Raw genomic sequence first — 57,671 nt, 5'->3', positions numbered from 1 at the left:
CGTTATGGTTAGAGTGCATTGCTGCGATTAATAACGGAGAGTTGTCTACACAAGCAACAACGATTTTATCATTCTTGTCGCAACCCGAGATCGCAGCTCAAAACGCAATGGATTCATGGTTTGCAACTCCAAGCTCAAAAGCAAAAGCCTTAACGACACAAGAGTACCAAAATGATCCGGAGCTTTTCCCTAGCAAAGAGGTCTTAGAACGCAGCTATCTGTATCAGCAACTCGAACCCAATAGCATTCAAATTCGTAACCGCATTGTCGACAGTTTGAGATAATTAATGCCAGTATTAAAGAAGCTCTACTTTGTGCTCATTCCTACCTTATTGTTCGTATTTGCAATAGGCGGAATGGTGACTTACAACTTGGCCTCTAACCACGCGAAACACATGTACTTAGACGAAGTACAATCGGATGTGAACACCGCGCTCGTGGCGGCTGAATACGAGCAGCTTGGCTTATCTTTGCTAGTGAAAGATATTGGCTCATCCCTACAGTTCTTGCGATATATTCAAAACCCGGGTGACTACACAACCCTGTCCCTGCTGGAAAAAAGAGTGCTTCGTGTCTTAAACCAGAGTCACGTTAATCAGTTTGGTCAACGTAATATCTATGTCGTCGATCCTAAATTCAAATTAACCCTCTCTACTTTACGAGCAGACCCTTTCGAAGGGTTAAAGATCCCCGACAACATCTATGAGAAAGTCTTCGACATCTATACTTCGTTGATTAATAAAAACGAGCTATCTCATGAAGGCTTCTCTTATATCTCAGTGAGTGGTGAGCTCAGATACGCTTATGTTGCAGCTATCGATCCTTACTTACTCCCTCAAGACAAACGTGCAAATGACAGTGTCAATCGATACATATTGATTGCAGACGGCCCATTAAAACAGTTGTCTGATTTACTCACCAAATACAACGATGATGACAACATGCAGCTTCTGATTGAACCGTCATCAGATACCGAACATATTGAAAATACACAGTTCGTTATTAAGTCCTTTGAACAAACCAAAGACAGAATCAAAGTCGAGATGAATAGTCGTCACTTCCTCGCTCAAGTCAATATTCGTGAAAAGAAATTCAATCACGAAAAATCCCTCATCGCTCAGGAGACCTTACTCGGTGGCTTAACGATATTATTCATTATTATGCTCATCGTACACATGGTCGTACGTTATCAATTAGTGCGCCCACTCAAAGACTTGTTACACGAAATCTCCATTGGTGGACTCAAACTTAGATACTTTAAACGGTCATCCGGACAAAGTGAGATCGACGGACTTAAGAACGCCTACATTGACTCACTAACGGAATTGAAATTCGAAGCTGAATTCGACCAATTAACCAAATTAGCAAACCGACGATCATTTATACGACACCTAGATGTGCGTATAAAAAGTTCAATGAGCCCACACTGCTACTTGGTTTGTTGGGACATTATCGACTTTCGTAAAATCAATGATTTATACGGTGCAAAGGTGGGCGACAATGTACTCGTTAGTCTAGCCAAAACACTAAGAGAAACCCTGCAGAATCAACAATCCTCTTTCGGTTTTAGTTGCAGCGACTATTCAATCGCAAGGCTTGGAGGAAACCAATTCATTGCCATATTGGAAGTGGGTGAACACCAATCAATAAACGAAGAAATTGAGAACATTAACAACACCCTAACAGGTACGACTTTCCTAGATTATTATGGGTTCAGGCTTTCAATTGCAACTGGTGTACTACCCGTCGATACCCCTAAGTTCGAGGAGATATGGCACCGATGTATTGATGAGATGTTGATTAATGCTAAGGACCACAGTGACGGAGAGAGCCGGATTGTTTACGGCGAAGAACTACTTCATTCACTTGAAAGACATGATGTTATCGAGAAAAGGTTATTGGAGTGCTGCGCGAGTGACAACTTTGAACTTCGCTTTATGCCTATTTTCAATGCTAAGACACTTCAGATCCACGGAGCAGAATGTCTGATTCGCTGCCCTGCTCTATTTGATATAAAGGCAGGGCCGGATGAGTTCATTCCAGTCGCAGAGAAAAGTAATTTAATATCCAAGCTCGACATGTGGGTCATTAGTGCCGCAATCAAGACCTATAAAGAGCTTGCAGATATTCACCAATATAAAGGCACCTTGTCCATTAACATCTCGGCGATGGAGCTCTACAACCGTAACTTTGCGGATAATATTCGAAAGGTACTCGAACGTTATCAAGTTCCTCCAAGCAACATCATTATAGAAATTACCGAAACCAGTTACGTAAAAAGCAGCAAGCTTACCGTGCAGACCATTGAGAGCATCAGAAGCTTAGGTTTAAAAGTTTCCCTCGACGACTTCGGTACGGGTTACACGGCGTTTAACCAACTTCTTCACTACCCTGTCGATGAACTTAAAATAGATAAGAGCTTTATCGATAATATCGTCCACGACAAAGCTGACCGCAAGATGGTCGAGTCCATGGTTAACTTAGGGCACTCTTGTGACACCTTCGTTGTTGGCGAAGGTGTCGAATCTCTCGAACAGTATCATCACCTTCGAAAAGCCAACTGCGACCTAATACAGGGTTATTTTTTCAGCCAACCACTCACTTACATCGAGTTCATTGAATTTGTTCGCGACCACAATCCGCAAACTATTCTGGATCAGCAAGCCCTTTTAGAACCAAGCACTAACGAAAGGGTTGTCGTGCTTAATCATAAATAAAAATGTTCGATTTAATTGCCATGCGCCTTAATAATCATGTTATTTGATTAACAACGGCCACTTCCCCACCCCTTTACAACCTATAATAACGTCTCAAATGAGCCAATATCTACGGCCGCAATACACGTTAAATATCTTGAGATTGACACTAAGTAAACAGATAAAAGCGCTACCCAGACTAATGACTACGTTCATTGGCTCGGATAAGGCTTGTAGTATTAAATATGTATAAGAAGGAAGGATAGATAGAGGTGGAGCTCAACAAGTGCTAGGAAGCCGTAACAAGTATTAGGAAAATGGGAAGCATTAACAAGAACTGGCAGGCAATCAGCAATCAGCAATCAGCAATCAGCAATCAGCTTTACTAAGCTAAACCCCCGAATTCAACTGCGAAGTGCGACACTCGCCAGTACCAAGCAGCTAAGCAACTAAGCAACTAAGCAACTAAGACACTAAGACACTAAGACATTCTTAAGAAATTAACCTTGCATGCTGGTCAACAACTCCATCATGTCTTTGGAACTTATGTTCTTCTTGTGCCTTACTACCGCATCAATCATTAGCTCCAAATTACCCGCAGATATGTAATCACTGAGCACGTCGTTAAACTTGTCCTGAATTTCATCACTCGCGTACAAATGGTCCGGAATAAAAAATAGGAACTGGCTTCCGCTGCTTCGAAATGAAATGGTACTTTCTGGTATCTTAGCGGTTAGAGACTTAGCGGCCGAACTAACGACAAGATCACCATATTCAAGACCATACTTTTGATTAATTTCGGTAAGGTTTCTGATACGGACAAAATAGAGATCAAAGTTATTGTCCTTAGAGTAGCTATTCTTAACAAATTTCATCAATGAAATTCGATTGCGAAACCCTGTAATAAAATCCGTAGAGTAGAGCTTTCTTTTGATAGAAAAATCCATATAAAAAATAATCCCAGTCAACAACAGGATGCCAACAAGAAAAACGCTACTGATTCGATGAACTGTCACTAAGTTATCAACCATTGAGGTATTTTCTTCAATTACAGGGCTTTGTAATCGAAATTTGTCGTTAATAAAATCTACGAGTGTGTGGTAGCAAATATCGACCTTTTTCTGTAACGATTCCTTGGGCAACAACCCTTGGCTGACCAGTTTAATCGAGGGCTCCAAGCTCTTAAATTTATCAAATTCCGCTGTGAAATAGGGCTTAAAGTTTGCTGACTTGATGAAATTGGAAGACTCAGTGCTGTTAATCAATATGTCAAAACGGCTCCACGTAATATCGTACGCTAACCATAACTCATCATAATCAATGGTTTCAGAACGGCTTACCATCAAGAAATTGGCGTATTCTTTCACCAATTGAAAGACGAACCACGTTGCCTCATTTTGTCGTGTAGAAAAACTCTTATTAATATCGTTAATGCGAGTAACACTGTAGATATTAACGGTGAGCACCACTGCCGCTAAAGATAACACGACGACTTTGATAGCAGTCAATGACAACAGCTTTTTCATACGAAGTCCTTACAAATGAATATCGCGTATCTGCCAGATCATCTTGGCATGGAAGTCTGTATTATCTATATCTGGAGTCGAAGAGAGTGGATATATCAACCAGTACGGCCCTTTTTCTCTGACTGACATAAATTGGCCATTTTGTTTAATCGCAATGATCGGCTGGTAATCGTCAAAGTCTTCTTTGGGCACCGCTATCTTATAGTCGTTTAGTGCAACAAAAGTGACCTGCGAGGCCATAGGTAAGTCCTTTGTTTCAAGCACCGTTTGTAAGGCCACACCGCTATAAACCAATTCCCCATCCAGCCAAGGTAATGAGGTGGTGATTTCTTTTTGAGGGAGCAATAGCAGTTGTTCTCGACTGAATTGATGCTTTTGCCCTAGGTGATCGAATATTGTGAGTTCGGATGCTGAAAAAGTAGAAAATGAACACAGTGAAAGTATAAACAGAAGTGCAGCTCTCATTTTAAACTCCATTCTAAAAAGGTCACTAAATTGAGTCTAGTTCATATTGGTCATTTGACTTGCTTAGACATTGCCTATTTTCTCAATAATGCAGTTCGACTCTTTCTGAGATAACGTTTCATTCCTGTAACCAGGTGCGAACAACACCTTCCCTCCTCTAAATAAGACTTTAATTAGCGTTCATACCAGTAATCCCGGTTTTTTAAAGGCAATGAGTAATCCAATCCAGCCACTGAATACGTACTGACCATCAAAATTAACAATAAATATGAGCCAGTAAGTAGCAAGAATGCTTGTTGCTGCATAACCTTTAATCGAACGTAAGCAGCTTTGAGAGCCTGTTTTTCTGATATCTGTCGCTTCTATTCCACCAGCAGGTATCGTGTGTCGCTCTTAAAAAAGCTTACTCATTTCATAATCAAGGGAATCGAGAATGAGTTTGAATATAAAAAAATTTAACCCCATGACGACACTTTCAACCCTAGTAATGACGTTGGTCATGTTTCCTGTTTCTGCTGACGTTAATCAAGAACAGTTCGAGTTAGGTAAGCAGAAAGCCAAGGTGTGCATGACTTGCCATGGCGCTGATGGCATCTCAACGCAAGACCCCTACCCGAACCTTCGCGGTCAAAAGGTGGGATATCTCATCTCCTCGTTAAAAGACTATCAGACAAGGGAAAGAACCAGTGGTTTGGCAATTCTCATGCAGCAACAAGCCGACACCCTTTCTGACCAAGACATCCGCGACATTTCCTATTTCTATTCAATGCTCGGCAACGATTCAAACTCACTCAACGAATCAAATTCAGTCAGCGAATAAAAGCTTTAGGCAAGGAGCCTTGTTATGGAACAAGTGACACCGCAATACAACATTAAGGTCGTTAAGTACTTCATCATCGCGTCTTTAGTGTGGGCAATCGTAGGTATGATCATCGGGGTGATTCTCGCCGCGCAATTGTATTGGCCAGTCTTAAACTTCGATTCTCAATATTTCCAGTTTGGTCGACTGCGCCCGCTACATACATCTGGGGTGATTTACGGCTTCGTCGTCAATATTTTGATGGGGACATCTTTATACATTGCCCAGCGAACCGGCCATTGTGAGTTGTTCAATAAAAGCCTTTCATGGATGGTATTTTGGGGATGGCAATTTATTCTATTGCTTGCGGTCATTTCCTTACCCGCAGGCCACACCAGCTCAAAAGAGTATGCAGAGCTTGAATGGCCAATCGACTTAATGATCGTGCTGGTTTGGGTGCTTTATGCGGTGTTGTTCTTTGGCACCCTTGCTAAACGAAAGGTCAGTCACATCTTCGTGGCTAACTGGTTCTTTGCTGCTTTCATCATCGTCGTTGCAATGATTTTCATCGTGAACAACCTCGCGATGCCAGTGTTGGCGATGAAGTCCTACTCTGTGTTTGCAGGCGCTCAAGATGCGATTGTTCAGTGGTGGTGGGGACATAATGCCGTCGGCTTCTTACTAACCGCAGGTGTGATTGGTATGAATTACTATTTCATACCCAAAGCGGCGGATCGACCTATCTACTCCTACCGGTTGTCTGTGATCCACTTCTGGGGCTTGGTCGGCTTTTACACGTGGGCCGGAACGCACCATTTGGTTTATTCTTCCGTTCCGATCTGGATTCAAAACATCGGCATCGTAATGTCTTTGATCCTGTGGCTCCCTTCTTGGGCCGGTGCGTTTAATAGTGCGATGACCCTCCTACAAAACAAAGAAAAGCTGAAGTCCGACTACATTCTTTTATTCTTTTTCTCAGCAATTCTTTACTACTGCTTGGCGACATTCGAAGGTCCCCTACTCGCTATTCGCTGGTTCAACATGGTGGCACACAACACCGAATGGATCATCGGTCACGTACATTCCGCAGCTCTTGGATGGGTTGGAATGTCAGGGATAGCGGTTTTTTACTATTTCATTCCGCGCTTATGGGGCCAAACCGATCTTTGGTCACGACGACTGATTAAATGGCACTTTTGGCTCGCTCATGCTGGCGTCGCCATTTATGCGATAGCACTTTGGATCGCAGGCATCGGTGAGGGTTATATGTGGCTCGCTCAAAATGAAAATGGCGAACTGATTTACAGTTTTGTAGAAGCGATGGACTTTAAAGCACCTTGGCTATTCATGCGTTTCTTTGGTGGCGCGCTGTTTGTACTTGGACTGTTTTTAATGGCATTCAACTTGTACAAAACGGTTCGTATGCCAGTAGTACACAATGCTAAACACACCGTTAATGAGGGGGCTTAAATGATGAGTAAAGACTTTACACATTCAATCGTCATTTTAATTTTGACCACCGTTGTTGTTGCCTCCTTCTCTTTGTTGGTTTGGGTAGTGCCAAGCATTGTCCGCGGAGACGATATTGCCAAAGGCAGTTTAGCAATGCCACTCACACCGATTGAGTTGGCAGGGCGAGACATCTACATCAGTGAAGGCTGCCATGTGTGTCACACCCAAATGGTTCGCCCTCTAGAGCCAGAAGTGAAACGTAATGGTCGTCCCAACCAAGAAGCAGACGATATCTATGAGTTTCCTAACTTGTGGGGCTCTAAACGTACCGGCCCTGACCTCACTAACTTAGGTAGAAAGTATTCTGACCAGTGGCATGTTATTCACTTAATTGATCCTCGAAAAGTCGTACCGACATCGATCATGCCCTCTTACCCGTGGCTGTTTGAACAAACGCTTACAGGCGATGATATCAGCGCAAAAATGGAAGTGTTACGTACCTTAGGTGTGCCTTATACCGATCAAGAAATTGGTGATGCCAGATTGCAAGTAAGAGGCAAAACTAAAGGTGAAGCGCTGATTCGCTATTTACAAAGCCTGGGTAAAGATACGTCACAGGAGGTATCACAATGAGCACATTCTGGAATCTATGGGCGGTACTCTTAACCTTAATATTCTTTATTCTGATGGTGTCTGTTGTCGTTAAATACTGGCGTAGCAATCACAAGGCCGATCACGACCACACCATTGGCACCTTTGATGGTATTGAAGAGAAAGATGCGCCTCCACCTAAGCTGTTATTTGTAAACTATGCGGTCGCATTTCTTTTGTCTGCTGGTTATTTGGTGCTCTACCCCGGGCTTGGCGAATGGGAAGGATTAGTCGATTGGGAACAAAGCGATGATAAGCTCAGTTCACCATCCACCACTCTCAATGAGCAATTTGCACAAACCAGCGAAACTACGTTAGAGGGATTAGCTGCAGTCCCAGAGATCGTGAACAGCGGTAGGATTCTGTTCCAAACTCACTGTGCCGCTTGTCACCGAGATAACGCTCAGGGACAAAAGCACTTCCCTAACCTGATAGACCAAGAGTGGCTCTACGGTGGCAGTGATGAAGCTGTGATTCATTCGATCGCCAAAGGTCGGAACGGTGCAATGCCGGGTTGGAGCGAAATCATGCGCCCCGATGAAGTGGCTAAGGTTTCTTACTACTTAGCTTCCCTCAATCAACGCCATACCGATGTTCCAGAAGTAAAAGTTAAAGTCGGCAAAGAGCTGTTTGTAAAATACTGCTCGTCTTGTCACGCTGATGGTTCTGTTGCGAACCCAGAGATTGGCGTGCCTGATCTCTCAGACGATATTTGGTTGCACGGCGGCAGTATTGAAGAGATACAACACACTATCAACAAAGGCTTGAACAACCTAATGCCTGCGTTTGATGAGCAGCTCACCGAGAACGAAATACTCGCACTGGGTGCTTACATTAGACATGCGGGCTCAGAGCAGCAACAAAGACTCACGAACCTAGAAGCTCAGTCTGTTGAACGTGGTGAATACCTAGCGTATGCCGGTGACTGTGTAGCTTGTCATAGTGCAGAAGGTGGCGAACCCTTTGCTGGCGGCCTACCGTTTGTGACCCCTTTCGGCACCGTGTATTCAACCAATATTACGCCACACACCACCGAAGGGGTTGGGACTTATGACTTTGATGACTTCCGAGCCGCGTTAGTTGCAGGTAAAGGTAAGAATGGTTACCTGTACCCTGCAATGCCTTACACCTCTTATCAATACCTCACCGACCAAGACATGGTCGATTTGTGGGAATACATGCAGTCAATCACCGCGGTGCCTCGACGTAATGACGACAACAGCATGATGTTCCCATCGAACATTCGTCTAGGGTTGCTCGGGTGGAATATTGTGTTCATGGATACCGATCCGATTGACTACCAAGTGCCTGAAGAGCTTAAATCGGAAGTCGAAAACGTTGAGAAATGGCAACAAGGGAAATATTGGGTCGCAGGACTTGGTCACTGTTCGGAGTGCCATACGCCACGAAACATTGCCCAAGCGCTGATACCAGAACGTATTTTCCAAGGTAACTTGATCGACGGTTGGAACGCGCCTGATATCACAGCTAATGAGCTCTACATCGATGGTTGGGATGAAGCAACACTCACCGACTTTTTACACACAGGCCATTCAGACAAAGGCACCGCTTTTGCGGGTATGGCTGATGTCGTGAAAAACAGCCTAAGCTTGATGACACGTGAAGATATCGAGTCGATGTCCTATTACCTACTCAGTGGTGACATCAACAACACCATTGCCAGTGATGCCGTTCAGTTACAGCCGAAAGGGTTTGATGAAGACTCTTACACGACTGATATTTACACCACGTATCGCCAAACGTGTGGAGCGTGTCATGGTGACGATGGTAAAGGTCGCGACCCTATCGCCCCTACGCTGTTGAATAACGGCATTATCATGCACAGCGATCCATTCAACACCATCGCGGTAACCGTGCGCGGCCTACAACCCACCTATCTCGACAAAGACAGAAACTTCATGCCGATGGCAAGCTTTGAAGATGTGCTGTCGGATCAAAGGTTGGCTGAGTTGATCACCTTCGTGCGATTACACCTTGGAGATAGAGAGGAACCCGTCACGGCGGAGCACGTACGAGAGGTAAGAGAAACACTTGAAGCAGCAGGTTACGCTGGAGGATTACACACCACACCTGAAATGTACGAAAATCGAGATAAGAACATTAACATTCGCTAGGTTCTCGACGTATTCGAGTAGCTCAGCAAGTAACAAGTAAGTTTTAGTATTGATGAATAAACCCAAAGGAGACCAGTGCGTCTCCTTTTCTTTTGCCCAAACCCAAGTTTTTGATACTTTGCCATACAACACAATTGTAACTAACTGATTACACAATTAAGCAGAGCTGCACATAATGCGATCAATCTCGCAGAACAAAGATGACACCAAGTGCATAATATGCAAAATTTTCTAAAGATGTACTAAGGACAGTTATGGATACAACTACACTCATCTACGATACGTTGGAAGGTCTGTCGAGCGCAAAGCCACAGCAACACGCTCAAATCCGCCAAAATCTATATAACCAATTAGATTTATCATTTGAGAAGCAGTTGGCTTTATATTCATCAGTTCTTGGTCCAGCAAGTGCTGGTAGATTGACCGACTTGGATAGTGCAGTGATGTCTGCACGCAAGATTGTTGGCTTAGAAAACAGCTAAACAACCTTCAACCTATCTCAACTTTAACGCTGCCATTGTGCTGCGTTTTTTTATGGACGCTATTTACGATAAGGACGGTTGGTTACGATAAACGTCGTTGGTTACGATAGACGTCGTTAGTTACGATAAGTAAGATAAGTGCAGTTAGGCCTGTTTTTCAAGTTACACGCATTCTCATTTGGTTAATCTTATGTTCCATTTTTAACAGGTGTGCAACCTCAACAATGGCGCTAATGTTAGTAGCACGTTAACCACACATCGGATGGAAGAATCATGAGAGTACTTATTGAATATACACAAACAGGCAAATACCGTGATCATGCGTGGGAAGCACTAACCATTCGTTCAAAAGGCGAAGTTCAAGCTGTGACTCCCTCTTATGCGGCTCAACTTATCGAACAGAACCGCGCCAGCTTATCGACCACTGAAAATCAAGATATCGTCATCCAACCTTAATGAATTTAGGAACTATCCCTCCCGGTTCTTAAACTCTATCGTTTTACTCGGTATCTAGTGATCAACTAGATACCAAGTAAAACAGAGTTCGATGACATAAAAAAAACGCTGCACGGATGCAGCGTTTTCTTGTTTCTAGCGTATCTTAATTCTAACGTAGGTAGCTTTTGACGTAAATAGCTTTTAACGTTGACTTAGATAGCCTCTAACGTAAATAGCTCTTAACGTAGAAAACTTCTAATGTAGACAGCTTTAACGTAAACAGCTTCTAACGTAAATCGTCTAATTATTTTGGCAGGTTTTCTAACGCTTCAACCATCGTCATTAATTTGTCTACAATTCTTTCGCCATCCACTCTCAAACCATTGTGTTCGTACTCGTTGGTGATCCACGCTTTTGAGTTTGGAATATTGGCTAGCGTTTCACGGCTGTAATCCAGCTCTACGTACATGTCGTCAGCGTAAACTGCACATGCCATTGGAACGGTATTCTTGCTTAGCTGCTCTGCATTATACAACTTGCCCCAATCCGATTTTTCAGCCAACAAATTTGCCGCTTCACGTAATGGCTTCAACGTTTCTAGTTGGTCGAACATCCATGGGTACACCATTTCTCCGGTAAACCAGAACTCGCTACCTGATTGGTAGTTAAAGTGTGGGTACTGCTCGCGTACTCGGTGTGCAGACCAGTTAGACGCTGCACCTTGGCAGTAAATCGATTCATGCAAAATCGCGTAGATTGGGTTCGTTAGGTAGCCCTGCTCTTGCTGCATTTGATTTAAGAAGCTGTAGCTTAACTGCTTGCTTCCGTTCACTTCAACAAACGCACTCTCCAATGTGAAATACATCGGCAGATTCGCTTCTCCGCCACCAAGGTTAATACCAATCAGCTGGAACTGTTCAACTGTAAACACCTGACCGTTTGGCAGTCTCACATCGTTGTTGAGCAGGTAATCAGAGATCTCGCGACACATAGCTTGTGCTTGTGGGAACTGAGCAAAGAAGGCTCTGTTTTTATCTTCGACACGCTTGTAAGTCGCACGATAAACATCGTCAGCTTCGCGTTCAATAGAAGGAATACCGCCCGTCACGTAGCAACGTTGCAAGCTCTGTGGGAACAGTGACAAATAGCTCAGTGTACAGAAGCCACCAAAGCTTTGGCCAATCGTAGACCATTGTTTAACACCAAACTGCTCACGAATCGCTTCAGCGTCACGAACGATATTGTCGGCTCTGAAATGCGTTAAGTACTCGACTTGTTGTTCTGGAGAAAGGTGCGCCAACGTTCCATGACTGATAACCGTGCTGTTGCCCGTACCACGTTGGTCCAGAAGCAGAACACGATAGTTTTGTAATGCACGCTTTAGCCAACCAGATTGACCGCTCACCCGTGGAGAAGGAAAACCTGGGCCGCCTTGAAAGTAGATCAGCCACGGCAGCTCTTGCGCATCTTTAGCGAGATCAACCAACTCACGTGCGAAGACTTGGATCTGTTGTCCATCTTTGGCTTGATAATCAAGTGGCAACTCGAAAGAGTGCTGACGATACAGGGTGGTTCCATCAATAAAGTTAGCTTGCACGCTTCATTCCTTTTTATCTGATTCTAAAGTCATTGGTACGAATAAAAATGGCGCCCTTTGGCACCCATATGAGCAAGATACGCATAGTAGCTTGTAAATGAAACCGTTTGTTTAACATGAATGTGAACGTGCTTCGTTTAATTGTTCAATTACCTCTCAACGGGTAACAACGTGTGTCAAAACAGTCAGTTTAGAAGAGGCTGATCCAGCGAGAGAGCAAAAGAATGAGGTAAAGAAAATCCAAAGCGCGAGGCAAATAAAAAGAGCTTAACGAGGTGAGGATACGTTAAGCTCTTTGATTTTATCTGTGTTGATAAACTAACTCGCTTATTTGCCGTTAATCTATCGAACCTGTTAGTTCTAATGAACCTAATAAATCTAGCGACTACGAAGCCGTCAGTTCACCGGCACCTTGAGTCGAGCGTTCACTGCTCTGAACTAGGATTGCGGTAGCGGTCTCTTTCAGTGCCGCCCACTCTCCATCATCCACCTCAATGCCATCGTTCCATGCTTTCTCTTGAGTTTTAAAAAGCGCTTCCGATTCAATGTGTGTTTGGTAGCCATCTGACAAACGTTCGATATCGAAATCCTGGACGGAAAGCTCGATGGTCATATTGTGGATATGTTCGACCGATGCCAGTGGCAAATCTGATAAAAACAGTTCTGGTGCAACGCAACCACGATTAAGCACATACAAAGTGCTCTTAGGGTTAGAGCCGTTATCCCAACGTGCCATGCACGCGATACCTTTCGCAGCCAGTTTTACAAGCTCGCTGTATGCTAGCCAACGGTTGTGGCAGTTATTTAGCTCAATTTTCAGCGTCTTCTTACCAACCATTTTTTCAATCGAATAGTCCATAATCACAGGAAGATGACACGCCAAACTCGCCTTGTGCAGGTCGACTTCAACCGTATTATCACTGCGCACTTGAATATCGACAGGGCGGTCGTCTTCTAGCCCGATGAAATTGCTCGCACTGTTAAAATGACGAACACCATCCAAACCGACCATTTGTAAATCTGCCACCATGTTCGCTATCACATCAGCTTCACCACATGTACGACGCATACCTAAAAAGGCTTTATTGACGGCCGCGACCAGTTCATTGTGAGAAACGATCATAACGATTTACCTCCATGTTGGCCTTTCGCATTTGTGCTGTGAATTGAAACATTTTGCGAACCAGACAGTTCAGCTTCACTTGGTAATATTGGGAACACCCACTCATCCTGATGAATTTCATCAAGCAGTGGTGCGCCTTGGAAAAACGTTACTCGTACCCAACGGTCTGAGCGAGGATCAAACTTAGTCGCACCAAACATTGCTAGCTTACAACGCAGTAAGTGCATTGGTGGCGAATCTTGATGCAGCACATTCATTTGAATGTCGCCCATCGCTTTGTTACCCAGCGTCCACACACGGCGCGCAATTGCACGGTGTTGCGGCTGTTTAACAAGGAACTCAGCCAATGAAAGCTCAGGCGCGAATTGCAATAAAGCATGGTACAAACGGTAAGCTTGACGGCCAATATCCAACGGCAGTTCACGCTCTTCACCCAGCTCTTCACCTCGAACACCGAGTCTTGGTTCTTCTTTGTCTTGAGAGCGATACCAGAACCAGTAGTTGTTCTCTGCTTTCGTAAAGTCAGTCGTGATAGCCCAGCGATACTTCTCTTCTAGTACAACCAACAAATCTTGGATCTTTTTACCACTAGGGAGTGATAGCGTCTCGCTGCAATTCATTTGCTCTTGATGGGCGTCCACTAATTCTGGGTACAATTCCATTAAGCATGAGATAAGGATTTCTTGGGCTTCCATACTCATGTGCTTAGATTGTTCGACTAACTGTGCCCATGTATCACACAGGCTGACAGAAGCTTCTAATGATTGTTCTGTGTGCTTCAAATCATCAACAGCAGCTTTGTTCAGCTCTTGCTGTGTTTCATTGATGGTAACGACTTGTTCTAAATGACAAATCGCTTTTTTAACTAAGGTACGTAGTGGCTCGATCAACGCCGTATCAGTCTGACTGGACAACACGTCCGCCAATGCATGTTCACGGGTTGTCATCCATTGATCGACAATACTAGGGTGGTTAATAAGGTATGGCGCCATACCTAAACCAGTCGCATTACCAACACCAAGGTAACGTTGTAATCCTCGATGCAAGGTAATCGCTTGTTCACCGCCCTGTTGTTCGGCTAGGTAATGAACCCAATCTAGGCTGAACTCACGCAGCATATAAACTGCACACATTTGCGCACTAAATGACTGATTAAAATCTTCATTTTTCTCTAAGATTTTAAAGTCTGCAATGCCAAATTTGCCATTGCCATAAACGGCAGTGGTTCGCAGGATGTAGCCTACTTCAGCGAGTTCTTTTGGCGTTGGTTGAACACCTTTCGCCAAGTGACTCACGATGTGTTCAAACACACGTACACTTTTGTTTGCACGCGCTAAAACAAGTACGTTATTTGGATTACGGCCGGCTTCTTGAAGCGGTACATTCGCACGAAGTCTTTCAAGTAGGGTGACATCAACATCACCAAGAACAAGCGCAAACGTTACGTCCCACTTTTCAGCAATTACACGGTCATTTCGTTCGTCATCTGCAATTTCATCGCAAAAAACAACCAAATGATAAACATGGTTTGGCGTCGCTAGCTTATAGATAACATGACCAAAACCTTGAGCGTCTAATTGCCACTCATGTTTCGTCACTTTCCACTCTTGCTGCGCCATTTTACGAATCAGAGTTCTCACGAAGCTGATGCGTGTTTGGTGCATCGCACCTAGCCTTTCCGGTGCCATGACAACCGTTGCGTCACGTAATGCTGATTCAGTGTAGGTAGAACGATGTGCATCCATTTTGCTCACCACCTTATAGTTATAGGATTTTGCTAGCCATTCAGAACCGATCGTTGCCGTCATTTGAAGCATTCGTTATTACAGTATGCTGGTTAGCTTTCACGTTATGTGGGGCAAGCGAGCTCGCCCCTTATTATTTGTCCTGACTAGATCGATTGACCTAAATACTTTGCCGTCCGGTGTATCTTCACCAGTACAGTTTTGCTGTTTCTTTCGGAATTTTTGCATCAGCCTTCTTTCGAAGGCTGATTTTTCTTATTTAATCAGTTTCTTTTTTACAGAGCTCTTGTCTTACAGAGCCCTTTTCTTTAAAAATCTGCTCTTTAAAAAGCCTGTTCTTTAAAAACCTTGTTCTTTCGCCATCTTGATTGCGATTTGAGGCGCATTCCAAAGCGATGGCAGTAAGATTATGGACACCGGTACCGCTGTGATTACAATGAACGATTGCAGTGCAGAGATTCCGCCTGAACCTAGGGAAATCAGAATCAATGCTGTTACCCCCATCATCACACCCCAGAAAGTACGAATAATTGCGTTAGGCTCTGTCTCACCACTGACTACCACACTGATGGTGTAAGTCATTGAGTCACCTGTCGTTACGATGAAGATCGTCGTCAAGATCAAGAACAGAATAGAGATAAGCATTGGCATTGGTAGTTGCTGAGTTACTGCCAGTAGCGCGCCAGGTAAATTAAAGCCTTCGAACGCTTTACTTACGCTGCCTGGGTCTGCAATTTCAAACGCAAGGCCAGAACCGCCAACAATGGTGAACCAGAAACATGTTACGAACGGTGCAATAAGACTGATGGTTGATACCAATTGGCGAATACTACGACCGCGTGAAATACGTGCGATGAAGATTGCCATCATTGGGCCGTAACCTAAGAACCAACCCCAGAAGAATACTGTCCACCAGCTCAACCAACCTTCGTCACCACGGTATGTTGCCATTGGGATGAAGTTATCTATCATGCTGCCTACACCTTGGATGTAGCCATTGAAAATGAAGTTTGTTGGGCCGAAGACCAGAATGTAGACCATCAATGCCATTGCTAAAATTACGTTGTAACGGCTTAGCATTTGCATCCCGCGGTTAAGACCACTTAATGCAGACAATGTGTAAAGAACGATAGCGAACAAGATGATGATCAGCTGTGTCGTGAAGCCATCTGGAATGCCAAACAGTTCGTTCAGGGCGTAGCTCACTTGCAGGCCTAAGAAGCCAATCGGACCGATGGTGCCCGCTGCTACTGCAACAATACAACATGCATCAATCAATGCGCCGGTATGGCCTTTCAGAGCTCTTTCACCTAATACAGGGTAAAGAAGAATACGAGGTTTAAGCGGTAAGCCTTTGTCGTAGTGAAGGTGCATAACCACGATAGACGTTAAGCTACCAACGATTGCCCATGCAAGAAAACCCCAGTGCATGAATGATTGTGATAACGCATTCACCGCGCCTTGTTGTGCATTTTCTTGTGCGCCGTACAACGGTGGTGGGCTCACGTAGTGTGCGATAGGCTCTGCTGCCGCCCAAAATACGCCGCCACCCGCAAGTAGTGTACAGAAGATGATTGCCATCCAGCGGAAGCCATCCATCTCAGGCTTATCGATGCCACCTAGGATAACCTTGCCTGTTCGCCCTGCCGCTAGGCCAAGACCAATAAGAAAAGTCAGAAGAAGAAGCATTTGCCAATAAGGGCCGAACACTTTTACAGACCAAGCAAAACCCGTGTTTACCAGGCTTGATAACAGCTCGCCATCAAACAAAGCAAGGGCTACGAACAGAGCAATAAAGCCGCCGCTGTACCATAGTGCTGGGTTGGTTAGTCCTAGTTTGTCTGAAGTAGATTCAGACTGTGTATTATTGTTTGCTGTGTTTGTTTGACCCGCATTTACGTTTGAAGATTTCACGCTATTGGTTAAATCAGACATACTCTGACTCCAGAGGTTTCTTTGCAGCTGTCACTTTAATGATGACTACAAGAGGTGTATTTAACACCTGCCCTATTGTTTTTTGTGTTGGGCAGGCTAATCCATGTTTGGGTTACCGCGTTGCGAAATAGACCGTTGTTCCTTTTGAATAGTGAAATTGGTTAAAACAGCACGTCTAAATGAACGTTTATTAGAAGGCTGCTAATTCGATGATTGCTAGTGAAAAAACACTTAACCCTTGCTTTGAGGCTCTAGGCCATCTTTCAAGAAGTTAAACCAGTTTTCTCCCAAGACTTGCCCAGCTTCAGACTCGCTGAAACCATGGCGCATCAATCCGTTATAGATGTTTTCCATACCCGCACTACCACAGAACCAAGGCAGCGCATCTGGCCAACCTGAGTTGTTTGCAGAGCCTTCGCCATAGTCCATTGCTTTAGACCAACGACCATTTCTCATCCATTCAAGAACGGCTTGAGGTTGGTTTAAGCATAGGTCACTACCAATACCTAGGTGTTCTACGCCAACCATGTCAGCAGTCGTTGCAACCATTTGGCAGAAATCTTCCAACGTACATTGGCTGCCGTTTGGTAGGTGGAATGGGTATAAGCTGAATCCGATTAAGCCACCGCGTGCGGTTAGGGCTTTAATCACATCGTTTGATTTATTTCGTAATGCATCATGAGCAAACGTAGGGTTCGCGTGGCTGATACAAATAGGACGAGAAGACAGGTCAATCGCTTCAAGTGTTGAGCGTTCAGCGCTGTGAGACATATCGATGATCATGCCCACTCGGTTCATCTCTTCGATAGCCTGTTTACCAAAGCGCGTGATGCCTGTGTCGTTCTGCTCATAACAACCCGTCGCCAGTAAGCTTTGGTTGTTGTAAGTAAGCTGCATGATCAAAAGACCCTGCTGACGCATCACTTCGATAAGACCAATCTCATCATCGATTGGCGAACAGTTTTGAGCACCTAGAAAAATGCCGACTTTGCCTGTCGCTTTTGCAGTTTCAACATCAGCCATTGAATGAATCGGCATGATAATGTCTGCATTTTGCTCGAATCTTAGGTTCCACTCAGCAAAGCGAGATAAGGTTTCACGAGCTGTCTCGTGGTAAACCGCGGTAGCGTGAACTGCTGTAATGCCGCTCGCCTTTAGTGTTTGGAAATATTCTCTGTTCCAATTGCAGTATTGCAATCCATCTATAACAATCCGTTGCTGGTACATAACCACTCCTATTGAAAGCTCAGTGTTCTAGCTCGGTTTTGAAAACACGCTCAAATAACATGTTTTCAAAAATGGGTTAAATCACTTACTGGGTGCTCAGTCTTTGAAATCTACATTGATTGAGCGTAATTGGGTTTGGATGTTGGCCTGACTCTGTGAATCAGGCCAATTCGATAGCTGGATAGCTAGAGACTTAATATCTTCAGCTATCCAATTCTTATATAGAAAGCTGCTTAGTAAGGACGCTGGTAAGCTGTCTTCACCACTGTGTAGAACTCTTTCGCGTATTGACCTTGCTCACGAGGACCGAAGCTCGACTCTTTACGACCACCAAACGGTACGTGGTAATCGGTGCCTGCTGTTGGTAGGTTCACCATCACACAACCTGTTTGCGCTTGTTGCTTGAACATTGCGCTAGTACGTAGGCTTTGAGTAATGATGCCGCCCGTTAGACCAAAGCGAGTATCGTTTGTTGTCGCAATCGCTTCTTCTAGGTCAGCCACACGAATCACGCTTGCCATTGGTGCAAACACTTCTTCTTGGTTCACTTCCCAATCGTTCTTAGTGTTCAAGAACAGCGTTGGAGACATGTAGAAACCTTCGTGTTTCATGCTTAAGCGTTCGCCACCGAATGCTAGCTCACCGCCGCTTTGACGTGCTTTTTCAACCCAACCTAGGTTTGCTTCAAGTTGGTTGCCGTCAACAACAGGCCCCATGAACACGCCGTCTTCTAGTGCGTGACCCACTTTCAGCTCGCTCATACGTTTGATTAGTGCTTCAACGTATTGGTCGTGAATGCCATCCATAACCACTAGACGAGAAGATGCTGTACATTTTTGACCTGCGCCAGAGAATGAACCTGCAATCGTTGCATCAACGGCTGTTTGGATATCAGCATCATCTGCAACCACAAGTGCGTTCTTGCTGCCCATTTCTAGTTGGCAACGAACGAAGTTTGGCGCAGTAGCAGAGGCAACCTTACGACCCGTATCAACAGAACCAGTAAAGCTCACACCGTTCACTTCTTTAGAGTTGATCAGTGCATCACCTACTTTTGAACCACTACCCAGTACAAGGTTAAACGTGCCTGCTGGCATGCCTTGGCGGTGGATGATCTCAGTGAGCGCAACTGCACTTGCTGGTGTTAGGTTTGCTGGTTTCCAGATAACGCTGTTACCGAAAGCAAGCGCTGGAGCGATTTTCCAAGCAGCAGTCGCTGTCGGGAAGTTCCAAGGAGAGATGATGCCGATAACACCCACCGCTTCACGAGTCACTTCAACAGAAACGCCAGGGCGCACTGATTCTGCGTTGTCGCCAATTTGACGAAGTACTTCTGCCGCAAAGTACTGGAAGAACTGACCTGCACGGTAAATTTCGCCGCGACCTTCAGCAAAAGGCTTACCTTCTTCACGAGAAAGCAACGTACCTAGCTCATCACAACGTGCAATCAGCTCGTCACCAATCGCTTGAAGTACTGCTTGCTTACGTTCAATCGGCGTTTTTTCCCACTCTGGTTGAGCGTGCTTTGCCGCTGAAATCGCCTGTTGAACTTGGTCAGCACTTGCTTGTGCGAAGTTACCGATGTTTTCAGAAATATCTGATGGGTTAATGTTCGCAACGGTGCTTACACCCGCTTGCCATTCGCCGCCAATGTAAAGTGCGTTTTCTGCTTGAACATTCTGTAATTGAGTCATCATTCTGTCCTTGTAACGGTTAGGTTGCGTTTGAGCCTGGCAACCATCTGATTAATGAATAAAACGTTAATTTATATAAGAAATAACGTTTAAATCTTGTATCTAAAACTGAACCAAGACGCTTGTATCAATAAAGATCTTTACAGACAAATAGCTTTAATCCGCAAATTGCCTCAGTTCACAGTATCTTTATTCAGGTTGAGAGGCTGATGCGTAAACCACGAACTCAACCAACATTTCTTCTCTTGCTAACCCTGCAACGACGACCGCAGCACGGTTTGGATAAGGTGCATTGAAGTATTCTCCGTATACGCTGTTAACCGTTTTTAGATATTCACGGTCTGTCACGTAAATCAGAACTTGCAGCACTGAATCCATAGATTCGCCTGCACACTCCAACGTATGAACAAGGTTGTTAAAAGTCTGACGCGTTTGCGCTTCGATACCGCCTTCTACTACTGCGCCAGTTTCATCAATTGGAATCTGCGCTGTGTATAGAGTGCCGTTATTAACGATTGCCCACTCTAGTGGTGCTTTTGAAGCGAAAAGCTCGGTTTTTACTGGGTGTTTTTTAGTTTGTGCGTTCACGATTCCATCCAACTTTGTAACAACTATGTTTCAAGATGGTTAAATACTGCACCTTGACGGCTGATAAATCTAACGGTAAATTTTGTGCATTTGATAAATAAAATCTATCACCTTTAAAAAAGTAAGGTATAGCAAGGCCTAGAGAAGGATTCCTGTCATGAGTATTAAGCTACAACAGTTAAAACATTTTGTTTTAGTGGTCGAAGAAGGCGGATTTAGAGCGGCATCTCACCGAGCAAATCGCTCGCAAGCGGCACTTTCAACATCGATAAAAGAGCTAGAAAAAATTCTCGGCCAACCACTGTTTGAAACGGGCAACAAATCGACGCTGACACCTTTTGGCGAAATATGTTTACCGAAAATCATTCAATTCTTAAATGTTTACAAGGCATTAGATAACGACCTCCGTGCTGCAGCAGCTGGCCAACAAGGGCGAGTTCGAATAGCGAGTGTCCCTTCAGTGGCCGCAAAACTAATCCCTAGTGTTTTAGGGGCTTTTTGCGAAAAGTACCCCAATGTTGAGGTCAGCTTAATTGACGATAATGCGGCAGGTGTGGAAGCGAGATTACTCTCTGGAGAGGTGGATGTTGCCCTCGGAAATAGCTCCCATTTAGAAGAAGAGAGCATCGATTTCACGCCTTTGCTCTCTGACCCTATTGGTGTGGTCTGCCTCAAAGACAACCCCATCGCCTCTCAACGAGAGGGAATAGAATGGCAAACTTTGTTAAAACAACCCTTCATTCGCAACGGTACTTGTACCCTACTTGACCCAACTCCCGCACGAATGCTCAGCGAACAGGCTCTTTATTCGGTAGAGAACATCACTTCGTTGTTTTCGGTGTTAGAACTCGGGATAGGCGTGACCACGCTACCTAAGTTGGCTTTCCCGACCAATGAAACCCGTTTGGTGTGGATCCCATTGATTGACCCGCCCTTACAACGTCAGATCGGTATTTTCAGATTGGCTGACCGTACGATCTCGCCACAAGCACAAGCCTTTCATGACTTGTGTATTCAATACCTAAGCTATGAAGAGTAATAGAAAAACATGAATGAAGGCGCTTCCTATAGGCCTATTGATACGACAAACATTTTTAGATTCCGATTATTTCTGTATTGAAACTGTTACTTCTGGGTCGATGCTCTGCGAATTCGTCCGATAATAATTCGACCCCACCTCAGCGATACCTCTATTTTTGAGTCAATTAACCCGTACTTTCCATCTGTATGTATGTTTTCTCGCCCTCATCATTGACCCTAGATCTTGTTGCATCAGCGGTTGGACGCTGAATTTTTCATCAAATTTTCATCTTGAACCCGGTGCTGGGCGTGTTGATTCGCGTTCCAATACATCAATAATGAAAATATGATAACGATACTAAAAAATATTAGCTTAATGATAAGGAGCACCATACTGCTATTTCACTACACAAACGAAACCGTCCAATATCAACAAAATCTTGGTTATACCCCGCTTCGAATTCCAACCCGTCATCACATTTAGAAAAGACTCTAAGTCATTGAATATGCTTAATTGATAATGTCATATCTTAATATTTTTTCTCTCTAATTTTCTGGGTAAAGCCTCCCTTTTCTCGCTATAAACAAAGCATTTTAAATATTCATGGATTTAATAATAGAACTATTACTTTCATAAATGAAAAACACTCATTTCAAAAATGGAATTATTGATGCCGATATTTGTCGTTTTGATCACATAATTTTAGGCGTAGTTTATATTTTGTCGAAACGATAGCGAGTTAGTTTTTAACGTTTAATTTCGTCAGGAGATATAAAGCCAGAAAGATTATTTCTTTGTTAACAAGTAAAGGTTTATTAACAAGTCAAATTGCTATTAACAAGTAAGTGCTAGTAACAAAACATATTCAAACTGTGTTTTATATTGACTTACACTGTTAAATATAAGGTTTTATTATGAGGCTTAATGGGATAAGTAGCGACATCCTTGTTGCTGCTAAAAGAGTTGTTCTCTGCCAAATAGTATTAGCCGTCGGTGTAGTTTTATATGAAGTGTTTTTTGGTAATAAAGTAGATATGGAGTCTTCAGCTTTGGGTGTCGTAATCGCGATGTTACCACCGCTGTTTGGTTTTATATATGCAAGCCTTAAGGTGCACAAGAATCCTAATTATAGTTTACGTGACTTAATGCAAATGAGTCGTGTCGTGAAAATAACCTATACGTTCTTAATGTTTATCTTGGCATTCCAGTTTTTTAAATTGGATAACCCAGTAATATTATACGCGTATATTTTCACAATGATTGGGTACTTCTTAACACCATTTATTACTGCCTCTACAAGATCGGAGTACGTGTAGTATGGATCAAGTCACTACCGCTCACGAATACATAGAGCATCACTTAACCTTCTTAACTACAGGTGATGGTTTCTGGGCGTTCAACATTGACTCAATGTTGATATCTTGGATCACGGGTTTACTGTTTATTGGAGCTTTTCGTTATGTAGTGACCAAGGGCACTAGCGGTGTTCCAGGTCGTTTTCAATGTTTTATCGAGCTTATCTTTGATTTCGTTAACAACCTAGTCAAAGAGATTTTTCAAGCGGAGGATAAATTAATAGGGCCACTGGCATTAACCACTTTTGTTTGGGTGTTGTTAATGAATGCAGTCGACCTATTGCCTATAGATTTAATACCAGGGTTAACTCGTGTAATGGGTTTAGAACACTTTAGAGACCTACCGACAGCGGATGTAAATATCCCAATGTCGATGGCACTCGGTGTGTTTATTTTATTGTTAACTTATACGTTTAAAAATAAAGGTTTGAAAGGCTTTATCAAAGAGCTAACTACTCAGCCATTTGATAACCCTATTTTATATCCTGTTAACTTTGTCCTTGAATTAATAACATTAATTTCAAAGCCAATATCACTAGGCTTACGATTATTCGGAAATATGTATGCAGGCGAGATGATATTCATCCTTATCGCACTAATGCCTTGGTGGATGCAATGGGCACTAAGTGTTCCATGGGCCTTATTCCACATATTAATCGTATTCTTACAAGCATTTATATTTATGGTACTGACCGTTGTTTACTTAGCAATGGCAACAGAAGAACACCACTAATTAATAACTAAAAAATTAACTAACACATTATTTATCGGAGATACAAATGGATATCGTAAGCGCAGTTTTATATGTAGCAGGTGCATTACTGATCGGTTTAGGTGCAGCAGGTGCAGCATCTGGTATTGGTAACTTAGCGGGTAAATATCTTGAAGGTGTTGCTCGTCAACCAGACCTTACTCCAATGCTTCGTACTCAATTCTTCATCATGATGGGCCTTGTGGATGCTGTACCGATGATCGGTGTTGGTATCGGTCTATACATCATCTTTGCCGTGGCTTAATTAAAAGCTTTGAAAAGATCGATTTGTAAATAATCAAGATTTAGTGAGGAAGGTATGAATTTAAATGCCAGCATGTTTGGTCAAGCAATCTCATTCGTGATTTTTGTTTGGCTATGCATGAAATATGTATGGCCCCCTCTCACCGCGATGTTAGACGAGCGCCAAAAAGAAATCGCTGATGGTTTACGCCACTCAGAAAATGCAGCGAAAGAGCTAGAACTAGCAAAATCAAATGGCGCACAACTCGTCGCAGATGCGAAAAAAAATGTGACCGAACTGATTGAGCAAGGCAAAAAACGCCGCAACGAAATCATCACCTTAGCTCACCAAGAAGGTGAGCAAGAAAAAGCGCGCATCTTAGAACAAGGTAGAGCTGAGCTAGAAGGCGAACGTCAAAAGTTACGCCGTGAACTTCAGGCGGATATTGCAGATGCTGTTATTCAAAGTGCACAGAAATTGATTAGCAAAAACCTAGATTCTGAAACGAACCGAGCGTTAGTTGATCAAATGATAAGCGAACTCTAAACGGAGGCAATATGTCAGATTACACCAATATTGCTCATCCCTACGCTAAAGCATCGTTCGACTTTGCTTTAGGTGAAAACAAGTTACAAGAGTGGCACTCAATGCTGTCCATTCTTGTGACGGTAGCGGAAGAAGAAACGATCGCTAAACAGATTTCATCAGCAGAAGGTGTTCACACACAGCAATCTGAAGAACTGGTCAATCTAATCATTCACGTTTGCCAAGGACTCGTTGATGACCACGTCATTAATCTCATTAAAGTCTTGGCTGAGAATGGCCGTCTTGCAGTGATCAGAGACTTGTTTAACTTGTTCAGCGACCTAAAGGACGAACATGAACGTGTAATCCCTGTCACTGTCACCAGTTCAGAATTGCTGACACAAGATCAAGTTACATCACTCACTGCTGCACTTGAGAAGAAATTAGAGCGTCAGGTTGAAATGGAACAGGTTATTGATGACTCGCTGGTTGGCGGGATCGTCATCAAGGCGGGTGAAACCGTCATCGATGGTTCTTTGAACACATCAATTAGCCGATTAGCCCATCAACTTCACGCGAGATAGGTAACAATTATGCAATTAAATTCAAATGAAATCAGCGATCTAATTAAAGATCGCATCTCGAAATTTAATGTGAGCACCGAAGCTCGCAACGAAGGCACCATAGTCTCGGTTCGTGACGGCATCATTACCATTAACGGCCTTGCGGATGTCATGCAGGGTGAGATGATCGAGCTTCCAGGTGGCAAATACGCCCTCGCACTTAACCTAGACACGCACTCAGTCGGTGCCGTGGTTATGGGTCCCTACACTGACCTATCTGAAGGTATGAAAGTGAAAGGGACAGGTCGTATCTTGGAAGTACCCGTCGGTAACGGACTTCTTGGCCGTGTAGTGAACACATTAGGCGAGCCAATCGATGGCAAAGGCCCTGTGAGTTGTGACCGACTCGACCCTGTAGAAGTAATTGCACCCGGCGTAATCGAGCGTAAGTCCGTCGACCAGCCAATTCAAACGGGTTATAAAGCCGTTGATACCATGGTGCCTATCGGTCGTGGTCAACGTGAACTTATCATCGGTGACCGTCAGACGGGTAAAACAGCGTTAGCAATCGATGCGATCATCAACCAAAAAGATTCTGGCATCAAATGTGTGTACGTGGCTATTGGCCAGAAAGCCTCTACTATCGCAAACGTTGTTCGTAAACTGGAAGACCACGATGCGCTTAAAAATACCATCGTTGTTGTCGCATCAGCATCAGAATCAGCCGCGCTTCAATACCTAGCACCTTATGCGGGTTGCACCATGGGTGAATACTTCCGTGACCGCGGTGAAGATGCACTGATCATCTATGATGACCTATCAAAACAAGCCGTCGCTTACCGTCAAATCTCATTGCTACTTAAACGCCCACCGGGTCGTGAAGCTTTCCCTGGCGACGTATTCTACCTCCACTCTCGTCTACTAGAACGTGCTGCAAGAGTGAATGCGGAATACGTAGAGAAGTTCACCAACGGAGAAGTGAAAGGCCAAACAGGCTCACTGACAGCGCTTCCTATCATTGAAACTCAAGCGGGGGACGTATCTGCGTTTGTACCAACCAACGTAATCTCAATTACTGATGGTCAGGTTTTCCTACAAACCCAACTTTTCAACTCAGGCCTACGTCCTGCTGTTGACCCTGGTATCTCGGTATCTCGTGTGGGTGGCGCGGCTCAGTGCAAGATCATCAAGAAACTGTCTGGTGGTATTCGTACATCGTTAGCTCAATACCGTGAGTTAGCCGCATTTGCTCAGTTCTCTTCTGACTTAGACGACATGACGCGCAAGCAGCTTGATCATGGTGAGCGAGTAACCGAACTGATGAAACAAAAGCAATACTCTCCAATGTCTGTCGCTGAGCAAGCAACGGTAATCTACGCAGCAGAAAAAGGCTATTTGGCTGACGTAGAGTTGAACAAGATTGCGCGTTTTGAAGAAGAATTGATTGCTTACGCGAAAGGTCAAAACCCAGAGTTGTTCGACACCATCAACGCTAATGGTGACTACAACGATGAAATTGATGGTGCTCTTGCAAAGCTTCTCGGTGACTTTGTTGCGTTGAAAGCTTGGTAAACGCTCCGGTTTGTTGGCTGGAAATCAAAACAAATTAGGAGCAGATAATGGCAAATACTAAAGAAATTCGCACCAAGATAGGCAGTGTTAGTAACACTCAGAAAATCACCAGTGCAATGGAGATGGTTGCGGCAAGTAAGATGCGTAAGGTTCAAGACAATATGACGCTAACACGTCCATATGCTGAGAACATGCGCAAAGTTATCTCTCATGTCGCATCAGGGTCGCTGGAATACCAGCATCCCTACCTTCAACAGCGTGAACCAAAACGCGTTGCTTACATCATTATTTCGTCCGACCGGGGCTTATGTGGTGGCTTGAACTCGAACTTGTTCAAGAAAGTGTTAGAAGAAATGGAGCAATGGCGCACCAAGGGAGTCGAGGTAGAAACAACCTTAGTGGGATCTAAGGCTATCTCGTTCTTCCAACGCAGCGGCAATGTTATCGCGCAAACGTCAGGCCTTGGTGACGCGCCTAAATTAGAAGACATTTTAGGTACGGTTAACGCGATGCTAGGGCATTACGACGACGAAAAAATCGACAGCTTGTATCTCGTTTATAACCAGTTCATCAACACCATGGTTCAAGAACCAACGACCTTGCAGTTGCTGCCCCACCCTTCAGATTCTGAGGCCGATGGAGGCGCGAAAAAAGCTCGTCGTTGGGACTACATCTATGAACAAGCACCAAGAGACATCCTCTCTGAGCTGTTACATCGATACATTGAATCGCAAGTGTATCAAGGCATCGTAGAGAGCATTGCCTGTGAGCAAGCAGCCCGAATGGTGGCCATGAAAGCGGCGACCGATAACGCAGGCCAACTCATCGATGATTTGCAGTTGGTATACAACAAAGCGCGACAGGCTGCCATTACCCAAGAACTGAGTGAAATAGTCTCAGGAGCTCAAGCTGTCTAAGGGCAGGAAAGAGTGGGTTAAGAATAGAATTTGAGGATTTAGAGATGAGTGTTGGAAAAATAGTTAAAGTTATCGGCGCGGTGGTAGACGTCGAGTTCAGCGGCGGCAACAGCCCACGCGTTTATGATGCATTGAAAGTGACTAGCGAGGAAGCAAGCTCTCTCGTATTGGAAGTTCAGCAACAACTGGGTGGCAGCATCGTTCGTTGTATTGCAATGGGTACGTCAGATGGCTTGCGCCGCGGCCTAACTGTTGAAAACACCGGTTCTCCAATCACCGTTCCTGTGGGCGAAGAAACCTTAGGCCGTATCATGAACGTTCTTGGCCAGCCTATCGATGAATGTGGTGAAATCGGTCAAAAAGAAAGCTACGAAATTCACCGTGAAGCACCCTCTTATGAAGAACAAGCAAACAGCACTGAACTTCTTGAGACCGGCGTTAAGGTTATTGACCTTATTTGTCCTTTCGCAAAGGGCGGTAAAATCGGTCTGTTCGGTGGTGCTGGCGTAGGTAAAACCGTCAACATGATGGAGCTCATCAACAACATCGCCAAAGCCCACTCAGGTCTCTCTGTATTTACCGGTGTTGGTGAACGTACTCGTGAGGGTAACGACTTCTACTACGAGATGAAAGAAGCCGGTGTACTAGACAAAGTAGCCATGGTTTATGGCCAAATGAACGAGCCACCGGGAAACCGTCTACGTGTTGCACTTACAGGCCTGACTATGGCTGAGCGCTTCCGTGATGAAGGTCGTGACGTACTGTTGTTCATTGATAACATCTACCGTTACACACTTGCGGGAACAGAAGTATCAGCACTGCTGGGCCGTATGCCTTCAGCAGTAGGTTACCAACCAACACTCGCTGAAGAGATGGGTGTGCTTCAAGAGCGTATCACTTCGACTAGACAAGGCTCTATCACGTCTATCCAAGCGGTATACGTACCTGCGGATGACTTGACCGATCCATCACCAGCAACAACCTTTGCTCACTTAGATGCGACCGTTGTACTGTCTCGTAATATCGCTGCATTGGGCCTCTACCCTGCAATCGACCCATTGGATTCAACATCTCGCCAATTGGACCCGCTTGTGGTTGGTCAAGAGCACTATGACATTGCACAAAAAGTCCAAACAACGCTGCAACGCTACAAAGAGCTAAAAGACATCATCGCGATTCTTGGTATGGATGAGCTTTCAACTGAAGATAAACAGACGGTATCTCGCGCTCGTAAGATTGAACGTTTCTTAACTCAGCCTTATCACGTAGCCGAAGTGTTTACCGGTCAGAAAGGTGTATTTGTACCGCTAAGCGAAACACTAAGAGGCTTTAAAGGCCTGTTAGGCGGCGAATATGACGATATCCCAGAGCAGGCATTCTTGTACTGTGGTTCTATCGACGAAGTGCTTAACAAAGCAAAATCACTCTAAGAGGCAGGTGCACCATGGCTATCGGAATTACAGATAATACATTTCAACTTAATATTGTAAGTGCGGAAGGTACGCTGTTTTCAGGTCCAGCGTATGCCCTAGCCGTTTCTGGCGCTGACGGTGAGCTGGGGATCCGCCCCGGTCACTCTCCGCTTCTCAGTAAGATCAAACCGGGCGTAACCGTGTTTGTCACAGACCCTAAATCAGAGGGGCAAGTGCTTTATGTGTCTGGCGGAATGCTGGAAGTTCAGCCGGATGTGGTAACGGTGTTAGCCGATACTGCCTTGCACGGCCAAGATATTGACCGCGCTCGCGCAGAAGAAGCGAAATATGCCGCTCTAGAAAATATCAATAAGGGCAATGTAGACATTAACTTTGCACAAGCTCAGCTTGAACTAGCAAAAGCCGTTGCTCAGCTTCGCGCATCAGAACTGACGTCTTCTCGCACTCGACACTGAGAATAGAACTTAGATGTTTGATGCTTAGTGCTTAGTGCTTAATGTGTAAATAGTCTATCCACTTAAACATGATTTAAGTGGGTAGACTACATCAGGAACTCTTCTCTCCCCTCCAGCTTCCCTCCCTTTCAACCATCCCTAATACATCCTTTTTCACCAGCGCTTACACCATTATTTCTCAGCAAAACGCGCTTGGTGCGGATCAAGTTCATGACCAAGAGGTTGTGTGAGTGAATGATATAACTCTGGCTTACGACCACGAATCCAGCGTCTGCCCGTACACATATCTAACTCTTCTGCTTTTAGCTCTGCAATCACCATATCGTTATCAACACTATCGGTCTCAGTGATGATTTCCCCATAAGGACTTAGGATCATCGCATTGCCTGTTCTGACTTCATCCATATCAACGCCGACACCATTACTGAACACCACAAACATACCATTGTCGTGCGCTCTTGCTGGCAACCAACGCATTAACCACTCGCGGCCATTCTTACCCTGCATTTCAGCACGAATCGCATCTGGGTTTTCATCTCGGTTAAACCATAACTCAGGGTCAATTCGCTTCATCGCATTGGGGCTACGTGACTGACAACCGCCTGTCTGATGTGGCGCTATCAATATGTCGGCGCCTTTCAATGCAGTGATCCTGACATTTTCAACCAAGTTGTTATCCCAACAAATCAAGATACCGACTTTGCAGCCATGCGGCGTATCGAACACCGTGTATTGGTCGCCGCTGCTCATGTGCGGGCTAACAAAGGTATGCAGTTTACGATGTTTCTGAACTTCTCCATTTGGCATGGCAAATACGTAGGTGTTGTATAACTCGCCATCAGTACCCTGCTCTATCAAGCCCGCGCCAACGCTCATGCCAAACCGCGTTGCCAGTGAAACTAACTTTTGAGTGGATTCACCGCTCGGTAAAGGTTCAGCTAATGCTTCAATTTCATCGCGAGACAAAGCAGACACATGCCAATAACCGGTAATGCACATCTCTGGGAAACTGACGATCTCCACGCCACTGTCCGCAGCTTGTTGAACGTATTGCTCTATAACCGATAAGTTATACGCCTTATCACCTGCGTGGTGGTTAAATTGAACCGACGCTACTTTGATGTCTTTCTTCATGATTCGTCCTCAAATTCCGCTTTATTTGATTTGGTATGAACTCAGTATAAAAAATCGATTCAATTCCATATAATGAAAGATATTCTTAGTTCAATGAGCATTTGGAATGGAATTTGATTTACTGAAGGCATTTTGTCAGTTAGCTAAATCGGGCAATTATCGCTTGGCGTCAGAGCAGCTCTACATCACTCAGTCAGCTCTCACTAAAAAGATTCAACGACTTGAATCCAACATTGGGGCGTCTCTGTTTTCTCGTGGTAGGAATGGCGCAGAGCTAACGCACGCAGGCAAAACGTTACTGGCAGAAGCCCAACGCTTGGTTCATTCAATGCAAGCGTTTGAGCAGCTTTCAGGATCGGTGGTGAAAGGAACTCAGGGACATTTGAACATTGGCTTTGGTGTTTCCACTTATCATGAAGCGCCCAAGCTTATTGCGGCTTATAAACAGCAATATCCAGACGTTCATGTCACCTTAAATGACACGCCTTCCAAGCAGCAGACAGATGAGTTATTGAGCCATGACCTCGATATCAGCTTCAATCGGATACCAGAATCATCGGATTTAGAAAGCCTAACACTGTTCAATGATTCGCTTGTGGTCGCGATACACCAAGATCTTCTCAAGCAAGCGCCAAACAAAAATCTCGTCGTCTCTGAGTTATCGAAATGGCCTTATCTAAAGCTCGCCCAACATCGCGGTCCCGGATTAGACAGACAGATTCAACAATATTGTCTTGCCAATAAAATCGACTTATCAAAGACGCAAGAAGCCGATGATATCCTCACCCTGCTTGCCTTGGTTTCTGCCAATATCGGCTTCACCATTGTTCCTAGCAGTGCGCAGTTCATTAGCAATACCGATGTGGAATTCATTGCACTACAAGGTGAACACGCAACTTGGCCCGTCGGGTTGATCTGGAATGGAGAGAGTGAAAACCCACTCAGGGATAGGTTTGTAGAGTTTGTGGCTGATCAAAAAGAAAATTAGGCTAGAACCTAAATTACACCGACAAAAAAGGCTCACTAAATAATGAGCCTTTTGATATCTGTTTAACGTAAAACCTGGGTCTAGCGGTGCTTACGTTTCAAAGTAATAACGTTAGAAGAATTCAATCGAGTTACGGCCGCTTTTGTCGTCACGTGTTGGCTTCGGCGTATCCGCTTTCTTTTTCGGTTTGTTTTCTTTCTTCTTCTCTTTTTTCTCTTTCTTTGGTTCAGCCGTTGCGCTTAGCATTTCTGCTTTGCTTTTCTTAGATTCTTTCTTCTTAGAATCCTTTTTAGACTGACCTTTCTTCGCCTTGTTCTCTTTTTTAAGCGCTTCTTTCTTTTTCGGCTTTTCTAATTCTTCTTGTACTGGCTGATCACACACCACTACATAGTATTCTTGGTTGAATTCAAAGAAGTCGCCATCGTACATTTTACGACGCTTACGGGTTTCTAGCTCACCATTTACCGCTACGTAGCCTTCAGAGATGATGTGCTTAGCTTCACCGCCACCACTCACTAGGTTAGCAATTTTAAACACTTTGTAGAGCTCGATTGGCTGTGATGAAACATCAATACCAATTGCTTCAATTTCAATCTCTTCACCTTCTTCGCCCAGCTCTTGGCCTTCGTAATCAGCGTCTTCATAATGTTCTTGGTCCATGGTGACCTCTACCTAAATATGTACTTCTGAAATATTGGGCGCAGTGTAATCTTAAAACAACAAAATGACCATGTTGAATTGATCAGGTGATTATTTTTTTTAGTGCTGACACCTCCGTTATAACGTCCCACCAACATTGGAAAGACTCACAAGTTGCTTGGTGTATTCATGCTGCGGATTACCAAACAAAGTCTCAGTGTCACCTTTCTCTATTACCTCGCCTGCTTTCATCACAATGGTGTAATGACACAAGGATTTCACGACACTCAGATCATGGCTGATAAACAAATAGGTCAGGCCATACTTTTCTTGAAGTGACTTCAACAAATCCAGTACTTGAGCTTGGACGGTTCTGTCTAATGACGATGTCGGTTCGTCTAGCAAGATAAACTCTGGCTTTAAAATCAAAGCACGAGCAATCGCAATACGCTGCCTTTGGCCTCCAGAAAACTCATTCGGGTAACGGTGGCGAGTTTCAGGGTCTAGGTCTACCTCTTTCATTACGTCACAGATACGTTGGTCGAGTTCATTCTCATCCAATTGTTGATGCACTAACAAACCTTCGCCAATCACCTGAGCGACCGACATTCTCGGGTTTAGCGCAGAAAACGGGTCTTGGAAGACCACTTGCATACGGCTTCGAAACGGTAGCATCTGTTGGCGGTTTAAGCCTTGAATTTGTTCATCTGCGTAAGTAATTGAACCTTCACTTTGCACCAATTTGAGTATCGCCATACCGGTTGTCGATTTACCAGAGCCACTTTCGCCAACTAAACCGATTGAGTGCCCTTTCTTCAAAGTGAACTCCATATCGGTCACAGCTTTGACATGAGAAATGGTTCGCTTGAATAAACCGCCCGTAATCGGGAACCAAACACGAAGTTGATTAACATCGAGCAGAGGTTCACTTTCCGGAGAAACTGGAACGGGCAAACCTTTCGGGTCAGAGTTGATAAGCTTTTGCGTATAAGGGTGAGCTGGTGCATTAAAGAGTGTTTGGCAGTCATTGCTTTCAACCAAGCGACCATCTTTCATTACCGCCACTCTGTCGGCAATTTTACGAACGATACTCAAATCATGGGTGATAAAGAGCATCGCCATACCCAGCTCTTGTTGCAGATCTTTTAACAGGTCGAGAATCTGCGCTTGTACCGATACATCCAACGCAGTCGTCGGCTCGTCAGCGATAAGCAGCTCTGGCTCGTTAATCAGAGCCATTGCGATCATTACACGCTGACGCTCTCCACCAGACAATTCATGTGGATAAGCTGAAATCTTCTGCTCTGGGTAACGAATACCCACCTTGGATAGCCACTCTATCGCCAAGGCTTGCGCTTTATTAGTTCGCATACCTCGGTGAATCGCTAGGGTTTCAACAAGCTGTTTTCCGACTCTATGCAGTGGGTTCAACGACACCATAGGCTCTTGGAAGATCATGCCGATGCGACCACCACGAATCCCTCGCAATTGCCTTTCAGAACAACTCAGAATGTCGGTACCAGAGAAATTGATCTTACCATTCAAGTAGTGTGACGAGCCTTTAGGCAGCAGTTTCAGTATTGAATTAGCCGTAACCGATTTACCGGAACCACTCTCGCCCACCAGCGCGAGTGTCTCACCTTTGTATATCTCCAACGAGACGTCTTGCGTCACTTGTTCTATCGAATCTTTTCGCCCGAAACCAACCGACAATTTGTCTATAGTCAAAACTGGAGAAGCAGGCATTGTATTTGAAGTCATAACCTATCCTTACTTCTGTTGATGTGGGTCGAAAGCATCACGCACCGCTTCACCAACGAAGACCAGTAACGTAAGCATCAGTGAAAGCACAACGAAGGCAGAGATGCCAAGCCAAGGCGCTTGTAAGTTAGCCTTACCTTGCGCCAACAGCTCACCCAATGAAGGTGAACCCGCAGGAAGACCAAAACCTAAGAAATCTAACGACGTTAATGTGGTGACCGAGCCTGAAAGGATAAACGGCATCATGGTTAATGAAGCCACCATCGCGTTGGGTAGCATGTGACGAAGCATAATACGTTTGTCGTCAACACCCATCGCTTGCGCGGCTCTTACATAATCAAAGTTTCGACAGCGTAGGAATTCAGCTCGCACAATCCCAACCAAACTCATCCAACTGAACAACACCATAATCCCGAGCAACCACCAGAAATTCGGCTCGATGAAACTCGACAGAATGATCAGCAAGAATAAGGTCGGCATTCCAGACCAGACTTCAATGAAGCGCTGCCCAAACAAGTCGACCCAACCACCGTAGTAACCTTGCGTTGCCCCGACAACTACGCCGACGACGCTCGATACAATCGTCAGAATAAAACCAAACAGAACAGAGATACGGAATCCATAAATAATGCGGGCCAATACATCGCGCCCTTTATCATCGGTTCCAAGCCAGTTCACTGAATCTGGCTCCGATGGCACCGCGCCCGAAATATCGAAGTTTATCGTATCGTAGCTAAACGGAATGATTGGCCACACGATGTAACCGCTGTCTTCAATGAGTTCGATAACATACGGGTCTTTGTAGTCGGCTTCGGTTTCAAACTCACCACCAAATTCGGTCTCGGCGTATTCATTGATAACAGGTACAAACCACTGATTATCATAAGAAACCAAGAGTGGCTTATCGTTGGCGATGATCTCAGCGAACAGGCTCAATCCAAACAAAATGGTAAATATCCAAAGGGAGATAAAACCACGCTTGTTTGCTTTAAACCGTAACCAACGAGCTTCAGCTAAAGGGTTGTTAAACATTTATTATCAATACCTTTTTATTCATTCGCCATTAACGCGCTTCAAAATCAATTCGAGGATCAACCCAGGTATACGTCAGGTCGGAGATAATGCTCAGCACCAAGCCAAGCAAGGTCATGATATAGAGAGAGCTGAACACCACGGGATAGTCACGTTGAATGGTTGATTCAAAGCCAAGCAAACCAATGCCTTCGAGTGAAAACATCACTTCAATCAACATAGAACCCGTGAAGAAAATACTAATAAATGCGCTCGGGAAACCGGCAATAATGATCAGCATCGCGTTACGGAAAACGTGCTTGTAGAGAATACTGCTCTCGTCCAAACCTTTTGCTCGCGCGGTCACCACATATTGCTTGTTGATTTCATCAAGGAAGGAGTTTTTGGTCAGCATGCTGAGTGTGGCAAAGCCGCCGATGACCATAGCAAAAATAGGCAAAGCTAAGTGCCAAAAATAGTCGCCTATTTGCTGATACCAATTGAGCTGATCAAAGTTACTCGACACGAGTCCACGCAATGGGAACCAACTGAAATAGTTACCGCTTGCAAACAAAATAATCAGAATGATCGCAAACAAGAAGCCTGGAACGGCATAACCGACAATCACCACCGCACTCGACCAAATATCAAAACGAGAGCCGTGATGTATCGCCTTCATGATGCCCAAGGGTATCGAGATCACGTAGATGATTAAGGTACTCCACAATCCCAAGGAAATGGAAACAGGCAGTCGCTCGATGATGAGATCAATCACGTTACCGCCTTTAAACAGGCTTTCACCGAAGTTAAAGGTCGCGTAGTTTTTCAACATGTCGAAGTAGCGAACATGAATCGGCTTATCAAAACCAAACTGCTTTTTGATCTCTTCAACCACTTCAGGATCAAGCCCGCGAGAGCCTTTATAACCACTCGCAGACGCTTGGTCACTTTCGCTTAAATCAACTTCTTGCCCACCACCAGAAAAGCGCTCCATGATGCCAGAGTTATGCCCTTCTAATTGAGCAACGGCTTGCTCTACCGGGCCTCCGGGCGCTATCTGGATGATGAAAAAGTTGATGGTGATGATCGCCCACAGCGTGGGGATCACCAACAATAAACGTCGAAATATATACGCGGCCATGCTAACTAACTCCTAGCGACGTTTTTCAGGAAGCAAAGCCGCCTTCTCTTCTGAAATCCACCATGTATCGATACCTAAATCGTATTTAGGTAATACATCTGGACGCTCAAACTTGTCCCACATTGCAACGCGATATTCACCAACGTGCCATTGAGGGATATTGTAGAAATTCCACTGCAATACACGGTCAAGTGAACGACCTAACGTAAGCAGCTTTTCAGGATGCTGTTGGTTACGCGCAATTTCTTCTGTTAACGCGTCAACCACCGGATCCATTACACCTGCAGTATTGTAAGTAGAATCAATGTAGTTAGAGTTCCAAACAATCATTAAGTTCGGGCTAGGATAAGGGTTTGCGGAAAATGAAGACGACACCATGTCGAAATCACGATCACGCAAGCGCTTGATGTACTGAGTGGTATCGATGGTACGGATCTTCATCTCGATACCCATGCGTTTCAGGTTTTTTTGAACCGGTGTTGCGATACGCTCGGTGGTTGGGCTGTAAATCAGCAACTCAAATGACATCGGCTTGCCGGTCTTTTCGTTGGTCATCACTTTGTCTTTCAATACCCAACCCGCTTCTTTCAGCAGTTTGAAAGCGGTACGCATTTGGCTACGAATACGGCCGCTGCCATCGGTTACTGAAGGTTGAAATTCTTCGGTAAACACTCGCGGTGGAATCTGATCTTTGTACTGAGACAACAACTCAACTTCAGCTTCGCTTGGTAAGCCTTTCGCTTCATAGTCAGTGTTTTGGAAGTAACTACGAGTCCGTTTGTACTGACCATAAAACATGTTCTTGTTCATCCACTCAAAGTCCATCGCGTACGTTAACGCTTCACGAACTTTAGGATCAGAGAACACAGGAGATTGAATGTTGAAGACGAAACCTTGTGTTGTTTCAGGCTTCTCATGGTTGATCTCTTCTTTAATGATGTAGCCTTTGTCGAAGTTTGCGCCCGTGTAAGAGTTGGCCCAGAACTTAGCCGAGTTCTCGGTTCGAAGATCGAACTCCCCTGCTTTGAAGGCTTCCAGCATTACGGTGTCATCGCGATAGTAATCGTATTGCACTTGCTTGAAGTTGTTGCGACCAACATTGACGGGCAAATCCGCAGCCCAGTAATTTTCATCTAAACCATATGTAACGCTTTGACCAGACTTGTAGCTAATGATCTTATAGGGACCACTGCCTACTGGTGGCTCACTTAAAGGTTCAGACAGCTTTCTGTCTTTCCAGAAATGTTTCGGCAATACACGAGTGCTTTGCGCAAAGCTGAACAGTTTTTCGCGGTTTGGATGGTTCATTTCAATACGAACAACCAAATCAGAGACCGCTTTTACTGACTTAATCTCTTTGTAATACACACGATACTGAGGCACACCTTCTTTTGAAAACTTGTCAAAAGTGAAGGCAACATCGTGCGCGGTAATAGGTTCGCCATCTTGGAATTTAGCATTTGGGTTGATGTCGATTTCCATCCAAGTGAAATCACTGGCGTAGCGAACCTTTGAAGCAATCAATGGATAGTACGCATCAATCTCGTCGCTCGGAGAAAACATCAAGGTATCGTAAATCTCTCCGGTATAACTTGCAGCAACGCCGCGAGAACCGAATCGATTAAAGCTATCGTAGGTACCTATACTGCCATAGGTCACTTTGCCTTGCTTTGGCGCATCAGGATTAACGTAATCGAAGTGAGTGAAGTCGGCTGGATATTTTGCTTCACCAAAACCAACCAATTGTGTGGTTTCAATAACGGTGACAGCAGGAGTTGATTGGGTATCAGAAGCGTAAGTAACGGAGGGGTGTAAAGCAATAAGCGGCAGCATAACTGCACAGGACTTTAAATTAGACCTGAAAAACTGAGTGCGCTGCGAGGCTTTGCGTCGAAAAACTGTTCCCATTTGACTCTCCCTTCAAATGTCATGAATTCGATATTCAAGTTAATTAATCGGCTTTGAATGCATGCCGTTAAATCAAGTATAGGTTCAAATCTAACATCATGTAATAACTAATAAAACCATCAGCACCCTAACTCTTACTGTTTATTTACAATTAACTCGTCACCACTCGAATTTATTTGATGACGCAGGCTAAAGTTGCGTCACAATAATCTCACTAACATAAATGACAGAAGCGTCACTGACTTTGATTGGCTTAATTAATCAAACTTAACCCCTAAATAATCAACAAACTATACTTTACTGGAGTATCCTTGCTGCCTAGGTCTAAATGGAATGACACTTTGAATAAACCAAACCACATAACATTCGCAACGTTCAATCTTTTGAACTACCTCGAACCACCGAATGCTTACTATGATTTTGAGAACATCTACAGCTTTGATGAATGGCAGAAGAAACAGCACTGGATGGCTGAAACGATTCGTTCATTAGATTGTGATGTGATTGGCTTTCAAGAGATATTTAGCCCGCAGTCTTTAGAGCAGTTAATGAGTGAACTTGGCTACCCTTACTTTGCTGTTGTCGATAGTGCACACGTTGAGGATGACTACTTATATACCTCACCTGTCGTTGGTATCGCTTCCCGTTACCCGATTGAAAACGTGCAGCCTGTTACGCCAGATTCGAAGATACTGAAAGCGTTCAACCTTGGTGACAACTTCTCATTCAACCGAACACCTGTTCATGCCACTATTACGTTGCCTCATTTAGGTTCAACCGACTGTTATGTTGTGCATTTCAAATCCCAACGTCCGACGGAGCCAAGAGCTGAATCTGTCGATTCGGATAATGCTCAGCAAGGCGCAAAGCCACAAAGTGACACGCTCACTCGCTTCCACCAAGAACAACTTGGCTCTTGGTTATCGAGTGTTCAACGTGGCCTTGAAGCTCAGATGCTGCATCAATATATCACCAATCATCGCTACCAAACCGATCAGCCTGTTGTGTTGATGGGTGACTTTAATAAGCCTCTATTCAACGATGAGTTTAAAGGGCTGTTGAGTTACGCAATCAACCGAGACGAAAACAGCAAGCATTGGCTTTCCCACTTCCGCTTAAAAGACAGCTGGGATATTTATCATCAATTGCATGAACAAGACTTGCTTGAACAGCGTAAACCAACCCATTACTACGGCGCTTCTGGGTCTGTACTGGATTACATTTTGATGTCGAACGAATTCGATTGTCAGAACTCTTCAAGTTTGATGGAATTGTCTGATTACACCGTGGTCGATCATCACCTCATCAATCCTAGTTTTGAACACGATCAATTCAGTACTGACCATGCCATCGTTTCTGTAACCGCTCATATTCGTGAAGCTTAACTGCCTGATTCAGGTTCGCTTTTAAACAGGCGTCTTACCTAATCCGAACATGTACAAACGCAAGCTGTAACAGACAGAAAAAAACCGCAGTCAAAAACTGCGGCTTTCCACTTTAGCCAAACGGGTTGAGCCAACCGACGCCCCATTTAGAACCGATTTACCGTTTAGCAAGGTGTTAAACTTAGAATGTGTACATTGCGCCTAAGTAAAAAGAGTCCAGAACAACGGTTTCTTCTGTCTTGTGTCCGTTGTCGTTATCTTCGATGTCAAAAGCATCGGCTTCGTACGCTAGGCGAAAGCTCAACGAAGACATTGTAGGTGGTGTGTATTCAACACCAACACCCATACGGATGCCGTCTCCCGTATCATCAAAACCACTTTCTGAAGGGCGAGAGCCGTCTGCAAGCTTCATGTCTAGATCAATAGTCGATAAACCGATAGTACCAAACGGACGAACGCCATTATCAAACGTGTAACCAAGATTAGCCGTTACTGAAAAGATTTGAGGTGTCCAAGTGAAACCATCATTACGACCTGGTGATTTAGCAACAACATCACCAAAGTCCGTGTATTGCGCTTCAATCGCAACGATGCGATTAAATTTGTAACCTGCAATCAAACGATATGTGTTGTCTTCTGCTTCAAAGCTAACGGGTACATTTACAGAATCAAACATGCCACCGTCATCCACACCAGACGTACCGATTGCACCACCTAGGTAGAAACCGCTGTCCGCTGCCATTACGTTGTTTGCTGAAAATACTGACATCATTGCGATGCTTAGAAGAAATTTTTTGTTCATTACGGCTTGACCTTACTTAATGCAAATCAAGATTGTTACGCCTTCCTGTGCTGCACAATCTTGTTAGAGTTATCCGACACCCCGTCGAATTGGCAAGCAGGTTAATCTCACAGAAAACAAAAAAATAAATAAAAATATAATCACTTTGTAATCTCATACAACACAATCAGTTATAGCTAAATAACCATTTGAATAATCGACAAATAAAATCCATCTATTTCTTTAAAAAACCTCCCATCAATTTTCAAACCATCCCATTTTTAGATTTTATTCGTGCAGACTTACGCATGCTTACTTTCAACAGTGACGTTATTTTGCATAATCCGCGCGCTTTATCTGCTATCCCAACCCACTCCTCCACAATGAAGAATGAGAAAGATCGAAAAACAATGAATAACGAAATCCACTTTGGCGACTTAACTCTTAATGTAGATACTCGAAACATCACTAACAAACAGGGGAACAAGATCTATTTACGTCACCACTTGTTTTCCGTGCTTTGTCTACTGTCGAAAAGCGCCGGACAACCCATCCCTAGAAAAGACATCGTGAACGCATGTTGGGGAAACGAAACGGTGCCGACACAAGCACTAACCAATGTCATTTATTGCTTAAGGAATGTTTTTGTTCGCTTGAGAGCATCTAACATCAAAATTGTTACGATTCCTCGATATGGCTATACGTTGTTCGTCATACCCAATGCAAATGAAGCTGGATATGTAGCAATAGAAACACCCCTTAAAACCTCCCCTATAGAATCTGTTCAAAATGTTCCGGTGAATAAACTTTAGCTCCCTTTGCCTTAAGTTAACGTTACGTTGCCTTACCTTCTTAATTGCCGATGAAAGTGATTGCGATCACCAAAAAACGCCCCATCGAAACGTTTCGATGATCGTTATCACACTCTAAAACAATCAAACGTGCAAATGATAAATCACACACTATTATCACTATCGAAACGTTTCGATGGCTTTTTCTTGAGTTGTTCTCAACCCATTAAACGTTATTTTTCGATAGGTCGTGATATGAAAAAAAGTACCCTAATAAACTCTGAGCTCTCTTACCTAGTGGCGACTCTTGGCCATACAGATGAAATCACGATTTGTGATGCAGGGTTGCCGATTCCGGATCATGTGACTCGCATAGACCTTGCTTTGACTCACGGTGTTCCGAGCTTTCAGCAGACAGTAAAAACCATGCTGGATGAATCTCAAATTGAAGGTGTTGTAATCGCAGAAGAGTTTGCGAAAGTAAGCCCAGAGCACCACGCTGCGCTGATTGATTTGATCAAGACAGAAGAAGCGCGTTGCGGCAAACCGCTTTCGATTACTTACATCACTCATGAAGAATTCAAAGAGCGTACGCATGAAAGCCGCGCGGTGATTCGCACTGGTGAATGCACGCCATACGCAAATGTTATTTTCCAAGCTGGCGTAACGTTTTAGCTCAAGCGAAACGCAACGACAGCTCAGTGTCATCACTGAACCAAAAATAATGCATATACAGAACAATCAAATACAACTGGCCCCGAGTAAAGGAACCGACATGACTCAAGCCATTTTAGAACTTAGCTCAATTGAGAAAGCCTTCCCTGGTGTTAAAGCACTGGATAAGGCAAGCCTCAACGTTTACCCAGGACGCGTAATGGCGTTAATGGGTGAAAACGGTGCAGGTAAATCAACGCTTATGAAAGTGCTTACGGGTATCTATCACTTGGACAGCGGCACTATCGCTTACCAAGGAAAACCAGCTGCATTTAAAGGACCGCGTGACTCTCAACAAGCAGGCATTAGTATCATTCACCAAGAACTGAACCTAATTCCTGAGTTAACCATTGCCGAGAACATCTTCTTAGGTCGTGAAATCACGGGCACCATGGGTCGCATCTTGTGGAACGAGATGTACCAAGAAGCCGACAAGCTACTTAAACGCCTTAACGTGAAACACAGCTCGAAAACACCTTTAGGCCAGTTGAGCCTTGGTGAGCAACAAATGGTAGAGATCGCAAAAGCCCTATCGTTTGAATCTAAGGTCATCATCATGGATGAACCAACCGATGCGCTCACTGATACCGAAACAGAGTCGCTATTTAAGGTGATTAACGAGCTACGTTCTGAAGGCTGCGGCATTGTTTACATCTCTCACCGCTTGAAAGAGATCTTTGAGATTTGCGATGACATCACCGTGCTTCGTGACGGTAAGTTCATTGGTCAGTGTGAAGTTAAAGACACCGACGAAGATGGCTTAATCGAAATGATGGTTGGCCGTAAGCTAGACGAACAATACCCACGTATCGGCCAGAGCCACGGTGAAACCTGTCTTGAAGTGATTGGCCTGACGGGTTCTGGTGTCCATGACGTGAGCTTTACTCTAAAGCGCGGCGAAATCCTGGGTGTATCTGGCCTTATGGGTGCAGGCCGAACTGAACTGATGAAAGTGATTTACGGTGCCCTTCCAAGTGAGCGCGGCGTCATCAACCTAGAAAACAAAACCATCAACCCTGTAAGCCCGAAAGACGGCTTGGCCAATGGCATTGCTTACATCTCTGAAGACCGTAAAGGCGATGGCCTTGTGCTAGGACTTTCAGTGAAAGAAAACATGTCGTTATGTGCACTGGATCTGCTGACTAATAAAGGTCAAATCCAACATAAAGATGAAGTGATTGCAGTCGATGACTTCATCAAGCTGTTCAACATCAAAACCCCGACTCGCGAACAAATTATTGGCAACCTTTCTGGCGGTAATCAACAGAAAGTGGCAATTGCTAAAGGCTTGATGACCAAACCAAAAGTACTGATTCTTGATGAACCCACTCGTGGTGTCGATGTCGGTGCGAAGAAAGAGATTTACCAACTCATTAATAAATTTAAAGCCGACGGCATGAGCATCATTTTGGTCTCGTCTGAAATGCCAGAAGTGTTAGGAATGAGTGACCGCATCATGGTGATGCATGAAGGCCGTGTAAGCGGTGAATTTGATGCTAAAGAAGCAAACCAAGAATTATTACTGGCGTGTGCGGTCGGTAAAAAGATCAACGAGGACGCAGCATGAGTACTAAAACCATGAGCAAAACAACCGAAGCTCCAAAGAAAAAACCGTTAATCAGCAAAGAGTGGCTGATTGATCAAAAGTCATTGATTGCTTTGATCTTCCTGATTGTTGTCGTTTCATTCTTAAACCCAAACTTTTTCACCGTCGATAACATCCTCAATATCCTACGCCAAACTTCGATTAACGCCATTATCGCAGTAGGTATGACACTGGTTATCTTAACCGCGGGTATCGACTTGAGTGTCGGCTCTGTACTGGCACTTTGTGGTGCTTTCGCAGCCAGCATGATTGGCATGGAAATCCCAGTGATGATCGCAGTGCCAACTGCTCTAGTAGCAGGCGCAGCATTGGGTGCGATCAGTGGCGTGATTATCGCCAAGGGTAAGGTTCAAGCCTTCATCGCAACGCTTGTAACAATGACTCTATTGCGCGGCGTAACCATGGTTTACACCGACGGCCGTCCTATCTCGACTGGCTTTACTGATACTGCAGACGCGTTTGCTTGGTTCGGTACAGGCTACGCAATGGGCATCCCAGTTCCAGTATGGATCATGGCCGTGGTATTCGCTGCAGTATGGTACCTACTTAACCACACACGCTTTGGTCGCTACGTTTACGCACTGGGTGGCAACGAATCAGCAACTCGCCTGTCTGGCATCGACGTAGACAAAGTAAAAATCGGCGTTTACGCAATCTGTGGTCTGTTAGCAGCGGTTGCAGGCATCATCGTGGCATCTCGTTTGTCATCAGCTCAACCTACCGCAGGTATGGGTTATGAATTAGACGCCATCGCAGCCGTAGTTCTTGGTGGCACAAGCTTAGCCGGCGGTCGTGGTCGCATCATGGGCACATTAATTGGTGCTCTGATTATCGGCTTCCTAAACAACGCCCTAAACCTATTAGACGTATCTTCTTACTACCAGATGATTGCAAAAGCAGTGGTTATTCTTCTGGCGGTATTGGTCGACAACAAAAACAAATAAAACCTATTCACATCCTAGGTTAATACAAGTAACACCCTAGTTTAATAAAAGTGACAGTTTGTTTTACCTTAAAATATTAGAATCTATAAATAATGTAACTACGAGCTAGGACTCACATCCTAGCTCACCCTACACAAAGGACTTACACCATGAAAAAATTAGCGACTCTTATTTCTGCTGCTCTTCTTTCTACAACGGTATCTGTGTCTGCACAGGCGCAAGATACAATGGCAATCGTTCTATCTACATTGAATAACCCATTCTTTGTAACCATGAAAGATGGCGCAGAAGCGAAAGCTGAAGAGCTAGGCTACAAGCTTATCGTTCTTGATTCTCAAAACGACCCAAGCAAAGAGCTTTCGAACATTGAAGATCTAACCATTCGTGGTGTTAAGGCAATCCTGATTAACCCTACAGATTCAGATGCAGTATCTAACGCTATTCGTATTGCTAACCGTTCAAACATCCCTGTACTAACGCTAGACCGTGGCGCGAGCCGTGGTGACGTAGTGAGCCACATTGCTTCTGATAACGTAATCGGCGGCGAAATGGCAGGTCACTTCATCATGGAAAAAGTAGGCGAGAAAGCGAAAGTAATCCAACTTGAAGGTATTGCTGGTACTTCTGCTGCTCGTGAACGTGGTGAAGGCTTCATGAACGCAGTAAACGGCAGCGACCTAGAGCTTCTAGCAAGCCAACCTGCTGATTTCGACCGTACTAAAGGCCTGAACGTAATGGAAAACTTGCTTGCTGCAAACCCAGACGTACAAGCAGTATTCGCTCAAAACGATGAAATGGCACTCGGTGCACTTCGCGCAGTTCAAGCTTCAGGTAAAGACGTAATGATCGTTGGCTTTGATGGCACTGAAGACGGCATCGCTGCTGTTAACCGTGGCCTACTTGGCGCAACGGTTGCACAACAACCTGACCTAATCGGTTCTTTAGGTGTTGAAATGGCAGACAAAGTACTAAAAGGCGAGACAGTAGACGAGTACGTACCAGTACCTCTAAAAATCATCGCTAAGTAATCGTTACTAGATAACACGATATAAAGCAGGGGTCCCCTATCCCCTGCTTTGCTTAGCTCATTGGCTCATTGGCTCAAAACAAAAAGCAAAACTCCGACAGTGCATCGCTGTTTCTCATGCCGCTTACAAACGAGAGCGCAGATAACACCATGAGAAAGACCCATGCATTTTCAAATACGATATATCATAAGGCTCGTATCATGACTCAACTGATTGTTTTAGGTAGCGTTAACGCTGACCACGTACTGCAAGTTCCTTCGTTCCCTCGTCCGGGTGAAACCTTGATTGGCGGTAACTATCAGGTCATCCCTGGCGGCAAAGGCGCAAACCAAGCGGTCGCTGCAGCAAGATTAAACGCAGACATTGGCTTTATCGCCTGTGTTGGTGACGACCCATTTGGGATCAATATTCGTCAAGACTTTGCCAAAGATGGCATCAACATCGACGGTGTGATCGTTGTAGAAAACACACCGACGGGCATCGCGATGATCCAAGTATCAGCAACAGGCGAAAACAGCATTTGTCTCTCTGCGGAAGCCAACAACAAGCTGACTTGCGACCAAATCGAACCGCATCTAGAGAAGATTCGCGGTGCTAAGTACCTGCTGACTCAGCTTGAAACGCCAATTGAAGGCATTGAATACGCTGCAAAAGTAGCAAAAGAGAGCGGCACGCAAGTGATTCTTAACCCGGCTCCTGCTCGTCCATTATCGGATTCACTGCTTGCTTGTGTTGATGTGATTACACCCAACGAAACCGAAGCAGAAGTGCTGACGGGCATTACCGTGACGGACAACGCATCTGCTCATCAGGCAGCTTTGGCTCTGCATGCTAAAGGCATCGAAACGGTAATGATCACGCTAGGCGCGAAAGGCGTTTGGGTGAGTCATCGTGGTCAAGGTAATGAAGCTAGCGAAGGTGAATTAATCGCAGGCTTCCGCGTTGAAGCTACGGACACAACCGCTGCTGGTGATACTTTCAATGGCGCATTAGTCACAGGCTTGCTTGAAGACATGCCATTAGAACGCGCGATTAAGTTTGCTCACGCTGCCGCTGCCATTTCAGTGACTCGCTTTGGCGCTCAAACGTCGATTCCAAGCCGTGCTGAAACCGATGCGTTTTTGGCAGAGCAACTGTCTGCTTAGCTCGATACCTATTTGAAGGGTTAACTCCTGAGCTAAACCGTAGTTAACGGATGTAAGCCTTCAAATTCGGTAACAACAAATATCAAGCATAAGCCCCTGTTTTCAGGCAGAATATCGCCCAACGTGGAAAAGTGATTCCCACAAGGATTTTATATGGCAACAATGAAAGACATCGCTCGGGTTGCAAAGGTTTCAACGTCTACCGTGAGCCATGTGATGAACAAATCACGTTTTGTCAGTGAAGAGATTGCTGAGCGTGTTAACAGTGCGGCCAAAGAACTCAACTACGCGCCGTCTGCATTAGCTCGCAGCTTAAAAATGAAGCAAACCAAAACCTTGGGCATGCTGGTTACCACCTCTACCAACCCATTCTTTGGTGAAGTAGTGAAAGGTGTTGAGCGTCGTTGCTACGAAAAAGGCTACAACCTCATCCTGTGCAACACCGAAGGCGATAGCGAACGCATGAAATCCTCTATCGATACTTTGCTGCAAAAGCGTGTTGATGGCTTGATGCTGATGTGTTCAACGCTTGAAGGTCAACATATCGATGTGTTCGAGCGCTACCCAGAGTTACCTGTCGTGGTAATGGACTGGGGTCCAATGCTGTTCGCAAGTGATAAAATCCAAGACAACTCGCATCAAGGTGGCTACATGGCGACCAAACACCTGATCGATAATGGTCACTCGGATATTGGCTGTATTACTGGCCCACTGCATCGCAACCAAGCTTCTTCTCGTTATCAAGGCTATAAACAAGCAATGGAAGAAGCGAATTTAGAGATCAACCCTAAGTGGATTGTTGAATCAAACTTCGAATGCGATGGTGGCTTTGATTCTTACCAAACATTGAAAGCTCGTGGTCAAATGCCTTCGGCCTTGTTCGTCAGCAACGACATGATGGCGATGGGTGTGATTCATGCGGCAGCTCAAGATGGCACATTGATTCCAAATGACCTGTCTATCATTGGCTACGATGACATCCACTTATCTAAGTACATGACACCCGCTTTAAGCACAATCCACCAGCCAAAGCACCGTTTAGGTAAAGCGGCAGTCGATACCCTGTTAAGCCGACTACAAACGCCAGACGCCTACCCGCAAGTCGTTGAACTAGAACCGACTCTTGTAGAGCGAAGCAGCGTAAAAGCGATTTAGGGCTCAACCCGCCCATGATACAGTTGAAAGCTAGCTTATTCGGGCTAGCTTTTTTGTCTTTGGCACATAATTACGACTCTTACTTGCTCCATAAATACCCTTTATATGCAGGACTTACATCCCCAACATATGCACTTGCGCGCTTAGCAACTATTTACGCACTTAGCTACTCATTATCATCTACACTAACAATGAAATGACATCGACATGGAGAGCGCTGTTTTATGATCGCGGGTTGGTTTGACAACATATCCCTACAGAAGAAGCTATTGGTTAGCTTTTTGATTCCTATCGCTTTGATGCTTATCGTTGCTTTTTCTGTTCATGACAACACCCGAAATATTGTGAAAGACAATAATTGGGTCGTTCATACACACAAAGCCATCGCTCGGGCTCAAGAACTTCTCAGCCTAACAGTAGACATGGAAACGGCTCAGCGTGGCTATCTGATCTCCGGTGACCTCGTGTTTTTAGAACCCTACTACTTGGCACTTGATGTATGGCCTCAAAAAATTCAAACCCTTGCGACTCAAGTGAGTGACAACCCACCTCAAGTAGAACGCCTTAATCGAATTGATGCTATCCACAACACATGGCTAGAAAAATCAGGAGAGAAAGAGATCATGCAGCGTAACCTCGTGAACAGAGGTGAAGCTGAAATGCAGAGTGTTGTCTATCTCACTCAGCAGCAAACCGGAAAAAAACTGATTGATGAGGTCCGTCAAGAGATTGCTCAATTTATTGAAATTGAACAACAACTTATCAGTGTCAGAGTCGCCAAGTCCGAAAGCTCAGCCAATCAAACCAGTTATGTACTCATTCTGGGAACACTGTTTTCGGTGTTTATCTCACTCCTTGTCGCTACGTGGTCGTCCAAGCGAATAAAACGAAGATTACACACTCTACTTCAAGCAGCGAACCAAGTTGCCGCTGGCCATTTGAAACAAGGCGCTGCGACTCTCGAACTTGGTTCAAAGAACGACAGCCAAGACGAAGTGGCTCTCCTCACACAAAGCTTTCAAAAAATGACAACAAACCTCGTAAAAAATGACAGCGAAATGCGAGAGAAAAATCAGGAGTTAGTCGAAGAAAGAACCAAAGCAGAAGCGGCGGTAAAGGCTAAGAGCGAGTTTCTGTCGACTATGAGCCACGAGATTCGAACGCCAATGAATGGAGTACTTGGTATCTCCCAGATCATTGCCAGCCAAACCCAAGAGCCGGAAACAAAAGAGAACATCGATCTCATTCTCGATTCTGGCCATCATTTAATGACGATACTCAACGACATATTAGATTTCTCGAAAGTGGAAGAAAATAAACTTGAGTTAGACTTTGCACCGTTTAATTTTGTCCAAGTAATACAACCTGTACGTAGCGCGCTTAAACCTTTGACCGATGAAAAAGGCATTCGCCTGTTAATCGAAAATAATATACCAACAAGCATCCAGCTGATCGGAGACTGTGCAAGATTACGTCAGATCATGTTCAACTTGGGCGGTAATGCGACCAAATTTACTAAAGAAGGTCACGTATCCATTCAAGCGGATCTCAACAGACCAAACAACCAACTTATTCTCACGGTAACAGATACGGGTATTGGCATTCCAAAAGACAAACACGAGCAAATCTTTAATTCGTTTGAACAAGCTGACACTTCAACCACAAGAAAGTTTGGCGGGACGGGGCTTGGCCTCGCGATCGTTAAGAATCTAGTCAGCCTAATGAATGGTGAAATAACACTGACGAGCGCTGTTGGGCTTGGCACAAAATTCCAAGTTTCTCTCCCTATCGCATGGCAAGAAGGAAAAACAGGGGATATCGTCACACCAGTAATCAATACAGAAAACCTGACTTGTGATTCATTGCGTATTTTATTGGTGGAAGACAATCGTATTAATGCGATCGTTGCACAAGGCTTCTGTGAAAAGCTCGGCCATCATGTTGATCTTTCGGAGAATGGTAAATTGGCAATTGAACGCCTCAAAATCAATCAATACGACCTGATCTTGATGGACAATCACATGCCGGAAATGAACGGGATCGAGACCACTCAGTACATCCGCGAGAAACTAAAACTCGACACCTTGATATTCGCCTACACGGCCGATGTTTTCCGTGAAGCTCATGACAACTTCATTCAAGCCGGTGTCGACCATATTCTGACTAAACCTCTGCAACAAGAGAGCTTTTTCGACGCCCTGCAACAATTTTCGAATCGATTACCTAAGCAAATAAAAACCGAAGGCTCGACTGACATCAAAAATATCGTCGAACTTCATCGCAAGCCAATTGAAACACTGAGATTAACAGAAGAAGAGATAAGTCAGTCAGAAGTGATACGCATACTTAAAGACGACACGGAAGGATTCAGCTTACTTATCGATTCAACCATTATTGAGTTCGAACAGTCTGTTGATCGAGTCATCGAATACTATTTATCGAAGGAGCTGGAGCCACTATGTCGCACTTTGCACTCCATTAAAGGTATGTCGCTAAACTTAGGTCTCAACATGCTTTCTAAGCAGGCATTAGAGCTAGAAGTACAGGCAAAAGATCAGCAACTGCCTGATATTGAACTGCTGCAAAGCTGCTCAATCGACTGACGGTCAACATACATCAAGCTCAGCGGATGAAAGCCGTTAATTCGATTGAGCGCCAGACTCAAATGAATGATAAAACTTAAAAAAATTCACTCTCAAACCAAAGCGCAAGGTTTAATCACTTTGCGCTTTTCGATCTTATGTCGCTCTAGTCTTTGTTCTAACGATTTAACGGTCTAACGGTCTAACGGTTTAACAGGGCGGTTATTTGCTGGATCTCATCTTCGACATCAATACCATTGTATTGCGGCGCAATCGAGAGATCTTGAATACTCACAGTTTCTACAGATTGCTTGTCGTTGAGCTGAAGCATTAAGTCTCCCTTTGGTGAATAGGTTCTACTGCTACCACAATAAGTCGCGGTAAACGCATCAACCACATCCTGCCCAACGCGATTACACGTCACGACATGACACCCCTCTTCTAAAGCTCTCGCTTGAGCAATAGCAAAGCTATGATGACCACCAAAATTCGCGGGATGGAGAACAACGTCGACCGACTGATACGCTCTCATGATCTCCGGGAACCAAATATCAAAGCAAATCGCAACACCAAACTTTAAGCCCTTGAGCTCAAATGTAAGGAGCTCACACCCACGTGAAAAATACTGTTTGTCGAATTTGGTTTGACTGACTTTTCTGTATTTATGAAGTAAACCTGAACCATCAACCACCACGACGCTATTGTAATATTGGCCGCTATCTTTCTCGGCAATACCAGCAACAATCAAGGTGTGATGCTTCGCTGCCATCTGAGTTAACGAATCAATAGTAGTACTGTCGTTGAAATCTTCTGCCAGTTCATGAATTTCTTCAGCATCGTTAAAAATATATCCAGTAGTGAACAATTCAGGCAACAGAGTGATATCCCCGACTGTCGATTCCGCTTCCAAAAGATCAGAGACCGACTCAATGTTCTTTTGTTTGTTTTTATATTCAACTTCAAGCTGAACAAGGGTGACGCTGACATTATTCAAAATCGAATCCTTGCTAGGTAATACTTCAAACTGTAATACTTCAAACTAGAGACTAAGAACGACAGAGTAAGGCAATCCCCTATCGCTTTCTTATTCGCACGCCAAAGGTTGAAGCAGGCGCACAGTCCTGTACGCATTTCAAATCTGCCTACGGCGCTAATTTAGGCTCTGGCAAAACGGGAGGCGTGCTGTCCATATAGGTTAAGAAATTTGCCCACACTTCATGCGTGCGCTGCTTGGTTAACGTTGTCTTGCAGGAAAGCGCCATAAGGCCTCGTATTGAACCATCACGCCATTGGGTGTACACAGAGTTACAATGAGCCGACATATACGCCTGCCAGCTCTCCTGAGCCTTCTTAATTGACGCCACCAGCTCAGCATCATAAGCATCGTGCTCAAAGCTGGCTGTAAGGTATTTATCCAGTTCCGCTTGTGCAGTTTCCAACTCAATTGCGGCACAGTGATTGATCTCTAGCGTGTTCATAGCATTCTCGCAATCGACTGTCTTTTCAACAGCGAGCACAGAGCACGAGAAGTAAGCCAAACCGAACAGTGTTATCGCTCTTTTCATAAAAATCCTTGATTCTGTCATCAATAATCTGTGTTTCGGTTAACTGAAACACAGATTATTGAGTCAATTTCCTTCAATATCCTAATCGTTTATAACTCTAGTCTTTATAGGGTTATAAATATCTTTTATTCGTATTAGTACTGCAAAACCAAGTAAAATCTACAAAGAAAAATCGGCTAAACATCAATATGTTACTGGTAAAATCGAAAAAACATTATCTTTATCAATAATTCATGCGTTTATTCACAATATTTATTATTTTCCTTGCTACCTAATCGTTAAATTTATAAATTAAATCGAATGCTCACTTAGATCGGTAGTCTTACTCCAACTATGGATATCAATTACCCGAATATTGCTAAAACATCTTTATGCTTCGTTGTTTCCTTTTGTATATCAATGGCAATGCTAATTCCGGCTACGCCTTTTCATTACCAAACGTTGACTGAAGACTCATCCAAACAACTAGAGCAAAAACTGAGGCACATTCAATCTCAATTCGATTACTTTTTGACTGAGGTTGAGCACGGGCAATCATGCGAGTCCGTGGTTACTCGGCTGAGACAAACGGTTTTTGATACCGACTGGATTAAAGAAGCGGCGTTGTTTAATAAAAATGACCAATTTTATTGTTCAACAACAGAAGGTGACGTCTCATTCCGTCTCTTTAAATCCATCAGAGAGCGCTTGAATTCCGATCCAAACATGACCACGTTGTCTTATACCAATGCTGCGATCACTAAAGTCAATTCCATCATGCTCATTTCTTCTAACGAAGATAATGCGGGAATTAGCTTAATGATCCCTCCTCATTTCCTGTACGACATAGTAAATCGAAATCTATCCAATTTTGGTATCGAATCAAAAGTAAAAGTAATTGATAAAAGCATATCCTTACCAAACGAAGGGACATATTTACAGAAAGTAGTCATTGTTTCTGATAAATACCCACTAACCGTTACCTCATATATTGGGTATCAGTATTACTTTAATTACCTCTTACGTTACTCTTGGTTCGGTTTCCTATTTGCAGGAATCGCGACAATTATCGCCGTGTCTATCAGGCACAATAAACAAAACCACAGAAGCTTAGAGTATTCATTATCTGATGCATTAAGAAACGATCACTTGCATGTCCACTTGCAGCCTATCGTTAACCATAATACTCATGAAATAGTCGGTTGCGAGTCTCTGTTGAGGTGGCATGACCCAATCGAAGGTAACGTATCTCCCGCAATATTCATCCCTCTTGCAGAAAGCTTAGGGTTAATAGAAGACCTCACGTACTTCGTGTTACGTGAAGTATTAGCCATGATCAACAGCAACCAACACCTGTTTCAATCAAGGTATGTCAGCGTCAACATAAGCCGGAATGTGCTATCAAATAGCAACTTCGCAAGCAAGGTGAGTCATATATACAAGAAGAACCCAGGCATTCTCAAGCAGGTGGTATTTGAGGTCACAGAGGATGGTGAATGTTCTGATGCCGATATGGTTAAGATTAAAGACAACCTAACCAAACTATCGAATATGGGCGTAAGAGTTGCGATTGATGATTTTGGTACGGGCTATGCGGGCTTAGACTTTGTGAGACAATTCCCGTTCAGCATTCTCAAAATCGATCGCGTGTTTGTGAAAAACATTTCAGACGAATCAAGCCTTGGTATCCCTTTGTTGGAGTCCATGCTTCAGTTGTCCCGCACCTTAGGTATGCAAGTGATCGTCGAAGGGGTTGAGTACGAGTCCCAAGTGAACATCTTGTCTAAACTGGGCGTCGACTATATCCAAGGCTTCTATTTTTATAAGCCGATGCCAATAAGCCTAACGATAAGTTTGCTCAGACAGCAACATATGGCTGCAGATAATGAAGACAAACTCTCATCCACCTCAACGCCAGAATGGGAACAAGTCTAAGCAGACTCATTGATGGCAGCAGGCCTCACAATATTTTTACTTCGAGTTAGGACACTTGGAGCGTTTCCAACGAACATAAGAACGTAGTTCACGCCCCTAAAATACATGCGTGGTATCTAGATACCACGCATGTATCTGAGAGTGAGCGGTTTCTTTCAATGTTACGCTTCACCGTTTACTCATAATCAAAACATTGCTGTTTGAGCCAATGGCCTAACGTTCTGATTTCAAACTGCTTGGCTCTCGAATTTTTGTAGACAAAGTACATATTGTCGCCAGTCGGTAAGTCGTGCATTGGGATACGAACCAAGTTTTGTTGAAGATCTTGATCATTAAGAAAGTAGTCGTTCAGGAACGCGATACCTTGATGGTATTTCACGGCCTCAGCAGCCAGTACCATGTGGCTGAATTGGCTGATTTTCACATCCTTTGGCAGGCTGAAACCACCGAGTTCACACCACTTAGCCCAGTCTTTCGCTTCACCGCCATCCTTGAAGATTGAACTTACTGAAAGTAACTGCTGATCCCACAGTGCCTCTGGCAAAGGTTTATCTTCGATTCTCTGCCACACCTTTTGGCTACAGAACGGATAGAGCTGCTCTTTGTATAGGAAGTCACTAACGTAGTTTTTCTTTGGCGGGTAGGCAGTAATAAAGCAGTCGGCAACTTGATCCGAGAACTCAGGCTCATCGGCCACCATACTTAACGTTAAGTCGATTTCTGGATGCTGTTGGCGTAAGTTTTCGAGCCTAGGTACCAACCATTTCACGGCCAGAGAACTGTACATTGCAATCCGAATTTTGCCACTGTCACCCTCGCGGATTTGGTAGCTGGCTTGCGCGATATTCTGCAATGAATGAGACACCTCTTCGTAGTAACGCTCTCCTATCGGGGTGAGCGATAAACGCCTTCCCTGACGCACAAACAAGGTTTCACCTAAGTATTCCTCCAGCAAGCGAACCTGATGACTCACTGCACTTTGAGTAACATGAAGCGCTATCGCCGCCTGAGAAAAGCTATTAAAACGAGCGACCGACTCGAAACATTGTATTGCTCTTAAAGGTGGTAATTTCATTATTAGTTCAGCTCATACTAAGTGAATTTTTATCATTATATATGAAACGATTTTATGCATTAAGATTACGCCATCACATTTCTTCATTTTATCTTTAACTCACACTGAACACGCATCAGTCAATGATAGGAGCTTCATCATGCCTTCAATGTCTGTTGGAATGGCAATGAGTTTACTCATTGTCGGTAATCTAATTGCGGTTTTCTCTGATGCCTTAATTAAAACCTTGGGCGAAGACATTGCTGTATTTCAATTTGTCTTCTTCAGACAGCTAACTGCCGTGTTAATCCTTCTGCCTTTTTGTTTTGGCGTGAGTAAAAAGAGCTTCACCGACGGGCTGAAATGGCATGCCCTGCGCGCGCATATATGGTTACTGGGTGCAATCTTTATGGTGTTTGCCATCAATGCTATGCCATTGGCCACCGCCAACGCGATTTTCTACGCCGCACCTTTGATGATGCTGCCGTTAGCCTTGGTATTTTTCAAAGAACAACTCAGCCGCTACTCAGTTGCTGCTGGAATATTTGGCTTTATGGGCGTTCTGGTCATCATTCGCCCGACAGAGATCGATTGGGCGGCCATTGCAGCGCTTATCGTAGCGTTAACCATTGCCAGCAATAACTTATTGATCCGTAAACTCCCGAAGCACCAAACCGTGGCACAAACCTTGTTGTTAACCAATTTAGCAGGCGTTCCGGCATCACTTGGACTCGCCATTTGGGAAGGCCGTGAATGGGATTGGTCACCACTGATCACTGCCGCAGGTTCAAGTGGCTTTATCCTCATCTACGCAGCGATATGTGTCGTCACTTACCGATCGGCAGAAAGCAATAAAATCGCCAGTGCTGAATACAGCGGCTTACTCGGTGCGGTGGGAGTTGGGTTGGTCTGGTTTGGTGAAATGCCTGATATTGCAATGGCGATTGGTACTGCAATGATCATATTGCCACTCATCTGGCTGGCTCGAAATGAAAAGAAGCAAAGATAGCGAAACGTATTGATACCAGGCCCTGAATACCAAGCGAAATGAGTAAGGTATCACTTCAGACAAGAGCTTGAATTAATATGAACAATGTGAAGCCGTAACGGTAAAAGCCACGGCTTCACATCTTTGTCTCTTCGTCTCTTGGTCTCTTGGTCTCTTCGAGCTGAGCTTAAAGAGAAATAGAAAGCGAACAAAGGGATGAGTGAGTCAGCTAATTAGACTAGTTCGTCGCTTTTGAATCGGATGAATTTGCCGCTTTCGTCGCTTCTTCAGCGGTTTTCTTACCAAATACCGTATCCATCATAAAACCAATACGCTTAGATGCATCACCGAACTTGTTCGGGTTAGCCGTATATGGAACTTTAAACTCTACTTCACCGACTCTTTGCCCGTTTTGATAAGCATTGATCTCCGCTTGCTTTAAGAACAACGCTAAGTCCCAGCTCCAATGGCCTTCATACTCCAATGTCAGCTTATCAAGATCGTGCTTAGACTTATCTGGTACGACGGTGTAGGTATAATCGTTATCTTGCAGCCACGCTTCCATGGTATTCAAGAACCCTTCACGTGTTTCAGCGTCTTTAACGATAACAACATCCACTTCAGTCGTAGGTTCTGGAATCGCGCTCCCTGTGTAACGAGGGGCTCCACAACCTGCCAAAATTAAAACCGAAAGCGATAATAGTAGGTATTTTTTCACGTTATATATCCATTAACAATTAACTGCGTAAATGATACCACATCAAAAAAATGACATATTATATATAAGCAAAGGTTAATCAGACATTCCTTGTTACATAAGGCACTAAAAAACAACGAAAGAAAATGCGAAGACGATGGGTCTCCTTGGAGGGACATTTAATTTCATCGCATCGTTGAGTGCATAAAAGGAATATCATGGAAAAGAAACTTCAAACGAAATTGGCGACCAGCCTACTGCTATTGCGAGTCGGCATTTTTATCGTCTTCTTGTTCTGGGGCTTAGATAAGATTCTGGTACCAGAGCACGCTACAAAGGTGCTGTCTGGCTTTTACGGTATCAACATTTCGGACAACGCAATAATGGCTATGGGTGTCGCTCAGCTCGGCTTTTTAGGCGCGTTCGTCGTCGGCATGTGGAAAAAGTACACCTACGGCGCCATTTTAGTCCTGCATGCAGGTTCAACCTTCGCCTCTTTTGGAAAATACATGGACCCGTTCAATAACCTTCTATTCTTCGCCTCTTGGCCAATACTCGCAGCCTGTATCGCGATCTTCTTACTTCGTGACTACGACACTTACAGCGTTTCCAACTAACACAAAGGGCGCCGTTATTGGCGCCCTGTTTGGTTAGACCGATTCTTATCAACCTAAAATACTCTGTTAGCTATATGACCCTATTTACATTTCTATAAGTTACTAGAAACCCTGTCAAACCTATTGAGAGAGCAACAATACATACTCCCCTCAGTATTGCATCATTGAGATAAGCTGAGTAGAAAAGCATTGCAATAAATGCACTACATGACACCAAAAAAGGTGCGATTGAGCGATGGGTAAAACGTGAAGTATCAACCACACTATAACGATCTAGAACCAAATCCAAGAGCAAGAGTATGTGCATAACAAACAAAACATTTAGTACTGGAAGTACCCAGTAAAACCAACCATCTACAGGAAAACTAAATAGTTGAACAAAGGTAAGATGAGCCAATATAGAAAAAAAAATACTTTTCCAACCATTCGAGCTACTTTGTACTCTAATACGGTATGTTCGTCGGGCAACAGAAGCAAGTGGCTTGGCTGAAGAAACCAAAATAGCCAACCAAACTATAAGTAATACCATGATTCAAGAGCCTCTAAATTAAGGTTTACGAGCTATTCTGAATTAGATATCTAGAACTATTTTACCCTAAGATATCGACACTTTACGGATGCACATAACGCCTTGCTCTTGCGAATCCCCTCATAATTAGGCATAAAAACAATGAGGTAGACGCGCATCGCCGTCTTTGATCTAATGAATATCGCTGAACACACATTTCGAACAA

General features: G+C 44.2%; 50 protein-coding genes and 1 pseudogene (1 of these 51 running past the window's edge). 31 read left to right on the top strand and 20 right to left on the bottom strand.

From position 1 onward, the window contains the following. Both AACR09_RS23345 and AACR09_RS23340 read left to right on the top strand, forming a co-directional pair. Window positions 1-284, top strand: partial view of an ABC transporter substrate-binding protein gene (locus tag AACR09_RS23345; protein ID WP_193835781.1) — the end only. It extends 748 nt beyond the left edge of the window; 284 of the gene's 1,032 nt are visible here — the last part of the coding sequence; the start codon falls outside the window, past its left edge; it ends in the stop codon at window positions 282-284. Between the two features lie 3 nt (window positions 285-287). Further along, window positions 288-2,717, top strand: a complete 2,430-nt coding sequence (locus AACR09_RS23340; protein WP_193835780.1) for a putative bifunctional diguanylate cyclase/phosphodiesterase — start codon at window positions 288-290, stop codon at window positions 2,715-2,717. 479 nt (window positions 2,718-3,196) lie between these two features. On the opposite strand, the gene AACR09_RS23335 is transcribed toward AACR09_RS23340, so the two are convergent. Together AACR09_RS23335 and AACR09_RS23330 are read right to left on the bottom strand one after the other, a co-directional pair. Continuing rightward, a complete protein-coding gene (locus AACR09_RS23335; RefSeq protein WP_017082375.1) occupies window positions 3,197-4,222 on the bottom strand; it encodes a diguanylate cyclase domain-containing protein in 1,026 nt (341 codons plus the stop codon). Between the two features lie 9 nt (window positions 4,223-4,231). After that, window positions 4,232-4,699, bottom strand: coding sequence for a hypothetical protein (locus AACR09_RS23330; RefSeq protein WP_416222636.1), 468 nt, complete (start codon window positions 4,697-4,699; stop codon window positions 4,232-4,234). Window positions 4,700-5,120: 421 nt separating this feature from the next. Here AACR09_RS23330 and AACR09_RS23325 point away from each other — a divergent pair, with 421 nt between their 5' ends. The 6 genes from AACR09_RS23325 to AACR09_RS23300 all read left to right on the top strand — a co-directional run bounded on the left by AACR09_RS23325 (window position 5,121) and on the right by AACR09_RS23300 (window position 10,662). Then, window positions 5,121-5,507, top strand: coding sequence for a c-type cytochrome (locus tag AACR09_RS23325; protein ID WP_108149562.1), 387 nt, complete (start codon window positions 5,121-5,123; stop codon window positions 5,505-5,507). A gap of 24 nt (window positions 5,508-5,531) precedes the next feature. Then, on the top strand, window positions 5,532-6,956 hold the full coding sequence (gene ccoN / locus AACR09_RS23320; protein ID WP_193835778.1) for a cytochrome-c oxidase, cbb3-type subunit I: 1,425 nt from the start codon (window positions 5,532-5,534) through the stop codon (window positions 6,954-6,956). Then, the gene (locus AACR09_RS23315) at window positions 6,957-7,571 is read left to right on the top strand and encodes a cbb3-type cytochrome c oxidase subunit II (RefSeq protein WP_017060032.1); all 615 of its coding nucleotides are present in this window, start codon (window positions 6,957-6,959) and stop codon (window positions 7,569-7,571) included. After that, window positions 7,568-9,724 carry a cytochrome c gene (locus tag AACR09_RS23310; RefSeq protein WP_193835777.1) on the top strand — a complete coding sequence of 719 codons (2,157 nt, stop codon included), beginning with the start codon at window positions 7,568-7,570 and terminating at the stop codon, window positions 9,722-9,724. The genes AACR09_RS23315 and AACR09_RS23310 overlap by 4 nt, the downstream gene beginning before the upstream one ends. Before the next feature lie 254 nt (window positions 9,725-9,978). Continuing rightward, the gene (locus tag AACR09_RS23305; protein WP_004730426.1) at window positions 9,979-10,206 is read left to right on the top strand and encodes a PAS factor family protein; all 228 of its coding nucleotides are present in this window, start codon (window positions 9,979-9,981) and stop codon (window positions 10,204-10,206) included. Window positions 10,207-10,479: 273 nt separating this feature from the next. Then, window positions 10,480-10,662 carry a hypothetical protein gene (locus tag AACR09_RS23300; RefSeq protein ID WP_017102586.1) on the top strand — a complete coding sequence of 61 codons (183 nt, stop codon included), beginning with the start codon at window positions 10,480-10,482 and terminating at the stop codon, window positions 10,660-10,662. A gap of 286 nt (window positions 10,663-10,948) precedes the next feature. On the opposite strand, the gene AACR09_RS23295 is transcribed toward AACR09_RS23300, so the two are convergent. From AACR09_RS23295 to AACR09_RS23265, 7 genes are all read right to left on the bottom strand, one after another. Further along, window positions 10,949-12,241: an alpha/beta fold hydrolase gene (locus AACR09_RS23295; RefSeq protein WP_193835776.1), complete on the bottom strand. Its 1,293-nt coding sequence runs from the start codon at window positions 12,239-12,241 to the stop codon at window positions 10,949-10,951. 385 nt (window positions 12,242-12,626) lie between these two features. Then, on the bottom strand, window positions 12,627-13,364 hold the full coding sequence (locus AACR09_RS23290; RefSeq protein ID WP_004730420.1) for a DUF3726 domain-containing protein: 738 nt from the start codon (window positions 13,362-13,364) through the stop codon (window positions 12,627-12,629). Then, window positions 13,361-15,172, bottom strand: a complete 1,812-nt coding sequence (locus tag AACR09_RS23285) for a hypothetical protein (protein ID WP_108187524.1) — start codon at window positions 15,170-15,172, stop codon at window positions 13,361-13,363. The genes AACR09_RS23290 and AACR09_RS23285 overlap by 4 nt, the downstream gene beginning before the upstream one ends. A gap of 276 nt (window positions 15,173-15,448) precedes the next feature. Continuing rightward, the gene (locus AACR09_RS23280; RefSeq protein ID WP_017085974.1) at window positions 15,449-17,044 is read right to left on the bottom strand and encodes a BCCT family transporter; all 1,596 of its coding nucleotides are present in this window, start codon (window positions 17,042-17,044) and stop codon (window positions 15,449-15,451) included. A 231-nt stretch (window positions 17,045-17,275) separates the two neighbouring features. After that, window positions 17,276-18,271 (bottom strand): membrane dipeptidase, encoded by a 996-nt coding sequence (locus tag AACR09_RS23275; RefSeq protein WP_004730415.1) that lies wholly within the window; start codon window positions 18,269-18,271, stop codon window positions 17,276-17,278. A gap of 233 nt (window positions 18,272-18,504) precedes the next feature. After that, window positions 18,505-19,965 (bottom strand): aldehyde dehydrogenase family protein, encoded by a 1,461-nt coding sequence (locus tag AACR09_RS23270; RefSeq protein WP_029405889.1) that lies wholly within the window; start codon window positions 19,963-19,965, stop codon window positions 18,505-18,507. A 189-nt stretch (window positions 19,966-20,154) separates the two neighbouring features. Further along, window positions 20,155-20,553 carry a RidA family protein gene (locus AACR09_RS23265; RefSeq protein ID WP_004730412.1) on the bottom strand — a complete coding sequence of 133 codons (399 nt, stop codon included), beginning with the start codon at window positions 20,551-20,553 and terminating at the stop codon, window positions 20,155-20,157. Between the two features lie 157 nt (window positions 20,554-20,710). On the opposite strand from AACR09_RS23265, the gene AACR09_RS23260 reads away from it, so the two are divergent. The 10 genes from AACR09_RS23260 to AACR09_RS23215 all read left to right on the top strand — a co-directional run bounded on the left by AACR09_RS23260 (window position 20,711) and on the right by AACR09_RS23215 (window position 29,389). Then, the gene (locus AACR09_RS23260; protein ID WP_004730410.1) at window positions 20,711-21,592 is read left to right on the top strand and encodes a LysR family transcriptional regulator; all 882 of its coding nucleotides are present in this window, start codon (window positions 20,711-20,713) and stop codon (window positions 21,590-21,592) included. Window positions 21,593-22,488: 896 nt separating this feature from the next. Continuing rightward, window positions 22,489-22,890, top strand: coding sequence for a hypothetical protein (locus AACR09_RS23255; protein ID WP_004730409.1), 402 nt, complete (start codon window positions 22,489-22,491; stop codon window positions 22,888-22,890). Window position 22,891: 1 nt separating this feature from the next. Beyond that, a complete protein-coding gene (gene atpB, locus AACR09_RS23250) occupies window positions 22,892-23,662 on the top strand; it encodes a F0F1 ATP synthase subunit A (protein WP_193835775.1) in 771 nt (256 codons plus the stop codon). Window positions 23,663-23,708: 46 nt separating this feature from the next. Next, window positions 23,709-23,945, top strand: coding sequence for a F0F1 ATP synthase subunit C (atpE, locus tag AACR09_RS23245; RefSeq protein WP_004730405.1), 237 nt, complete (start codon window positions 23,709-23,711; stop codon window positions 23,943-23,945). A gap of 54 nt (window positions 23,946-23,999) precedes the next feature. Continuing rightward, window positions 24,000-24,470, top strand: a complete 471-nt coding sequence (locus AACR09_RS23240; RefSeq protein ID WP_016789875.1) for a F0F1 ATP synthase subunit B — start codon at window positions 24,000-24,002, stop codon at window positions 24,468-24,470. A gap of 11 nt (window positions 24,471-24,481) precedes the next feature. After that, a complete protein-coding gene (locus tag AACR09_RS23235; RefSeq protein WP_004730398.1) occupies window positions 24,482-25,033 on the top strand; it encodes a F0F1 ATP synthase subunit delta in 552 nt (183 codons plus the stop codon). A 9-nt stretch (window positions 25,034-25,042) separates the two neighbouring features. Then, window positions 25,043-26,584 (top strand): F0F1 ATP synthase subunit alpha, encoded by a 1,542-nt coding sequence (gene atpA / locus AACR09_RS23230; RefSeq protein ID WP_009844932.1) that lies wholly within the window; start codon window positions 25,043-25,045, stop codon window positions 26,582-26,584. A gap of 47 nt (window positions 26,585-26,631) precedes the next feature. Beyond that, window positions 26,632-27,501, top strand: a complete 870-nt coding sequence (gene atpG / locus AACR09_RS23225; protein ID WP_009844931.1) for a F0F1 ATP synthase subunit gamma — start codon at window positions 26,632-26,634, stop codon at window positions 27,499-27,501. A 44-nt stretch (window positions 27,502-27,545) separates the two neighbouring features. After that, window positions 27,546-28,931 (top strand): F0F1 ATP synthase subunit beta, encoded by a 1,386-nt coding sequence (gene atpD, locus AACR09_RS23220; RefSeq protein WP_004730394.1) that lies wholly within the window; start codon window positions 27,546-27,548, stop codon window positions 28,929-28,931. A 14-nt stretch (window positions 28,932-28,945) separates the two neighbouring features. Continuing rightward, a complete protein-coding gene (locus tag AACR09_RS23215; protein WP_004730391.1) occupies window positions 28,946-29,389 on the top strand; it encodes a F0F1 ATP synthase subunit epsilon in 444 nt (147 codons plus the stop codon). A gap of 171 nt (window positions 29,390-29,560) precedes the next feature. On the opposite strand, the gene AACR09_RS23210 is transcribed toward AACR09_RS23215, so the two are convergent. Beyond that, on the bottom strand, window positions 29,561-30,523 hold the full coding sequence (locus AACR09_RS23210; RefSeq protein ID WP_017092380.1) for a nitrilase family protein: 963 nt from the start codon (window positions 30,521-30,523) through the stop codon (window positions 29,561-29,563). A 106-nt stretch (window positions 30,524-30,629) separates the two neighbouring features. On the opposite strand from AACR09_RS23210, the gene AACR09_RS23205 reads away from it, so the two are divergent. Continuing rightward, the gene (locus AACR09_RS23205; RefSeq protein ID WP_017092381.1) at window positions 30,630-31,511 is read left to right on the top strand and encodes a LysR family transcriptional regulator; all 882 of its coding nucleotides are present in this window, start codon (window positions 30,630-30,632) and stop codon (window positions 31,509-31,511) included. 111 nt (window positions 31,512-31,622) lie between these two features. On the opposite strand, the gene AACR09_RS23200 is transcribed toward AACR09_RS23205, so the two are convergent. From AACR09_RS23200 to AACR09_RS23180, 5 genes are all read right to left on the bottom strand, one after another. Beyond that, window positions 31,623-32,171 (bottom strand): RNA-binding S4 domain-containing protein, encoded by a 549-nt coding sequence (locus AACR09_RS23200; protein WP_193835774.1) that lies wholly within the window; start codon window positions 32,169-32,171, stop codon window positions 31,623-31,625. 117 nt (window positions 32,172-32,288) lie between these two features. Further along, entirely contained in the window at window positions 32,289-33,911 is a 1,623-nt protein-coding gene (gene yejF, locus AACR09_RS23195; RefSeq protein ID WP_193835773.1) for a microcin C ABC transporter ATP-binding protein YejF, read from the bottom strand. 9 nt (window positions 33,912-33,920) lie between these two features. Beyond that, complete coding sequence (locus tag AACR09_RS23190; protein ID WP_004730360.1) at window positions 33,921-34,943, bottom strand: ABC transporter permease; 1,023 nt, start codon at window positions 34,941-34,943, stop codon at window positions 33,921-33,923. A gap of 31 nt (window positions 34,944-34,974) precedes the next feature. Beyond that, window positions 34,975-36,063, bottom strand: a complete 1,089-nt coding sequence (locus AACR09_RS23185) for a microcin C ABC transporter permease YejB (protein ID WP_004730359.1) — start codon at window positions 36,061-36,063, stop codon at window positions 34,975-34,977. A 12-nt stretch (window positions 36,064-36,075) separates the two neighbouring features. Then, on the bottom strand, window positions 36,076-37,971 hold the full coding sequence (locus AACR09_RS23180) for an extracellular solute-binding protein (protein ID WP_121602576.1): 1,896 nt from the start codon (window positions 37,969-37,971) through the stop codon (window positions 36,076-36,078). Between the two features lie 341 nt (window positions 37,972-38,312). Between AACR09_RS23180 and AACR09_RS23175 the strand changes: the two genes are divergently transcribed. Next, window positions 38,313-39,356, top strand: coding sequence for an endonuclease/exonuclease/phosphatase family protein (locus tag AACR09_RS23175; RefSeq protein ID WP_193835772.1), 1,044 nt, complete (start codon window positions 38,313-38,315; stop codon window positions 39,354-39,356). A 181-nt stretch (window positions 39,357-39,537) separates the two neighbouring features. Here the strand turns inward: AACR09_RS23175 and AACR09_RS23170 are convergent, their stop codons facing one another. After that, on the bottom strand, window positions 39,538-40,158 hold the full coding sequence (locus tag AACR09_RS23170; RefSeq protein ID WP_017092018.1) for a porin family protein: 621 nt from the start codon (window positions 40,156-40,158) through the stop codon (window positions 39,538-39,540). Between the two features lie 389 nt (window positions 40,159-40,547). Here AACR09_RS23170 and AACR09_RS23165 point away from each other — a divergent pair, with 389 nt between their 5' ends. The 8 genes and pseudogenes from AACR09_RS23165 to AACR09_RS23130 all read left to right on the top strand — a co-directional run bounded on the left by AACR09_RS23165 (window position 40,548) and on the right by AACR09_RS23130 (window position 50,203). Next, complete coding sequence (locus AACR09_RS23165; RefSeq protein ID WP_193835837.1) at window positions 40,548-40,949, top strand: winged helix-turn-helix domain-containing protein; 402 nt, start codon at window positions 40,548-40,550, stop codon at window positions 40,947-40,949. A gap of 234 nt (window positions 40,950-41,183) precedes the next feature. Beyond that, a complete protein-coding gene (gene rbsD, locus AACR09_RS23160; RefSeq protein ID WP_029222043.1) occupies window positions 41,184-41,603 on the top strand; it encodes a D-ribose pyranase in 420 nt (139 codons plus the stop codon). A 100-nt stretch (window positions 41,604-41,703) separates the two neighbouring features. Further along, entirely contained in the window at window positions 41,704-43,209 is a 1,506-nt protein-coding gene (gene rbsA / locus AACR09_RS23155) for a ribose ABC transporter ATP-binding protein RbsA (RefSeq protein WP_017089899.1), read from the top strand. After that, on the top strand, window positions 43,206-44,192 hold the full coding sequence (gene rbsC / locus AACR09_RS23150) for a ribose ABC transporter permease (protein ID WP_004730344.1): 987 nt from the start codon (window positions 43,206-43,208) through the stop codon (window positions 44,190-44,192). The genes rbsA and rbsC overlap by 4 nt, the downstream gene beginning before the upstream one ends. Before the next feature lie 149 nt (window positions 44,193-44,341). Next, entirely contained in the window at window positions 44,342-45,220 is an 879-nt protein-coding gene (gene rbsB / locus AACR09_RS23145) for a ribose ABC transporter substrate-binding protein RbsB (protein ID WP_009844904.1), read from the top strand. Between the two features lie 200 nt (window positions 45,221-45,420). Continuing rightward, the gene (gene rbsK, locus AACR09_RS23140) at window positions 45,421-46,365 is read left to right on the top strand and encodes a ribokinase (RefSeq protein ID WP_193835771.1); all 945 of its coding nucleotides are present in this window, start codon (window positions 45,421-45,423) and stop codon (window positions 46,363-46,365) included. 153 nt (window positions 46,366-46,518) lie between these two features. Next, window positions 46,519-47,520 (top strand): substrate-binding domain-containing protein, encoded by a 1,002-nt coding sequence (locus AACR09_RS23135; protein WP_004730338.1) that lies wholly within the window; start codon window positions 46,519-46,521, stop codon window positions 47,518-47,520. A 224-nt stretch (window positions 47,521-47,744) separates the two neighbouring features. Further along, window positions 47,745-50,203 (top strand): annotated as a pseudogene (locus AACR09_RS23130) (CHASE3 domain-containing protein). Between the two features lie 101 nt (window positions 50,204-50,304). On the opposite strand, the gene AACR09_RS23125 reads toward AACR09_RS23130, so the two are convergent. After that, window positions 50,305-51,096 carry a carbon-nitrogen hydrolase family protein gene (locus AACR09_RS23125; RefSeq protein ID WP_193835770.1) on the bottom strand — a complete coding sequence of 264 codons (792 nt, stop codon included), beginning with the start codon at window positions 51,094-51,096 and terminating at the stop codon, window positions 50,305-50,307. 148 nt (window positions 51,097-51,244) lie between these two features. Further along, on the bottom strand, window positions 51,245-51,667 hold the full coding sequence (locus AACR09_RS23120) for a lysozyme inhibitor LprI family protein (protein WP_193835769.1): 423 nt from the start codon (window positions 51,665-51,667) through the stop codon (window positions 51,245-51,247). A gap of 333 nt (window positions 51,668-52,000) precedes the next feature. Here AACR09_RS23120 and AACR09_RS23115 point away from each other — a divergent pair, with 333 nt between their 5' ends. Continuing rightward, window positions 52,001-53,581, top strand: a complete 1,581-nt coding sequence (locus AACR09_RS23115) for an EAL domain-containing protein (RefSeq protein WP_193835768.1) — start codon at window positions 52,001-52,003, stop codon at window positions 53,579-53,581. Between the two features lie 175 nt (window positions 53,582-53,756). Here the strand turns inward: AACR09_RS23115 and AACR09_RS23110 are convergent, their stop codons facing one another. After that, a complete protein-coding gene (locus tag AACR09_RS23110; RefSeq protein ID WP_193835767.1) occupies window positions 53,757-54,656 on the bottom strand; it encodes a LysR family transcriptional regulator in 900 nt (299 codons plus the stop codon). A gap of 139 nt (window positions 54,657-54,795) precedes the next feature. On the opposite strand from AACR09_RS23110, the gene AACR09_RS23105 reads away from it, so the two are divergent. Beyond that, window positions 54,796-55,644: a DMT family transporter gene (locus AACR09_RS23105; RefSeq protein WP_004730326.1), complete on the top strand. Its 849-nt coding sequence runs from the start codon at window positions 54,796-54,798 to the stop codon at window positions 55,642-55,644. A gap of 217 nt (window positions 55,645-55,861) precedes the next feature. Here the strand turns inward: AACR09_RS23105 and AACR09_RS23100 are convergent, their stop codons facing one another. Further along, window positions 55,862-56,341: an Sbal_3080 family lipoprotein gene (locus tag AACR09_RS23100; protein WP_017089890.1), complete on the bottom strand. Its 480-nt coding sequence runs from the start codon at window positions 56,339-56,341 to the stop codon at window positions 55,862-55,864. 197 nt (window positions 56,342-56,538) lie between these two features. Between AACR09_RS23100 and AACR09_RS23095 the strand changes: the two genes are divergently transcribed. Next, window positions 56,539-56,937, top strand: a complete 399-nt coding sequence (locus AACR09_RS23095; RefSeq protein ID WP_193835766.1) for a hypothetical protein — start codon at window positions 56,539-56,541, stop codon at window positions 56,935-56,937. Window positions 56,938-57,671 lie beyond the last annotated feature (734 nt).

It is taken from the genome of Vibrio sp. OPT20 (genome assembly GCF_963889365.1).
Classification (GTDB): Bacteria; Pseudomonadota; Gammaproteobacteria; order Enterobacterales; family Vibrionaceae; genus Vibrio; species Vibrio splendidus.
The sequence above is the reverse complement of the archived record's forward strand: the minus strand, read 5'-3'. Positions and strand labels throughout refer to the sequence as shown.

Bases quoted from the DNA above. Each gene is read 5' to 3' on its own strand.
- AACR09_RS23340 (WP_193835780.1), top strand. From the start codon at position 288: ATGCCAGTATTAAAGAAGCTCTACTTTGTGCTCATTCCTACCTTATTG.
- AACR09_RS23335 (WP_017082375.1), bottom strand. From the start codon at position 4,222: ATGAAAAAGCTGTTGTCATTGACTGCTATCAAAGTCGTCGTGTTATCT.
- AACR09_RS23330 (WP_416222636.1), bottom strand. From the start codon at position 4,699: ATGGAGTTTAAAATGAGAGCTGCACTTCTGTTTATACTTTCACTGTGT.
- AACR09_RS23325 (WP_108149562.1), top strand. From the start codon at position 5,121: ATGAGTTTGAATATAAAAAAATTTAACCCCATGACGACACTTTCAACC.
- ccoN (WP_193835778.1), top strand. From the start codon at position 5,532: ATGGAACAAGTGACACCGCAATACAACATTAAGGTCGTTAAGTACTTC.
- AACR09_RS23315 (WP_017060032.1), top strand. From the start codon at position 6,957: ATGATGAGTAAAGACTTTACACATTCAATCGTCATTTTAATTTTGACC.
- AACR09_RS23310 (WP_193835777.1), top strand. From the start codon at position 7,568: ATGAGCACATTCTGGAATCTATGGGCGGTACTCTTAACCTTAATATTC.
- AACR09_RS23305 (WP_004730426.1), top strand. From the start codon at position 9,979: ATGGATACAACTACACTCATCTACGATACGTTGGAAGGTCTGTCGAGC.
- AACR09_RS23300 (WP_017102586.1), top strand. From the start codon at position 10,480: ATGAGAGTACTTATTGAATATACACAAACAGGCAAATACCGTGATCAT.
- AACR09_RS23290 (WP_004730420.1), bottom strand. From the start codon at position 13,364: ATGATCGTTTCTCACAATGAACTGGTCGCGGCCGTCAATAAAGCCTTT.
- AACR09_RS23285 (WP_108187524.1), bottom strand. From the start codon at position 15,172: ATGACGGCAACGATCGGTTCTGAATGGCTAGCAAAATCCTATAACTAT.
- AACR09_RS23280 (WP_017085974.1), bottom strand. From the start codon at position 17,044: ATGTCTGATTTAACCAATAGCGTGAAATCTTCAAACGTAAATGCGGGT.
- AACR09_RS23275 (WP_004730415.1), bottom strand. From the start codon at position 18,271: ATGTACCAGCAACGGATTGTTATAGATGGATTGCAATACTGCAATTGG.
- AACR09_RS23270 (WP_029405889.1), bottom strand. From the start codon at position 19,965: ATGACTCAATTACAGAATGTTCAAGCAGAAAACGCACTTTACATTGGC.
- AACR09_RS23260 (WP_004730410.1), top strand. From the start codon at position 20,711: ATGAGTATTAAGCTACAACAGTTAAAACATTTTGTTTTAGTGGTCGAA.
- AACR09_RS23255 (WP_004730409.1), top strand. From the start codon at position 22,489: ATGAGGCTTAATGGGATAAGTAGCGACATCCTTGTTGCTGCTAAAAGA.
- atpB (WP_193835775.1), top strand. From the start codon at position 22,892: ATGGATCAAGTCACTACCGCTCACGAATACATAGAGCATCACTTAACC.
- atpE (WP_004730405.1), top strand. From the start codon at position 23,709: ATGGATATCGTAAGCGCAGTTTTATATGTAGCAGGTGCATTACTGATC.
- AACR09_RS23240 (WP_016789875.1), top strand. From the start codon at position 24,000: ATGAATTTAAATGCCAGCATGTTTGGTCAAGCAATCTCATTCGTGATT.
- AACR09_RS23235 (WP_004730398.1), top strand. From the start codon at position 24,482: ATGTCAGATTACACCAATATTGCTCATCCCTACGCTAAAGCATCGTTC.
- atpA (WP_009844932.1), top strand. From the start codon at position 25,043: ATGCAATTAAATTCAAATGAAATCAGCGATCTAATTAAAGATCGCATC.
- atpG (WP_009844931.1), top strand. From the start codon at position 26,632: ATGGCAAATACTAAAGAAATTCGCACCAAGATAGGCAGTGTTAGTAAC.
- atpD (WP_004730394.1), top strand. From the start codon at position 27,546: ATGAGTGTTGGAAAAATAGTTAAAGTTATCGGCGCGGTGGTAGACGTC.
- AACR09_RS23215 (WP_004730391.1), top strand. From the start codon at position 28,946: ATGGCTATCGGAATTACAGATAATACATTTCAACTTAATATTGTAAGT.
- AACR09_RS23210 (WP_017092380.1), bottom strand. From the start codon at position 30,523: ATGAAGAAAGACATCAAAGTAGCGTCGGTTCAATTTAACCACCACGCA.
- AACR09_RS23205 (WP_017092381.1), top strand. From the start codon at position 30,630: ATGGAATTTGATTTACTGAAGGCATTTTGTCAGTTAGCTAAATCGGGC.
- AACR09_RS23200 (WP_193835774.1), bottom strand. From the start codon at position 32,171: ATGGACCAAGAACATTATGAAGACGCTGATTACGAAGGCCAAGAGCTG.
- yejF (WP_193835773.1), bottom strand. From the start codon at position 33,911: ATGACTTCAAATACAATGCCTGCTTCTCCAGTTTTGACTATAGACAAA.
- AACR09_RS23190 (WP_004730360.1), bottom strand. From the start codon at position 34,943: ATGTTTAACAACCCTTTAGCTGAAGCTCGTTGGTTACGGTTTAAAGCA.
- AACR09_RS23185 (WP_004730359.1), bottom strand. From the start codon at position 36,063: ATGGCCGCGTATATATTTCGACGTTTATTGTTGGTGATCCCCACGCTG.
- AACR09_RS23180 (WP_121602576.1), bottom strand. From the start codon at position 37,971: ATGGGAACAGTTTTTCGACGCAAAGCCTCGCAGCGCACTCAGTTTTTC.
- AACR09_RS23170 (WP_017092018.1), bottom strand. From the start codon at position 40,158: ATGAACAAAAAATTTCTTCTAAGCATCGCAATGATGTCAGTATTTTCA.
- AACR09_RS23165 (WP_193835837.1), top strand. From the start codon at position 40,548: ATGAATAACGAAATCCACTTTGGCGACTTAACTCTTAATGTAGATACT.
- rbsD (WP_029222043.1), top strand. From the start codon at position 41,184: ATGAAAAAAAGTACCCTAATAAACTCTGAGCTCTCTTACCTAGTGGCG.
- rbsA (WP_017089899.1), top strand. From the start codon at position 41,704: ATGACTCAAGCCATTTTAGAACTTAGCTCAATTGAGAAAGCCTTCCCT.
- rbsC (WP_004730344.1), top strand. From the start codon at position 43,206: ATGAGTACTAAAACCATGAGCAAAACAACCGAAGCTCCAAAGAAAAAA.
- rbsB (WP_009844904.1), top strand. From the start codon at position 44,342: ATGAAAAAATTAGCGACTCTTATTTCTGCTGCTCTTCTTTCTACAACG.
- rbsK (WP_193835771.1), top strand. From the start codon at position 45,421: ATGACTCAACTGATTGTTTTAGGTAGCGTTAACGCTGACCACGTACTG.
- AACR09_RS23135 (WP_004730338.1), top strand. From the start codon at position 46,519: ATGGCAACAATGAAAGACATCGCTCGGGTTGCAAAGGTTTCAACGTCT.
- AACR09_RS23120 (WP_193835769.1), bottom strand. From the start codon at position 51,667: ATGAAAAGAGCGATAACACTGTTCGGTTTGGCTTACTTCTCGTGCTCT.
- AACR09_RS23115 (WP_193835768.1), top strand. From the start codon at position 52,001: ATGGATATCAATTACCCGAATATTGCTAAAACATCTTTATGCTTCGTT.
- AACR09_RS23110 (WP_193835767.1), bottom strand. From the start codon at position 54,656: ATGAAATTACCACCTTTAAGAGCAATACAATGTTTCGAGTCGGTCGCT.
- AACR09_RS23105 (WP_004730326.1), top strand. From the start codon at position 54,796: ATGCCTTCAATGTCTGTTGGAATGGCAATGAGTTTACTCATTGTCGGT.
- AACR09_RS23095 (WP_193835766.1), top strand. From the start codon at position 56,539: ATGGAAAAGAAACTTCAAACGAAATTGGCGACCAGCCTACTGCTATTG.